The following is a 55,242-nucleotide window of genomic DNA, read 5'->3' on the forward strand; positions in this document are numbered from 1 at the left end:
AGCCCAGTCCTCGGAGGCTGCGCCGTGCTCCGGCAGCTCGGCTACCAGCCTCGGCCTGCCGGCGGGCCGCTTCCTGTCGCCGGCGACGTTGGCGGACTGCTCGGTGTGCTCGGTCATGACGTGGCCCCCCTGGTCTCGTGTGCTGCGGGTCGGTACTGCGCGGAGCCGGAGCCCACCGTCAGTAGGGTAGGCGGCAGCCCCGACAGGTCTCTCTGTCCGTGGGCCAGGGCCCGCCGGGCGGTAGCGTCGCCTTGGCGGGCCCGTCGATCACTGGTCGCGGTGCGCCCGGAGGATCTGGTGCACGCGCCCTTCGGTCAGGTGCAGATCGCGCGCGATCTGGGCGGCCTTCGTGCCACCGTCCCTCGCCTCAACGATGATCCGGGCGAGCTGCGGGGCGAGCTGGCGTTCCTCGGCCTTGATCCGGACGGCGTCGGCGTAGGTCAGCGGCTTCTCGGGCTCGGGCATCGGTTCGGCGTCCTTCCGGGGCTGCCGGCCGGGCGGGTGCCCGGCCGGCGTCAGCGTTCTCACTGCCTACTCTGGCCGATCCGCTCGCGCTCCGCGGCAGCAGCCCTGATGATCTCGGCCCGCAGCTGGCGCACTCGGTCGCCAGCGGGGAAGCAGTTCAGGAGCCCCTCGACCTCCGCCACGTTGCCAGCCCGGATCGCGGCGGCCAGGGCCCGCTCGGCAATCCGTCGGAAGCCGAGGTCTCCGGGCAGGTCAGCCGGCTCGGCGTCCTGCGGTCGGTGGACGAACACGCACGTCACGCTTCCACGCTCGACCTGCCAGCCCACGGTGCGGAACGCACCCCGGTACTCGTCGAGTTCTCCCACCCACGGGCTTCCGTCCGTGTCGGTCCGCTGGCCGTTCACCAGTTGGTAGATCGCTACCCGGCCGCCGCCGCGCGGAACGACCCAGAAGCCGGTGGCGTCGGCGCACTCCTCGGCGTCGTCGCCGTACAGCCGGGCCGGCTCGTAGCCGCACAGCTCCAGGACGACGATCGCCGCGTGCACGTCCGGATTGGTCGTGTCGGCGGGCAGGCATCCGTACGCCTCGTCTTGGTGCGCAACGATGCTGCCCTCGATCGGTGCCGGGCCGTACTTGGCCCGCGCGGAGGCCCGCCGCACCTCGGACTCGGCGAGGTAGGCGGCCCGGTCCGCGGCAGCCGTTTCCTTGAGACGCGCCATGTCGGCCGCGTCGAAGCCCATCTTGACGTGGACCCGCATCGGGCCGTCCGGCAGCGGCTCAACGGGCGTGCTGTCGGCCTGTGCAGGCTGCTCGGTCAGCGCGATGCGGTTGCCGTTGGAGTCGACGGCCCAGGCATGACGGAACATCCCGGCAGCCTGGCGCACCTCGTCGAGGGTGCCGGCCGCCCGGGTCGAGTGCCCGGTGCAGGCGTCGCGCTCGCAGACGTCGCGCGGGTCCTCGCAGACCTGGAGCGCGTACCGGCCGGCCGGCCGCGCGTCGTGCAGCCCCATGGCGGCCTGCTCGAACGCGTTCGTGGCGACCGTGACCACCACGGGGGCGGCTGGCGCCGGCGCGGCGTTGCGGGCGGCGTGAACGCGCTCGCAGCTCTTGCACATGCGCAGGGTGCCGGCGGCGATGGCCGCGGCGAGCGCCTCGGGCGTGATCTCGTGGGCAACGTCCGTGGTGTCACGTCCGCACTCGGTGGCCCAGGGCTCGTGCTCGTGGTGCACGACGCGGGCCTTGGGGCCGGTGGTGGTGTAGCGCATCGGGGTCTCTCCCTGTGCTGGCGTGGGTGCCGGGTAGCGTCCGGCCCTGCACTCTTTGCAGTAATGATTACTGTAATGATTACAGTCGCGCTGGGCAAGGGGATGCACAAAGCCGCCCAGAGTCAACGTCACTCTGGGCGGCTGGAGTTGGGCGACGACTACGCGGCGGCCGGGTGGTCGACGGCCTTCTCGAACGCGGCGATCAGCGACACCAGATCGGTGGCGCCCCACACGCGCCGCTGCTCCTCGTCCAGGGGAAGCGGCGCGGGGCAGGCCGGTCCGGTCGCGCAGGTCACCCGGGGCGCCTGCCCGTCCGCGGTGTGCAGCACCAGGCCGGCGCCGGCGCACCACGGGCACGCTCGCCCCTCGATCGGCGTCGACCGGGCATCAAGTTCGAGGACTCGCAGCACGAGGCGTTCGCACTGCCCGGCTACGCGGATCGCCTCGTGTTGCAGGTGTTCGGGCAGCAGGCCGAACAGTGCGGGCTGCACCGTGTAGTCGACGGCCGGTTCCGGGGTGGTGTCCTCATCGAGGAGACGTCCCTCGACCCACAGCGCGGCGAAGTGGAGGCCGTGGCGGCGGCTGCCCGGATCGGTAGGGCTGCGGTAGACCCAGCGGCGCGGGTCGCCGGCGTCGGCCTGGTCGTCGGCCCAGACGGCGGGACGCCCGGGGCTGGAGATTCGCTGACGGGCGATCGGGCGTTGGACGCCGGCCGCGAGCGTGTCGGCCAGGTCGAAGAGCAGCGTTTCGACCCGCACGGCGGCATCGAGTGCGGCCAGGTTGAGCGGGGCCGGGTGCTCGCGCAGGGTGAGCGGCGCCCGGTCGGCGACGATCAGGTCGACGTCCGCGGCGAGTTGCTGTGCAAGGTGAGTGGACAGCTGCGCGGGCGGCCACGCGGCGGCCGGCGGGGTCTCGACGGCGACCAGCAGCGCGCCCCACTCCCGGCGGACGGTGCGCAGCTGGGCGGCGGCTCGGTGACGGCGGGCGGGCTGGTACACGGTCGTGTTCTCTCCAGGTCTTGGTGCGCGGGTGGTTGGTGACCCGGGCGCCCCTCTCGGCAGTACGGGGGCGCCCGGGTCGGTTCAGGAGGCCGCCGGCGGGCGGCGGACGACCGGCCGCAGACGGTGGGCGGCGCGGGCCAGCGCGAAGGCGTCGAGCAGCTGCGCGGCGAGCATGTCCTCGTACGCCTCCGATGCCAGTTCCGCCGGGCTCTGCGCGGCCTTCAGGCGGGCCAGTTCAGCCTCCGTCGCCGCGGCGTTCCGGGCGCGGTCCAGTGCCCGGCGAAGTGCCTGGCGCAGGAGGTGGGCGCGGGCCCGGCCGGCGACGGCAATGCGCGACCACTCGGTGCACCACTGCCGGTAGGTGGCCATGTCGTTGACGCCGGCACGAAGGAGGGCGGCCTCGGCGGGCAACAGGGTGCCGCGCTCGGCCCGGTCGACCAGGTGCAAGAGCGCTTCGACGTCGGACTCGCGGCGGTGCGGGGCGGGGTTGGTGGTCATGCTGCACTCTCCTGGTGGGTGGTGGCCGTGGCGGCGTCGATGCGGCTGGGGTGCGGTGTGCGGCGGCGGGTCCAGGTGCCGGGTCGGTCGGTGGTGGCGTTGGTGCGCCGCCGGCACTGCTCCCCGGCCGGCGCGCGGCACCACGTGCACGGCACGGACAGGGCGTCGGGTCGGCCGGCCGCGGCGGCGGCCTCCCGCGCGGCCCGCGCCGGGCGGTACGGGGCCAGTGCGGCGCCGACGTCCGCGGGAAGCGCGCGGCCGGCGAGGCGGGCGGCGACCGTCGGGTGCGGGCCGCCGGTCAGCTGCCGGGAGTCGGCGGGCGCGGCCTGCCCGGTGGCGACCGCGTGCCGCTGCGCCCGGATGGCGTTCTGGTAGGCGGCGACGTCGTCGGGGTCGACGGCGGGGCGGGGGTCGGTGTGGCGGCCGAGCAGGTCCCGGCGGTGGGCCGCCCAGGGGCGGGTGACGTCGACCGGCAGCACCGGGTACGGGCTGGACTCGACGTGCCGGCGCACCACCGCGGCGGCGTCCCACCCGCCGGGGGTCATGGCGGGCACGTCGCGCAGCAGCTCGCACCAGGTAGCCAGTTGGCCGGCGGTCTCGGTGGGGTCGAGCAGGGCGGCGCGCGGGTCCAGGCGGCCGACGTAGGCGAGAAGGGCGGCGACTTCCTCGCGGGTCATGCGCTGTCCTCCTCGTGGCTGGCGGTGTTCATGTCGTTGAGGGCGGCCTGAAGTGCGGCAGCGTGCTGATCGGCGCGTGAAGGGCGCGAGGGCGGCACGGCCTGAAGGTGGCGTGCGGCGGCCGGTTGGTCGGGCCGCTCCTGGTTGATCCACTGCTGCCAGTTGAGCCGCCACTGCTGCACGGTCCGCGCGGGGCCGGTGGCCCGGTGGACGCGCCACTTGGCGGTGGCGTGGTCCAGGCCCTCCAGTCCCAGGCGTTGGAGGTGACCGGCCGTCGCCGCCCAGGCGAGCAGCGCGTCGTCCGGTTCCCAGTCGGCGGGCAGAGCGCAGAGAGTGGAGGTGGGCGGCGGCCCGCTACGGCCTGAACTCTCTCTACTGCCCCCGCCACCCTCTACGGGTCGGGTCGGGTCGGGCCGGGACCGGTGGGACACCCCCGCGCCGTCCGGGTGGGACACCCCGCTCTGGCCTGGGCTTTCGTCGAAATCCGGGGGTGAATCAGGGGCGGATCCCTCGCCGTCCGGGTCCGGATCGGCGCCGAACGGTGGCGGATCGGCGGGCGAATCGCGGCGCGTTCGCTGGCGATCACGGCCCTTTTGCTTCCGGTCCGCCTCCCGCTTGCGGGTGCCCTCGACGCTGGCCCGGGTGGGGTTGTAGCGCAGGAAGTCGTGCATCAAGTACTCGCCGACGGTCACCGTCGGGCACCGCGAGCAGGTGTGGCCGCTCTCGTGCCACAGGCCGGACTTCACCAGCTTGGCGGCCTGGGGGCCGGTGCCGAACATGGTGGCGATCACGGCCGGGATACGGCCCTCGGTCAGGTGCTGTGCGGTGTAGGCGCCGCAGCGAAGCCACAGCCCGAGTGCTGCGTTCCCGGCCGCGATCAGCTTCGGGTGTGAGTAGGCGGTATCGTCAACTTTGAACCAGGTCACGGGTGTTGTGCTCCATCGGGCAGCGCGGGCCAAGGGTCGCGGGGCGCCGCGCACGTGGTGCCGGCGTGGGGAGTTGGTGGAACGGGCGGATTGGCCGGCCGGTCAGGCCAGGGCGGCGATGGCGGCGAGGCCGTCCAACTGGCCTGGCACGTCGCAAGGTTCAGTGGTGGCGCGGTCCTCGGCCTTGTCGCGGCGCCGTGCGGGCCGAACCGGCTTGGTGATGGTCTCCGGGTACGGGACGCCGCTGCCGTCGACTGCCAGTTGCAGCGCGACCGCTGCCGTCTCATGCATGGCCGGCCCCGGTCCCACGGGCGCCGGCTCTGCGGCGGCCGATGGCGGCGATGCGTGCCAGGTACCACCCGGGCTCGCCCGCGGCCCGTGCGGCCTGCCAGACCGCCCTCACCTGCTCGACGTCCACCGCGGCGGCGGCTTCGCCGATGAACAGCCGGCCCGACCGCGGAGGCAGCCCCGGCGGACGGACGGCACTCACGCAGCCACACCCCCAACGACCGGGCGCCGCTGCTCGCCGACGTACCGGGCGTAGACCCGGTGCTCACCCTGAACGGTGCGGGCAACGGCCTGGAACGCCCCCGCCGGACCGTAGGCGGCCAGCTTGGCGGACCGGATCGCCTGTGCCGCCGAGGCGGCGCGGGTGATGGTGGCGGCCCGTTGCACAACCGCCCACTCGGCCGGCCGGCCGCGCAGGGCCCGAGCGATCTTGCTGTGCTTGGTCTCGGCGGCCGGCGGCGGGCCGATGAACTCCATGACGTGTGCGGCGCTCATGCCGCAATCCGCTCGACGACGGGACGGGCCGCAGCCTGCTCGGCGGCCAGGCGCTCGGCCCGAGCTCGCCGGATGTGGGGCCCGAGGATGCGCGCCACCAGTGAGACCTGCTCGTCGCTTGGATCAGGCCACCCCTGCACCTGCGCAGGCTGGGCGACACGGCCGGTAGTAGACATCGGTTCCCCCCGTTCGTTTCTGTTGCGGAACGAAGACAGGTGGGACGTCAGAACGTGCAGCTCAGAGCGTTGCGCCTGTCTCCGTTTCGAGACACGGGCAACGCTAGAGCGGCCGATAGTGCACGTCAACGCATATCTGCATTGGTCGAACCAGTGATATGTGCGCTTCAATGGGCGTGTTCGCGTAACGCGACACGAACGGAGATGAGAAACGATGTGGGAGTCGACCCCGTTCGCCGACATGGTGCGCGAAGCAGCCACAGGCGAAGGCGTGACCTACCGGAAGCTGGCCGAGGCGGCGATCGACCCGCAGACACGCCAGGCCCTGAACCACAATGCCCTGTGGAAGATAGCCAACGGTGAAGCGGTCAAGATCGCCCCATGGATCGTGAGAGCGATCGCCGCGGCCATCGGCAGGGACGTCCGTGAGGTGCAAGCCGCGGCGGCCGAGCAGTACATCGGACTGACCGCCGGCGACCCCTTCGGAGCGACCACGCCCGAGGCGTCTGTCGTCGTCGCGCACGTCCCCGGACTGCGCCCGGCAGACATGCCGAAGGTGGAGGAACTGCTAAGGAACTGGGCCTCAGGTTCTGGGCGTCCCTCTAGTTGAAGTTTGACCAGAACGCGGGTGACCTGCGGTGTTGCGGGCGATACTGTGTGAAAGTTCGATTCGGAACTGTGTGCGAATCGTACGTTCCTACATGCCCACAGGGGGAAGACTCCGCATGATCAAGGTCTGCCGTACCCGGCTCGATGCCGGCGCCCCGGCGGTCGTTCGCGCGACCGCGGAGGACCTCGTCCTTGCAGTTGACGATCGGCACATCACGCCGACCGGCGCAACTGCCATCGAGACGGCTCTGAACGGGCTGGCAGATGGCGACCCCGGGGCGGGGCCGGGTGGCGACTCATGAGGTGTCACCACATAGTGATCGGGCCGCCCAGCAGACGCTGGGCGGCCCGTTCGGCTTCTGCTACGCGGCCAACTTCATCCCGCGCGGTGTCACAGTCACGTACCTGCCGATAGTGGTCTCGTCCGTCCTCACACCCTGGCCGGCCGTCCGGAGCCGAACGTCAAGCAGCGACTCGGCGATCAGGCGCCGCTGTTCGAGATCCAGCTTCTTCCACGCAGCTTCGATGTCCCGGCGATCTCCGACCGCGATGTCGCGGACGACCGGCGGAACCCGCAGAGTCGCCGCCTGCTGCTCCTTCTCCTTTATCCGGGGAAGCAGGTCAGACTCGATGGCTGTCAGCGCCGCAGCGGAGACCCCACCGGTCGCAGCCGACTTGTAGAACTCTTCGAGACGGGCCTGCAAGATCGCAAGCTCGCCCTGCGCTTCCGCGTGCTTCGCAGCCCGCTCCTTGTCGTTCTCCAAGTACGCCGCGACCCAGGCCGGCTCGGACAGCCAGTCGAACAGCTGGCCCTCGACGAAGCGGTCGACGAGTTCAATGTCAAGCGAGAAGTGCGTGCACTTGTACTGCCTCACCAGCTTGCCCTCACCGGTCGCGGGGTCGATGGTCCGGTGCCGCCGCCCACTCGTGTAATGAGGGAAGCCGCAGTGACCGCACCTGCCGATCCCCGAGAGCCAGTGCACGGCGGCCGTGGGATGAGAATTGCCCCGCGTCCCCTTGCGCTTCGCCTCGATCGCAAGACACTGGGCGTGCGTCGCCGGGTCAACGATCCGCGGCCGGGCGTCCTCCTTGGTCACCTGGCCGTGGGACACACGGGCGCCAACGTAGCTCGGATCAAGCGCGTACTTCTTGATCGTCCAGGTGTTCCACTCAGCGACCACCAAGGGCAGCTCACGTTCGTTGAAGTCATCGGCGATGCTCTTTGCCGCCTCCTCGTCGCCGAGCAGTCGTGCGGCGGCCTCGGCCTTGATCTCGGGGTGCATCGGGTGGTCCCCCACCTCGGCCCGCGCCACCACCTCAACCTGCTTGGCCGTCCACCGGTCGCCCGGCGGCGGGATCTTCTCGGCAAGCAGGTACCTACGGATCTTCGCCGGACCGTCGCCAGCCGCCCACCGCTTGGCGATCTCCGCAATGGCCGGGCCCTCAACGGGGTTCACGACCTCCTCAATGAACGCACCCGTACGCGGGTCGTACACGCGGTCGTAGCCGTACTTTTTCGGTCCGTGCGGGCGACCGTTGGCGGCGTTGGCGCGCAGTGCGCGCTTAACGTTGTCCCGAAGTTCGTCGACCTCGCGCTCACCAACCAGGGCGTCGAGGCCGGTGCGAAAGCGGTCGTCCTTCGAGGACATGTCGTACACCCGGCCGCCGTAGCAAAGCAGCACGCCGGCCGCCGCGCACGCGTCACGCAGCCGCACGTAGATCGCAAGGTCGCGCTGCAACCGGTTCGACGCCCAGCTGATCACCATGTCGAGCCGGCGGTGCTCGATGTCGTCGAGCAGGCGCTCGAACTCGTCTCGCTCCTTCCCGCCGTACCGCGAGGCCGAGATTCCGTCATCGACGTACTCGCGCCCCTCCCCGATCGTCACCCGAAGGCGCGCGGCGTCGGCGTACGACGCTTCGAGCTGCTCAGCGACGGAACGGTGCTTCGACTTCTTCTTGCCCGCGTAGTTCGACTTCCGGGCGTAGATACCCGCCCGCTTCCCCTCGTACGGCTCTCGCGGGTCAGACGGCCCGGCGAACGTCTCCAGCGACATGCGCATCCCCTCCGATGATCACCGATCATACGTGTGTGTCTATCGAAGGACTACGAAACTACTGCTGCTCGCCCACGCCTTCGAGGAACTGGGCATGGGCCGGGTGATGTTGAAGACCGACGGCCTCAACGAGCGTTCGCAGCAGGCGATACGCCGCCTCGGCGCACGGTACGAGGGCGTCCACCGACGCGAGAAGCGTCGCCAGGACGGGACGTTCCGCGACAGCCAGTACTTCGCGATGCTCGCCGGCGAGTGGCCGGCGGCCAGGGAACACCTGCTGGCACGGCTCGGCGCCCACGAACCGCAGTCGACCGACCTGGCGGTTCCGGCGTCGAGGCGTCAGGTCGAGGCGGTGCAGCAGACCCTGGCGGTCGACGGGGAGAAGATCGCCTGCGGCGTGCTGCTACCGGTCGGCGAAGCGGCGGGCCGCACCGCGGTGCTGCTGCACGGCGCGGGCACGGCCGACCGGTCCGTGCACGGCGACCTGGCGCGACTGCTGGCCGAACGCGGCTGCCGCGTGGTCACGTTGGACTTCTCGGGGCACGGTGCCAGCAGCGGCCGGCTGCAGAAGCTGAGCCTGGCGCGGCGGTTGCGGCAAGCCCGGTCGGTGATCGACGAGCTCGCCCCCGAGACCGATCAACTGCTGCTGGTCGGCGCGAGCATGAGCGGCCAGACCGTCGCCGACCTGCTCGGGCACTACGGCAGCCGGGTGGCGGCGCTCGGCCTGCTGGCCCCGGCCGTCTACCCGCGCCGGGCCTGGGACCTGGCCTTCGACGCGGGCTTCACCGAGGTCATCCGCACCCCTGACGCCTGGCGCGACTCGGCCGCCCTGGAGATCTACGCCGCCTTCACCGGTCGGGCGGTGCTGGCGGTGCCCGCCGAGGACCACGTGATACCGCCCGCCGTGAACCAGGCCCTCGTCCAAGCACTCGCCAGGCGGGCCGACTTCACGCATCTGGTGTTCCCCGACGCCACCCACCATCTCGGCCGGTACTTCCGGTCCCACCCTCGCGAGTGCGCCCAGGTCGCCGACCTGCTCGTCGGCGCCTGACCCGCGCGCCCTGCCGGCCTGCTCAACTCGCCACCCCGCCGGGGCGAAGGCGTCACTGCGGATATGACTGTCTGTCAGCTGACTGTCCATCAGTGTTAACGTCGCTCTGATCCGCGACGAGCGCCTGGGGGCACGGCTGTGACAGATCCGATCCTGGTCACCGACCTCGACGGCACGCTGCTGGGCGGCACCACCCGGGACCGGCGGCGCCTGCGGGACACGCTGGCCCGCCACCCGGAGCTGACGCTCGTCTTCGCGACCGGGCGCGGGCTGCCCTCGGTGCGCGAGGCACTGCGCGACCCCTTGCTGCCCCGTCCGCACTGGGTCATCGCCGACATCGGCGCGAGCGTCCTGGACGGCACCGACCTGTCCCCGGTCCGACCGCTGCAGGCCCGGTTGCGCGCCGGCTGGCCCGGGCCCGAGCGGGTGCGCCGGGCGCTGCGCCGCTTCCCCGCGCTGGAGTACCAGGACGGGGTGGCCCAGGACGGCCGTTGCTCGTACTACCTGCGGCCCGACCGGCTGACCGAGCAACTCACCGATGCGGTGCGGGCATTGGGGTGCTCATGGATCTACTCCGGCGAGCGGTACTTCGATGTGCTGCCGCCGGGGGCGTCCAAGGGCGGCGCGCTGCGGGCGCTGGCGGAACAGTCGGGCTGGCCGATGGACTCGATCCTGGTCGCCGGCGACAGCCTCAACGATCTGTCGCTGTACGGGCTGGGCGCGCACGGCGTGATCGTCCAGGGCGCCGAGCCCGCCCTGCTGTCGGCCGTGCCTCCGCAAGCCGCGGCGCACCGGCCGGCGCGGGCGGGTGCCGGGGGCATCCTGCGGGCGCTGCTCGACCTGGGCTGGGTGGAACCCGAGGTCCCGCTGGTGATCGGGTACCACCGGCCACCGGCGACCTGGACCCGCGAGCACGGCTGGCGGGAACCGGCCAGTCCCAACGGGATCCTGCCCACCCTGCGGCACCTGCGCGGCAACGGCGGCGGTCGTGCCGCCGGGCCGGATGCCGGGCTGACCGCTGGGCCGGACACCGGGTTGGACGCGGTCTGGGTGGCCGCCACCGTCGCGGCGGACGGGACGCCGCCCGACCGGCTGCCGGCGGGGCACGGCACCGGCCTGCCGCTCTCCTTCCTGCCGCTGAGTCCGCGGCAGTGGGCCGGCTACGTCCACCGGGTCTGCAAGGAGACGCTCTGGCCGGTGCTGATGTCCGAACCGCAGCGGCTGCGCTTCGACCCCGCCGGTTGGGCGCTCTACCGCACGGTGAACGAGCGGTTCGCCGACCGGATCAGCAGCCACGCGGCGGACGGCGCCACGGTCTGGCTGCACGACTACAACCTGTGGCTGGTCCCGGGCCTGCTCCGCGCGGCCCGTCCCGACCTGCGGATCGGCCTCTTCCATCACACGCCGTTCCCATCGCCGGAGGTCTTCGCCACGCTGCCGACCGCGGCCGAGATCCGCGCCTCGCTCGGCTGCCTGGACTGGGCCGGGTTCCACACCGCCGCGTTCGCCGAGCATTTCCGGCAGGTCCTCGCGGTCGATGCCGGGCGGGTGGACACCGGCCGGTTGCCGCGGCTCGGTGTCCACCCGCTCGGCATCGACCGCGACGCCGTCGCCGCGCTGGCCCGCGCCCGGGCCGGGGCCAGCGCTGCGCGACCGCGTCGGCGGCAAGGTCCGCAGGCCGGCCCGCTGGTGCTCGCCGTCGAACGCCTCGACTACGCCAAGGCCCCGGTGCAGAAGGTGGCGGCGATCGGGGCGCTGCTCGCCCGCCGCCCCGATCTGCGCGGACGGCTGCGCTTCCGCCTGGTCTGCCCGCCGCCCGAGCCCGGTATCACCGCCTACGACGCCACCCGCCAGGCCCTGGAGCAGCGCGTCGCCGAGGTCAACCAGCAGTGGGGCACCGACTCCTGGCAGCCCGTCGAGTACCTTCCGAAGTCGCTGCCGTTCCCCGAAGTGGTCGACCACTACCTGGCGGCCGACGTGCTCTGGGTGACCTCCCTCCAGGACGGTATGAACCTCACCGCCAAGGAGTTCGTCGCCGCGCAGGCGGCGGTGCACGGATCCGGGGTGCTCGTGCTGTCCCGGCACATCGGCGCGGCCGAATCGCTGGGCTCGGCGGCGATCCTCACCGACCCCCGCTCCCCCGAGGACCTCGGCGACCGGCTGGAACTGGCCCTTGCCCTGCCACCGGCCGAGCGGCGCGAACGCCTCGCCCGGCTCGCCGACCGGCTGGGACGCGAGCCGCGGCCGGCCGCCTGGGCGGCCCGGATCATCGCCGCGATCGGCGGCGCCGAGCCGCCGGCCGGCTCGGCGGTCGGGCGTACCGCGCCGCTCGGCGTCAGGGGACGAGCAGTCCGCGCTCGTACGCCTTGACCAGGTTGCGCGGCACCAGCAACTCCTGGCCCTGGACGGTGATCGGGACGAGCTGCGGGGCGCTCGCCTTCCACTGCGCGCGGCGGTGGCGCGTGTTGCTGCGGGACATCTTGCGCTTGGGGACGGCCATCTGGGTTCTCCGGAAAGGTGGTTGGGATCAGCGGGTGGTATTTCGGGGTGGCGAGGGGGAAATCAGGACGGCGTGTCCAGCAGATCGGCGAACGCGTCGGGCAGCGCCTTCCAACCCGGCTCGCCGGCCACCAGTTCGGCGTCGGTGAGCAGGCAGGAGTCGAGGAGTTCGACGATGCCGTCGGCGTCCAGGCCCTCGGCGGTGAAGCTGAGTTGCTGGACCCGGTCGCCGTGCAGCGGGTGCCAGTCCAGGGCGGCGGCGGCCCGGCGGGCGGGCGGGTAGAGGTCCCAGGCGGCGTCGGGCAGTGAGGCCAGCCAAGGGCCGCACTCCTCCACCGCCAGGTTGGCCCCGGCGGCGTCCCAGGCGAACATCAGGTCGGGACGGTTGGCCAGCCAGAACCGGCCGCGGCTGCGCTGGGCGGCGGGGACCAGCTGTTCGAGCGCCTCGTGCAGCCGGGTCGGGTGCAGCGGACGCCGGCGCTCCCAGACCACGGTGGCCACGCCCGCCGCGTCCTGTTCCTGCGGCAGCTGGGCGAGCGCCGGGTTGACCCGGTCCCGCGCGGCGGCGACGTCGAAACCGCCGAGCGCCGCCCGGATCAGCTCACCGGTGCCGAGCCGCACCACCCGGGCGGTGGAATGCAGTTGGTGGAGCATCGCGAGACCCGCCCGCCGTTCGGGCGCCTCATCCGCCTGGCCGGCTCGCGGCACGGCCAGCACGGTGGCGTACTCGAGCTGGTGGGCGAGCGCCTCGGCACGGGTGCGGCCGTCGTCGGCGCAGGTGTGCAGGGCGTGCTCGACCAGCTCGTCCGACACGGACAGCTCGCCGATCAGCCGCAGCGGGTCCAGCACGCCGACCACACCCGCGAGTTCGACCACCTCGTGCATGCAGCGGTCGCCCACCTCGCCGCCCGCGATCAGCTCCACGATCGGGTGCGGGTCACTGCCGCCCCACAACTCGACCACCGCGAGGCCGTACTGCCCGGCCTCGGCGATCCGCAGCAGTTCGGGCAGCAGGTCCTCGCGCGCCGCGCAGCAGGGGCAGTCGTTGGTCAGCGGGACCGTGGCGGGCGCGAAATCGCCCTTTTCGTCGTGGATGTGACGGTGCACCAGACCGCTGGACGCGTCCCGCAGGTCGTGCTGGAGGACCACGGCGTCGACGCAGCCCGCCAGCAGTTCGCGGACGGCCTGGCGGCGCTCGGCCGCGTGCAGCCCGGCGACCACCACCACGGGCAGCCTCAGGTCTTCGGGCACGGCTCCTCCTTCGGTCACCAGCTGGACTTGCGGACACCGGGCAGGTGGCCGGCATGGGCGAGGGTGCGCAGGTTGATCCGGGAGAGGCCGAAGGCGCGCTGATAGCCGCGCGGGCGGCCGTCGACGGCGTCCCGGTTGCGCAGCCGGGTGGCGCTGGCGTCCCTGGGCTGGCGGCTCAGCTCCTGCTGGGCGGCCGCCCGTTCGGCCGGCGTACTGGTCGGCCGGGCGATGATCCGCTTCAACTCGGCGCGGCGATCGGCGTAGTGGGCGATGGTCCGGCGGCGGGCCTCGTTCTTGGCGATCTTGCTCTGCTTGGCCATCAGACCTTCTCCCCTCGGGCACGGATCCGCGCGACGGCGGACTCGACGCCGATCACGTCGACGGTCTTGAGCCCCTTGGCGCTGAGGGTGAGCCGCACGTACCGGCCCTCGCTCGGCAGCCAGTAGCGCCTGCGCTGGATGTTCGGGTCGAAGCGGCGCGGGGTGCGACGGTGGGAGTGGGAGATGGCGTTGCCGAAACCGGGCTTGCGGCCGGTCAGTTGGCAGTGGGCGGACATGGCGGTCTCCGGTGGGCGGGCGCGGCGGGGCAGCGCGGCAGGGTGGGCGGGCGCACGGCCCGTCCTGGCGGAGCCAACAATACCTCAGATGAAAACGACTTCCATTTCGGTATAGTGACTCGACCGATCCAGCCCACCCTTCTCCGAGAGGACGATCCCGATGGCCCGCAACGAACTGCGCCCGATCATCAAGCTCCGGTCCACCGCCGGCACCGGCTACACCTACGTGACCCGCAAGAACCGCCGCAACGACCCGGACCGCCTGGTCCTGCGCAAGTACGACCCGATGGTCCGCCGCCACGTCGACTTCCGCGAGGAGCGCTGACGGGCTGATACACCGTCAGGCCGCTTGCCGAGGGCGCGGACTACGCCTCGGCGGCGTGCCGGATGGCGTCCAGCACGATGTGCGCCACGTGCTCGTCGGTGAGCGAGTACTCGATCTCGCGGGACTTGCGGTGGGCGGTGACGATCCGCGCGGCGCGCAGCAGCCGCAGGTGCTGGGAGACCAGCGGCTGGCTCACGCCGAGCGCGGCCACCAGCTCGTGGACCCGCCGGTGGCCGTCGGCCAACTCCCGCACGATGCCCAGCCGGACCGGCGCGGCCAAGGCGCGCAGCAACTCGCTGGCGGCCTGCAGCTCGGCCGACGACGCACCGGGAGTACCGGGGGCTGGGTCCATTGCCATATGCATACCTTAATACCTGGGAATGAGTATCAATCCCACCCCAGGACCGGCAAACACGCCGGGGGCGGGCCGGGGATCACCCCGACCCGCCCCCATGCGCACCAGCAGGACTCAGTGGTCGTCCCAGTGGCCCTGGTGACTCGCGTGCCGGTGCCCGTCGTGGACGTAGTCGACGTGGTCCTCGTGCGGCACGGCCACATGCCCGCAGTCCACGCCGTGCTGGTGCGCGTGGTCCGAGTGGACGGCGTGCTCGGCCTCGGCGCACTCGTCGACGTGGTCGCCGTGCACCCGGTGCAGGTGGTTGTCGTGCGCGTAGTCGACGTGGTCGCCGTGCGGGATGGCGACATGACCGCAGCCCTCCCCGTGGGCGTGCGGGTGCTCGGCGTGGGTGCGGTGCAGCGTTGCGGCAGACATCGAAGGTCCCTCTCGCGTATGGCGCCGGGGCGGGCAGCCCGAAGCCGCGTCCGCCACCGACCTGACTGCTCGGTGCATCTAGATGTCAGCATATAACGATGTCTGCATATGTCGAGCAGGCCACGCGACCTCTTCCCGGCGGCCCGGTCGATGTCCCCCACGGTCATCGACCGGGCCGCTGTCCGATGACGCCCCCACGGCGTCACCGGCGCCGTCGCCGCACGCCGCTCAGCGCACGGCGACCAGAACGCAGCTGCTCCCGTACTGCCAGACCGGCCCCACGTGCCGGAAGCCGGCCTCCCGGAGCAGCTGTTCGTGCTGGGCCGCCGACAGGCCGTTGCCGTCGCCGGCGGCCGGCGCGAGCTGCCGCTCGCGTGCGGTGAGCAGGTCGGCGAACTCGGGATTCCGCCGGGCGTCGGCCCACCAGGTCGTCCAGTCCTCCGCGTCGTCCACGCCGTGTCGCCCGGCGTGGCGGCGGCCGACCAGCTCGGCGAGTGCGGCCAGCACCGGATCCTCGGGCATCAGGTGGTCGCCGTTGACCAGGACCCCGCCGGGGCGCAGCACGCCCGCCAGGTCCCGGTAGATCTCCCGCAGGCTCGCCGGCTCCGGGTAGTGCAGGGCCGTGCTGGAGACCGCCGCGTCCAACGGGCGGTCCAGCTCCAGCGCTTCGATCCACCCCGGCTGGCCGATCAGCACCTCGACGAAGCGGACCGCGTCCGCGTGCCGGGTGCGGCCCAGCTCGAGGAGCAGCGGATCGATGTCCGCCGCGACGATCCGCGCCCGGGGCAGGCGGGTGGCCAGACGAGCCGAGAGCGAGCCGGGGCCGCTGCCGAGGTCCACCAACAGCGGGCGGTCCTGACCCTCCGTCACCCGCTCGACCACGTCGGCGATCACGGTGAACCGCTCCTCGCGGTCCACCGCGTACCGCTCCTGCTGACGTTCCCAGCGCGCCACCCAGTCGACCGACCAGGCCGGTCGCTGCGGATCGGCGGACTGCAGCCGGGCGTTCTCGGGCATGGCGGGCGGGTTCCTCTCGGCTGCGGGCGGGATCGATGCCCACCCTACATCAGATGGAAACGAAAACCATTTCGCTTCTCAGTTCGGTCGCCGGTGCCCTGACCTGCCGAGCGCCGATGCCCTGACCTACCGGCAGGAAGGCCAGGCCGCAGGCATTTCAGCCCACCACCACCGGGTCCTCCGCGTGCCCGGCGCGCTCGTCCCGACGGACGGCCAAGGCGCCCGGCCAGGCCGCCACCCCGGCCGCGAGCGCCGTCGCGCCGGCCGCGGCGAGGAACCCCCAGGCCCACCCGCCCGGCTGATCCACGATCACCCCGCCGACCGCGGAGCCGAGAGCGGCCATCGACAGGTTGGTGGTGGTCAGCCAGGTGTACGCCTCGTTCAGCATGCTCTCCGGCGCCAGCCGGGACACCAGGCCCGCCTCGACGGTCATGGCGGGCGCGATGACCGCGCCGGTGAGCAGCAGCAGCACACCGAGGGCCGCCGAACCGGGCATCAGCGCCCAGAGCGCGTAGCCCACCGCCAGGCCGATCAGCAGCAGCACGAACTGGCGCACCTGCGAGGTCTTGAACTGCCGGGTGCCGTACCAGAATCCGGCCAGTGCGCTACCGATGCTCCAGACCGCGATCAGCACGCCCGTCACGCTGTCGGCGGCGCTGCCGTCGTGCGCCCGCGCATAGGCCGCCAGGGCCACCGGCGAGGCCCCGAAGGAGAACGCGATGCCGGCCACGCAGAGCAGCAGCATCGGGAAGCCCGGCGCTCGCAGCGGGCCCAGTCCGCGGGCGCGGACTCGCGCCGCGTCGGGGCGCAGGCCCCGCATCCCCCGCCCGGTGGTCAGCGCCAGCGTGCCGAGACCGGTGAGGACGGCCGAACTCGCCAGCGCGGCGGCCGGACCGGCGATCGCGGCGGTGGTCCCGAAGGCCGAGCCGAGCGGCCGGCCGATCAGCATGAAGGCCGAGACCAGCAACGGGCCGACCACGAAGACCACTTCGAAGAGCGTGGACTCGGCGGCCATCGCGGCGGTGCGCGCCTCGCTGCGCCCACTGTCCGGGCCGGTCAGCACCGTCCAGGCCGCGCGCAGCGCCGGGCCGACCGAGGGGAAGAAGGCTCCCGAGAGCGCCGCGATGGCACAGAGCAGCGGCACCGGCAGGCGGTACAGCACCGCTGTCAGCAAGCCCAGTTGGGTCAGCGAGTAGACCGTGGCGAAGCCGAGCAGCACTCGGCCGGGGCCGAGGCGGTCCGCCAACCGTCCGCCGATCGGGGCCGCGCACGCGGTGGCGATGGAGGTGGCCGCGCCGACCGAGGCGGCCAGGCCGTAGCTGCCGGTCGTCTGCTTGAGCAGCAGCAGCCACGCCAGGACGGTGATCCCCATCCCGAGTCGCGCGATCACCCCGCCGACCAGCAGCAGCGGGGCCCCGGGGACTCGCCAGACCTGCCCGTACTGCCCGGTTGAGAACATCTGCGGCTCCACGGTGTCGAGTGGGTGCGGCCCGCCGGGGCAGGCGGAGGGACTGACGGCGCCAGGTCAGGGCGCGACTCCGACGGACTCCAGCTCGTAGAAGCCGCGGCCGTCCAGGTAGCAGAGCGTCCCGAAGTCGCGGGCCACCACCTCCTCGACCGGGTGGGCCAGCGTCACCATCATCGGCTCCGAGCTGTCGTCGACGGTCACCGGCAGCCGGTCGCCCGGCTTCACCGTCATGCGCAGGTCGTGGAAGCTCTCCAGCCGCTCGACCTGGTCGAGCAGGGGGTACGAGCGCAGCACGCCCTGGACCGGCGAGGTGAGGAAGGCCAGCGCCACGTGCCGCTGGATCCGGTACGGGGCCTGGTGGTTCGCGAGGAACCGGGCCGGGTCGGTGTAGGCGTCGACCGTCCACTCGATCTGCGACTCCCCCGCCGCGACCTGCGCGTAGTAAGCCGTGTCGGCGCCGCAGAGCCGCACCCCGACCTCCACCAGGCACGGCCCGTCGGGGGTCAGCATCACCTCCAGGTGCGCCGGACCGTGCCGGACCCCGAGGGCGTCGAGCACCGCAAACGCGTACGGCACCAGTTGCTCGCGGGCCCGGCTCGCGGACGGCACCAGGAGCGCACCGCTGATCCGGTCGCGGACACCGTTGGCCGACAGCTTCGTGTACTTCCACAGGTCGGTGGCCCGGTGCCGGCCGTCCCGGCTCACCGTGTTGACCACGTACTCCGCCCCGACCAGGTACTCCTGCGCGACCACGCCCTCGTTGCGGTTCGCGAAGATGTTGGTCCGGTCCTTGACGGCCCGGTAGGCGGCCACCGACTCGGTGGGGGTGTCGCAGAACATGACCCCGTCGTTGCCAGCGCTGCGGATCGGCTTGACCACCACCCGGCCACCGATCTCCCGGTGCCAGTCGGCCAGTTCGTCCGCGCTGTCGACCAGCAGCTGTCGGGCGCCGCGCAGTCCGGCCGCCTTGATCGTGTCGATCTGGACGTACTTGTTGCGCCTGGCCTCGCTGAGCGCGCTGCCGTTGGTCGCCAGCCCCAGCGATTCGCTGATCCGGTCGGCGAGTTCGACCCCGAGCTCGCCGCCGGTGAGCACCGCGATCGGTCGATGGGCGGCGACCGCCGCCACCGTCGCGGCCAGGTCGCCCCGGTGGACGATGTTGTCGCTGAACCGGTCGAGGCTGACGCTCGCCCGGTAGACCGGCGGCGCCTCCAGGGTGCTCTGCACCCGCACGCAGGTGTAGCCCGCCTTGCCGAACGCCTCCGCCAGCCGAATGGTCGGCGCGTAGACGTCGACCAGCACCACCGTGCCCTTGCTGTTCACGGTTCCCCACCTCACAGTTCTTCAGTAGCTGACACACCGTCACATCGTGGCCAGGACGGCGAGCAGGCGGTCGATCTCCGCCACCGTGTTGTACGCGTGCAGGCTCACCCGCACCGAGCTGTCCCGCTCGCCGGCCCGGCCCTGGCAGTGGCCGTCGGCGCGCACCATGAAGCCGTGGCTGGACAGGATGAAGCCCAGGTCGTTGGAGCTGATCCTGTGGTGCCGGAAGGTCACGATCCCGGCCCGCTGCTGGACCTCGGAGTCGGCGGCCAGGCTGAGTTGGCAGCCGAGGATCTCGTAGCTGTCCAGCCCGCGCAGCGTGTCGGTGAGGCGGGCGGCCAGCGCGACCGTCCACCGCTCGATCCGCTCCGGGCCGGCCGCGTCCAGCCAGTCGAGCGCGGCCTCCAGGCTCGCGATGCCGCTGGTGTTGGGCGTACCGCTCCAGCCGCCGGGCCTGAACTCCGGGCCGCGCAGGTTCCGCGCCCAGAGGGCGCCGGTGCCGGGCAGGGCCATCGCCTTGTGACCGGAGAAGATCACGAAGTCGACGTCGAGCGCGCCGGCGTCCACCGGCAGATGTCCGACGCTCTGCGCGGCGTCCAGGCAGATCGGCACGGACGGGCCGACGGCCGCGCGGATCCGGTGCACGTTCATGTTCCCGCCGTAGACGTGGTGCACGTGGGTGGCCGCCACGAACGCGGTCCGCTCGGTGACCAGTTCGGCCAGGGCCGCCTGGTCGTAGTCGTGCGACGCGCTCTCGTAGGGCAGTTCGCGCACCGCGATGCGCACGCCCTGGCGCGCGAGCGACTCCTGGGCCTCCAGCCAGGGCAGCGCGTTGGCCTGGTGGTCGGCGAAGGGCACGATGATCTCGTCCCCGTCGTGCAGGTACCCGGGCAGCCAGTCCCGGGCCACCGCGCGCAGTCCTTCGGTGGCACCGCTGACGAAGTGCACGCCCGAGCGCTGCGGGTCCGGGTCCCCGAGGAACCGGGCGACCCGCTGCCGGGTCCGCTCGACCAGCGCGGTGGTGTCGTTGGCCCAGCGGTAAGTACCGCGACCGGCATTGGCGTTGGCCGTGGTCAGGTAGCTGTGCACGGCGTCGAGCACGGCCTGCGGCTTCTGCGAGGTGGCCGCGCTGTCCAGGTAGGCCTGCTCGGGGTTGCCCACGACGATCGGGAACTGGGCCCGCAACTCGCGCTGCCAGTCGCGGAGATCGTCGAGCACGGTCATCGGACCCACCCCCTCAGTCCCGGACCAGCGGCGCGCCGGCGTCGCGCCAGCCGATGATGCCGCCGGCCAGGCTGCGCACGTCGGGGTGTCCCATCCGGGTCAGCAGGGCCGCGTACCGCACCGACTTCTCACCGACCGGGCAGGCCAGCAGCACCGGCTGCTTCTTGCCGAACGGCAGCCCTCCGTACAGGAGTTCGTCGAACAGCTCGTCGACGATGTTGATCGAGTCCTCGATGTGCAGCGCCGCGTACGCGAACGGGCCGCGCAGGTCGATCACCAGCGGTCGGTCCTCGGCGATCCACTTGCGGGCCGCGTCCACGTCCAGCGCGGTCACCTCGGCCAGTTCGGCCTCGGTCAGCGTCGCCACCGAGTTCTGCCTGGGCGGCTGGTTCAGCAGCTCGGGCCGGCGCTTGCGGATGTAGCTCAGATAGCTCTCGACCCGGTCGCAGACGATGAAGACCGCGGTCCTGCGCTCGGTCAATCCCTCGTCCAGCGCCCGCAGATGGCGCACCGCACCGTGGTACGCGCCACCGCCGGTGGGGCCGGCCAGCAGGCCGCAGCGGCGGACCAGGGTCAGCAGGCCGTCGATCGCGTGGTCGGCGGTCACCGTCTCGATGCTGTCGTAGGTGGCGGGGTCGAAGAGACCGACCTCGTGGACCTCGTCGATGTTGCGGATGCCCGGGATGAAGTCCGACTTGTCCGCGACCAGGCCGACCACCTCGATCCCCGGGTTGGCGGCGCGCAGCACGGTCGCCACCCCGGTCGAGGAGCCGGCCGTGCCGACGCAGGCGATGAAGTAGTCGGGGGCCCGGCCGTCGAGGTCCCGCAGGATCTCCGGCCCGGTGCCGGCCAGGTGCGCCTCGAGGTTGAGCGGGCTGTAGTACTGGTCGGTGTGCAGGTAGCCGCTCTCCGCCTCGGAGAGCATCCGGTGGATCCGGGTCAGCGGGTCGTCGGTGTTGCTCGGGTCCAGGCACTCGCTCTGGCCTGGCAGTTCCTCGATCTCCGCGCCGAGCAGCAGCAACAGGTCCTTGATCTCCGGGACCTTCATCCGGTTCGTCACGCTCTTGAACGGCAGCCCGTGCATCCCGGCGATCACGGCCAGGGCCTTCGCGGTGTTGCCGCTGGACAGTTCGACGATCGCGTCACCGCGCTCGACCGCGGTGGCCAGCTTCGGGCGGGTCATGCTCCACGCGGCCCGGTCCTTGACCGAGCCGAACGGGTTGAGCATCTCCAACTTGGCGTACAGGTCGATGTTCCGCAGGCCGTGCACCGCCGGGCTGATCCGCACCAGCGGGGTGTCGCCGATCACGTCGGTGATGCTGTCGTACCTCACTGCTGTTCCCCCGTAGCGAAGTCGGGCCAGTACTGGGTGTCCAGCCGCCAGCGCCAGGAGCCGTTCTCCCGGTACGCGGCGACCTTGCGGGCGATCGGCTGGTGCAGCGCGTGGTCGGCGCTGAAGTCCATGAAGTAGCCGGCGGTGTTGGCGAAGGCGAGCAGATCCCCCGGGCTCGGCAGGGCGGGGAGGTGGACCAGCCGCCGGGTGATCAGGTCGGCCTCCAGGCAGAGGTTCCCGATCAGGTACACCGCCACCGGGTCGGTGCCGGACGGACGCCCGCCGCCCCGCGGGATGACGATCGGGTCCATCAGCACCCCGTGCTCCTCGAGGCTGACATCGCGCGCGTTCATCTCGACCCGCACCAGGCAGTCGCCGCCCGGGGTGTGCCGGACCTCCAGGACCTTCGCCAGCGCGACGCCGCACTGGTCGACGAGTGCGCGCCCCGGCTCGATGTGCAGGTCGTAGAGGTTCTCCAGCAGCAGGGTGGCCAGCGGGCGACCCAGCGACGGCGCCGGGGAGGCGAGCAGCTCGTCCAGGTAGGCCTCGGCGGCGATCGGCCGGTGGGCCGGGTACAGACCCAGCGCCCCGCGCAGGGTGCCGGCCTCGGCGCGCAGCCCGTATCCGTGACCCTGCCAGGTCAGCGCGGGCCGCCGGCCGAGCACGGCACTGGTGAGTTCGCTCGTGTAGCGCTCCCACTGCCCCCCGTCGGCAAGGTAGTTGACGCCGAAGCCGCCACCGATGTCGATGACCTGCGGGCGCAGGCCACGGCGGCGGCACTCGTCCATGGCCCTGACGCAGGTTTCGAGGGCCACCGCCTTCTCGGCCACCCCGACGGTGTCCAGGTGGTAGGCGACACCGATCAGCTCGACGGCGTCGCGGTGCCGCTCGACCGCCTCCAGCAGACCCGCCACCTCGCCGACCGGGGAGCCGAAGCGGCTCGGCCGGCTGAGCACCGTGACGCCGGGCGCCTCGAAGCCCGACAGCCGCAGCAGCACCCGCACCCGGGGCAGCCCGTACTTGCCGACCAGCACGGCCAGTTCCAGCAGCTCGGCCCGCGAGTCGACGCCGACGGTGACGCCTGTGCGGGCGGCCAGCCAGCGGAACTCCGGGTTCTTGGGCCCGGTGGCCAGGATCCGGTCCGGGGTGAAGCCCGCGCCGAGCGCGTGCTGCAGCTCGCCGAGCGAGGCGACGTCGATGCCCGCCTCGGTCACCGTGAGCTGCCGCACCAGGGCGCTGGACCGGTTCGCCTTGTGCGCGAAGAAGATCCCGCCCGAGAGGTGATGCCGCTGGTAGACGGCACGGAACCGGGCCACGTTCGCCGCGATCTGCTCGGGCAGCACCACGTTGAGCGGCGAGCCGAGGGCATCCACCAAGGTGTGCAGGAAGTCAGCGGACTCCAGCACCGAGCGGAGCCGTGGCTCCAGCCGGGGTTCCAGGTACAGCGGCGATGAGCGCATGGCGACGTGACCCCCCGTGAGAATCCGCTACGTGCGGTGCGGGTACGACGCGACCCCCCACCGTCCTCTGTTCGTAACGATAACTGTTTTCATGATCGGTTGACAGTCTTGTCGTTGCACTGCCGCAATACTCCCGCCATGGTCGGTTTCCCCGGTCGGCCCAGGAAAACTACGGACCGTCAGATGCGCGACCCGACAATCGGAGAGAGCGGCTCAGGCAGCTCCCACGACCCGCAGCCGGCGGGTCCCGACACTCCGGTTGGAGCCTTCATGGCGGACCTGGCCTTCGTCGTCGTCACGCTCGCCGTGTTCGGCGTCCTCGCACTGATCGCCAAGGGGGTGAGCCGGCTGTGACGGCGGACAACATCGTCGGGCTGATCGTCGCGGCGGCCCTGGTGGTCTACCTGCTGCTGGCGCTCACGCACCCGGAGCGGTTCTGAGGTGGCCCGGTGACTCCCACTCTGGCGGGCGTGCTGCAGGCCCTGGCCCTGGTCGCCGCCCTCGCGCTCTCCTACCGGCCGCTCGGCGACTACCTCGCCCACCTGCTCAGCAGCCCCAAGCACCTGCGGATCGAACGCGTCGGCTACCGGCTGATGGGCGTCCGCCCGGACCACGACCAGCCATGGCTCGGCTACCTGCGCAGCGTGCTGGCCTTCTCGGCGGTCTCGGTGCTCTTCCTATACGCCTTCCAGCGGCTGCAGAGCCACCTCTGGCTCTCGCTGGGCTTCCCCGCCGTCCCGGCCCCCACCGCCTTCAACACGGCGACCTCCTTCGTGACCAACACCAACTGGCAGTCGTACTCGGGTGAGACGACCATGGGCCATCTGGTGCAGATGGCGGGCCTGGCGGTGCAGAACTTCGTCTCGGCCGCCGTCGGCGTGGCGGTGGCCGCCACGCTGATCCGGGGCTTCGCGCGCAGCCGGACCGACCAAGTGGGCAACTTCTGGGTCGACCTGACCCGGATCACCCTGCGGGTGCTGCTGCCGGTCTCGGTGGTCTTCGCGATCGTCTTCGTGGCGAGCGGGATGGTGGAGAACCTGCACGCCGCGCAGCAGATCACCGGGCTGGCGGGGCAGACCCAGTCGATCCCCGGCGGCCCGGTGGCCTCCCAGGAGGTGATCAAGGAGCTGGGCACCAACGGCGGCGGCTTCTACAACGCCAACTCCGCCCACCCGTTCGAGAACCCCACCGCGTTCACCAACTGGCTGGAGATCTACCTGCTGCTGGTGATCTCCTTCGCGCTGCCGCGCACCTTCGGCCGGATGGTCGGCGACAACCGTCAGGGCTACGCCATCGTCACGGTGATGGCCCTGTACTGGGTGGTCTCGGCCATCCTGATGACGATCGCCGAGTGGCGCCATGAGGGCAGCGCGCTGCAGGCGGCCGGCGCGGCGATGGAGGGCAAGGAGGTCCGGTTCGGCATCGCGGGCTCCACCCTCTTCGCCGCCTCCACCACGCTCACCTCCACCGGCGCGGTGAACTCCATGCACGACTCGTACACCGCGCTCGGCGGCGGGTTGACCATGTTCGACATCATGCTCGGCGAGATCGCCCCCGGCGGCACCGGCTCGGGCCTGTACGGGATGCTGGTGCTGGCCGTGATCACGGTCTTCGTCGGCGGGCTGATGGTCGGCCGCACCCCGGAGTACCTGGGCAAGAAGCTCGGCGGCCGGGAGATGAAGTTCGCCTCGCTCTACATCCTCACCACCCCCGCCATCGTGCTGATCGGCACCGGGACGGCGATGACCTTCAAGGCCGAATGGTTCGCCGCGCTGAACGGCGGACCGCACGGCTTCTCGGAGGTGCTCTACGCCTTCGCCTCGGCGGCCAACAACAACGGCTCCGCCTTCGCCGGCCTGACCGCCACCAGCACCTGGTGGAACACCGCGCTGGGCCTGGTCATGCTGTTCGGCCGGCTGCTGCCGATGGTCTTCGTGCTGGCGCTGGCCGGCTCGCTGGCAAGCCAGCAGCCGGTCCCGGCGACCGCGGGCACGCTGCCCACGCACCGCCCGCTCTTCGTCGGCATGCTCGCCGGCGTCGTGCTGATCGTGGTCGGTCTCACCTACTTCCCGGCGCTCGCGCTGGGTCCGCTCGCGGAGGGGCTCAAGTGATCCCGGTGAACGGCGCGCAGGAGCAGGAGGAGCACGAGGCGCACCGCGTCTCGGGCGGGCTGCTCGACCCGAAGCAGCTGATCGAGTCGCTGCCGAACGCGGTGCGCAAGCTCGACCCCCGGGTGATGGTCCGTCACCCGGTGATGTTCGTGGTCGAGGTCGGGTCGGTGCTGACCACCATCTCGGCGATCCGGCACACCAGCGTCTTCGCCTGGGTGATCGCGGTCTGGCTCTGGCTGACCGTGGTCTTCGCCAACCTGGCCGAGGCGGTGGCCGAGGGCCGGGGGAAGGCGCAGGCCGACACGCTGCGCAAGACCCGCACCGAGACGGTCGCCCGCCGGCTGACCGACTGGCGGCCGGGCGCGAGCGCGGTGGCCGAGGCGGAGATCGCGGCCGCGCAACTGCGGCTCGGCGACCACGTGGTGGTCGAGGCCGGGCAGATCATCCCCGGGGACGGCGACGTGGTCGAGGGGGTCGCCAGCGTGGACGAGTCGGCGATCACCGGCGAGTCGGCGCCGGTGATCCGCGAGTCGGGCGGCGACCGCTCGGCCGTGACCGGCGGCACCAAGGTGCTCTCCGACCGGATCGTCGTCAAGATCACCTCGGAGCCCGGCAAGACCTTCATCGACCGGATGATCGCGCTGGTCGAGGGCGCGGCCCGGCAGAAGACGCCGAACGAGATCGCGCTCGACATCCTGCTGGCCTCGCTGACCATCGTCTTCCTGCTGGCCGTGGTCACCCTGCAGCCGATGGCCGCCTACGCCGGCGCCGAGCAGACCACGGTGGTGCTGATCGCGCTGCTGGTCGCGCTGATCCCGACCACGATCGGCGCGCTGCTCTCCGCGATCGGCATCGCCGGCATGGACCGCCTGGTGCAGCGCAACGTGCTCGCCCTCTCCGGTCGGGCCGTGGAGGCCGCCGGCGACGTCTCCACCCTGCTGCTGGACAAGACCGGCACGATCACCTTCGGCAACCGGCAGGCCGCCGAGTTCATCCCCATCGGCGCGGCGGAGCTGGCCGAACTGGCGGACGCCGCCCAGCTGTCCAGCCTGGCCGACGAGACCCCCGAGGGCCGCTCGATCGTGGTCCTGGCCAAGGAGCGGTACGGCCTGCGGGCCCGCACCCAGGGCGAACTGGCGCACGCGGCCTGGGTGCCGTTCACCGCGCAGACCCGGATGAGCGGCGTGGACCTGACCGAGGACGGCGAGCACCATCGGATCCGCAAGGGCGCGGCGGCCTCGGTCGCCGCCTTCGTGGTGCAGCACGGCGGCACGGTGGGGCCCGAGGTCGACGCCGCGGTGCAACGGATCTCCTCCGGCGGTGGCACCCCGCTGGTGGTGGCGGTCCACCCCGGCAGCCGGCCGGCCCGGGTGCTCGGCGTGATCAACCTCAAGGACGTGGTCAAGCACGGCATCAAGGACCGCTTCGAGGACCTGCGCCGGATGGGCATCAAGACCGTCATGATCACCGGCGACAACCCGCTGACCGCCGCCGCGATCGCGGAGGAGGCCGGGGTGGACGACTTCCTGGCCGAGGCCACGCCCGAGGACAAGATGGCGCTGATCCGTCAGGAGCAGAGCGGCGGCAAGCTGGTCGCGATGACCGGTGACGGCACCAACGACGCCCCGGCGCTGGCCCAGGCCGACGTCGGGGTGGCGATGAACACCGGGACCTCGGCCGCCAAGGAGGCCGGGAACATGGTGGACCTGGACTCCAACCCCACCAAGCTGATCGAGATCGTCGAGATCGGCAAGCAGTTGCTGATCACCCGTGGTGCGCTGACCACCTTCTCGATCGCCAACGACGTCGCGAAGTACTTCGCGATCATCCCGGCGATGTTCGCCAGCGTGTACCCGGGGCTGAGCAGCCTCAACGTGATGCACCTGCACAGCCCGACCTCGGCGATCACCTCGGCGATCGTCTTCAACGCGCTGATCATCGTCGCGCTGATCCCGCTGGCACTGCGCGGCGTGCGCTACCGGCCGTCCTCGGCCTCGGCGCTGCTGCGCCGCAATCTGGGCGTCTACGGGGTCGGCGGGCTGATCCTGCCGTTCCTCGGCATCAAGCTGATCGACCTGGTCGTGCAGTTCATCCCCGGACTGCGCTGAGCGAAGGAGCGCCTCATGGCGAATCCGCTGGCCACCCTGGCCAAGCTGCATCTGACCGGCCTGCGCGTGCTGCTGGTCTTCACCGTGCTCTGCGGGATCGCCTATCCGCTGGTCATCGTGGGCCTCTCGCAGGCCCTGCTGCCCGGGCAGGCCAACGGCTCGCTGGTGCGCCAGAACGGGCAGGCGGTCGGTTCGGGACTGATCGGCCAGAACTTCACGCTCCCCGCGTCCGGCCCGAGCGCGGCGCCGCAGCCGGACCCCAAGTGGTTCCAGCCGCGTCCCTCGGCGGCCGGGAGCAGCGGCTACGACGCGAGCGCCTCCGGCGGCTCCAACCTCGGGCCGAACGACCCGGGCCTGCTGAAGTCCGTCCAGCAGCGCCGGTCGGCCGTCGCCGCCTTCGACGGGGTGGACCCGGCCCAGGTGCCGCCGGACGCGGTGACCGCCAGCGGCTCGGGCCTCGACCCGGCGATCTCCCCGACCTACGCTTATCAGCAGGTCGACCGGGTCGCCAAGGCCCGCGGCCTGGACCCGCAACGGGTCCACCAGCTGGTCGCCGACCATGTCGAGGGCCGGGTGCTCGGCTTCCTCGGCCAGCAACGCGTGGACGTCGTGACGCTCAACCTGGCGCTCGCCCGGCTCGGCTGACCGCGCGCCACCACGCGTGACCGCGCCTGCGAGGAGGACTGCGATGGCCGAGCCGCAGCAACCGGCCCAGGCGGCTCCCGTGCGCACCGGACGGGGTCGGCTCAAGGTCTACCTGGGGGCCGCACCCGGGGTCGGCAAGACCTTCCGGATGCTGGAGGAGGGCCACCGGCGCGCGGCCCGGGGCACCGATGTGGTGGTGGCCTTCGTGGAGTGCCACGGCCGGTACCGCACCGAGGAGATGCTGCACCCGCTCGAGGTGCTGCCACGCGTCGAACGCGACTACCGCGGCGGCCGGTTCGACGAGTTCGACCTCGACGCGGCGCTCGCCCGGCGGCCCGGGGTGGCACTGGTCGACGAACTCGCCCACACCAACATCCCCGGTGGGCGGCACGAGAAGCGCTGGCAGGACATCGAGGAACTGCTGGACGCCGGCATCGAGGTCATCACCACGGTCAACATCCAGCACCTGGAGTCGCTGAACGACGTGATCCAGAAGATCACCGGTGTGCCGCAGCGGGAGACGGTGCCGGACGAGGTGGTGCGCCGGGCCGAGCAGATCGAGCTGGTCGACATGCCGCCGGAGGGACTGCGCCGGCGGATGGTGCACGGCAACGTGTACGCGCCCGACCGGGTGGACGCGGCGCTGGCCAACTACTTCCGGATCGGCAACCTCACCGCCCTGCGCGAGATCGCGCTGCTCTGGCTCGCCGGCCGGGTGGACGACGCGCTGCGCCGCTACCGGGTCGACCACGGGATCGACGAGACCTGGGAGACGCACGAACGGGTGGTGGTCGCGCTCACCGGGGGCCCCGAGGGCGACACCCTGATCCGCCGGGCCGCCCGGATCGCCGCGCGCGAGAGCGGTGGCGACCTGCTCGCGGTGCACGTCGTCCCCGGTGACGGGCTCGCCGACGTGGCCTCCGGCACGCTGGCCGCCCAGCGACGGCTGGTGGAGTGCCTGGGCGGCAGCTACCACCAGGTGGCGGGCGAGGACGTCCCCGCCACGCTGCTCGGCTTCGCCCGGGACCACGAGGCGACCCAGCTGGTGCTCGGCACCAGCCGCCGCAGCCGGCTGCGGCGCAGGTTCACCGGGCCCGGCATCGGCGAGACCACCACCGAGCTGTCCGGGGACATCGACGTGCACCTGGTCACCCATGCGCACTCGGGGCACCAGGTCCGGCAGCACCAGGGGCCGCACGAGCCGGCGGCCGTCGAGGCGGGCGAGCCGCCGCGGTCGGGCGAACGGTTGCCGAGCACCGGACAGGCGGTCGCGGAATCCGCCGGCCCGGCGGACGAGCTTCGCCGGGCGCTGGCCACGGCCCTTCGGGCTGTTGATGAACTCGCTGCTTGCTATAGCAAACTGACGGATGATCAGCGGGCCGAGCTGGCGGCCGCGCAGACCTCGCTCAAGGAACTCGGCGGCCTGGCGGACAGGTTCCCGGCGCCCTGAACGGCGACCGGACGACCCGCCGAGGCCCTAGACCACTATGCAGGGCCCGGCCGCCATGCCAGGCCCTGCATCGGTCCCCCACCACCTCGCCGCCGCGGTCGATCAGCAGAATCGCCGCGCGCGGACGGGCACCGGCCCTTCTCCCCCACAGAGTCGAACGGCGCCCTCGAACGTCGACGCTAGGGCGCGTCACCGTTCCGACCCCGGCCTCCTGACGCGATCTTCACGACACCGTGGCGCATCTTGACGACTCCTTGGCGCTGCGCAGCGCTGCGCGGCGCCGCCGGCCGCCGCACGCCGTTTCAGCAGGTCCTACGCGCTCGGGCGGCGTCTCGGCCAGGGTTGGCGCCACCGATATCAACACCGTGTCAGGAGAACGGGCTTCGGGATCAAGGAGCCGTCAGGACCGCTGCGTATCCACCGGCCGCCGGGCATAGCGTCACTGCTGCGCCCCGGTAGCCCGGACCAGCGCGGTACCCATCCCGTTCCACCTGTGTGGAGGTATGCCATGAACCAGCGTCAGGACGCCGAGGCCCCCGAGCCCAACGAACCCGTCCCGACCGGACAGTTGCTGGTCCCCGTCCGGTCGGGTCCGCTGGGCCACGCGCCCCGCTTCTTCCGCAGCCCGCTCGGTGCCCGCACCGCGGTCGCCTTCAGCACCGAGCGGCAGCTGACCGAGGTCCTCGGTCCCGACCAGCCCTGGATCGTCCTGGCCGAGTCCGCGCTGCGCGCGCTGGCCGAGCCGCTGGGCGTCACCGCGCTCACCGTCGACCCGCAGCTGGCCGCCCCCGCGCCGTCGCCGCTGCCGGCCGGCTTCGCCGTACCGGCCACCGCGCCGTGCGAGCGTCTCCCGCAGACTCCCGACCCCGATCACTGGCCCGCGGCCGCCTTCGCGCCGCGCCCCAGCCGGGTCGGTCGCGCCGCCTGACGGCGCCCCTGATACACCTCCGGGCGGTCGCCGGCTCCTCACCAGGTGGCCGCCCGGAGGAGAGCTGTGCCCACCCGTCCATGTGCCCTTCGTGGTTCCCCCCTGCTCGATCGAGGCCCCCCAATGAGCGTCGAGAACGCCGTCGGCCTGCTGATCGCGGTAGCCCTGGTCGGCTACCTGATCCTGGCCCTGAAGTACCCGGAGAAGTTCTGATGTCCGCGGCGGCTCCGGTGAAGCCGGACACCGACTCCGTGATCCCGCCCCCGCCCACCGGCCCGCGCCGGGTAGGGGCCGGCGTGCTCGATCCCAAGCAGCTCTGGCGTGCCCTACCCGAGGCGCTGCGCAAGCTCAACCCGGTGACCCTGGTGCGCAATCCGGTGATGTTCGTCACCGAGGTCGGCGCGGCGCTCACCACCGTGCTGGCCGGGCGCCACCCCTCGCTCTTCGGCCTGCTGATCGCCGGCTGGCTCTGGCTGACCGTGGTCTTCGCCAACCTCGCCGAGGCGGTGGCGGAGAGCCGGGGCAAGGCCCAGGCCGACACGCTGCGCCGCACCCGGCAGCAGACCACCGCCCGCCGGCTGACCGGCTGGCCCGGCAGTACCGCCGAGGAGTCGGTGGCGGCCGCCCAGCTCCGTCGCGGCGACCATGTGCTGGTCGAGGCCGGGGAGTTGATCCCGGGCGACGGCGACGTGGTCGAGGGTGTGGCCAGCATCGACGAGTCCGCGATCACCGGTGAGTCCGCCCCGGTGATCCGCGAGTCCGGCGGCGACCGCAGCGCGGTGACCGGCGGCACTCGGGTGCTCTCCGACCAGGTGGTGGTCCGGATCACCCAGGAGCCCGGCGACAGCTTCCTGGACCGGATGATCTCGCTGGTCGAGGGGGCGAACCGGCAGAAGACGCCGAACGAACTGGCGCTCAACCTGCTGTTGACCATGCTGACCTTCGTCTTCCTGCTGGCGGTCGTGACGCTGCAGCCGATGGCGGTCTTCTCCAAGCAGTACAACGTGGCCGCCCACAACACCGCCGTGCTGAACGGCGACGGCGTCACCGGGATCGTGCTGGTGTCGCTGCTGGTCTGCCTGATCCCGACCACGATCGGCGCGCTGCTCTCCGCGATCGGCATCGCCGGCATGGACCGGATGGTGCAGCGCAACGTGCTGGCGATGTCGGGGCGGGCCGTGGAGGCGGCGGGCGACGTCAACACCCTGCTGCTGGACAAGACCGGCACCATCACCTTCGGCAACCGGCAGGCGTCGCAGTTCCTGCCGGTGGGCGAGGTCGCACAGCGGCGCCTGGCCGAGGCCGCGCTGCTCTCCAGCCTGGCGGACGAGACGCCCGAGGGCCGTTCCATCGTCTCCTTCGCGCGCACCCACTACGAGTTGACGGAGCATCAGGACGAGGGTGCGGCCTTCGTCCCGTTCAGCGCCACCACCCGGATGTCCGGGGTTGATCTTCCCGGTGGCAGCTGCCTGCGCAAGGGCGCGGCGGCCGCCGTCGCCGCCTGGGTGCGCGAGCGCGGCGGCGAGGTGCCGCCCGCGCTGGGCGCCGCCGTGGACCAGGTGTCGGCGGCCGGCGGCACCCCGCTGGCGGTGGCCGAGCACGACGACTCCGGGGCACCGGCCCGGGTGCTGGGGGTGATCCACCTCAAGGACGTGGTCAAGCCCGGTCTCAAGGAGCGGTTCGACGAGCTGCGCCGGATGGGCATCCGGACCGTGATGATCACCGGCGACAACCCGGTGACGGCCAAGGCGATCGCCGCCGAGGCCGGCGTCGACGACTTCCTGGCCGAAGCCACCCCCGAGGACAAGCTCGCGCTGATCAAGCAGGAGCAGGCCGGCGGCCACCTGATCGCGATGACCGGGGACGGCACCAACGACGCGCCGGCGCTCGCGCAGGCGGACGTCGGGGTGGCGATGAACACCGGCACGTCGGCCGCCAAGGAGGCCGGCAACATGGTCGACCTCGACTCCGACCCGACGAAGATCATCGCGATCGTCGAGATCGGCAAGCAACTGCTGATCACCCGAGGGGCGTTGACCGCCTTCTCGATCGCCAACGACATCGCCAAGTACTTCGCGATCCTGCCGGCCATGTTCGGCGCGGTCTACCCCAGCCTGCACGCGCTGGACATCATGCACCTGCACTCGCCGATGTCCGCGATCCTGTCCGCCGTCATCTTCAACGCGGTGGTGATCGTGGCGCTGATCCCGCTCGCGCTGCGCGGCGTGCGCTACCGCCCGGCCAGCGCCTCGGCGTTGCTCACCCGCAACCTGTGGGTGTACGGGCTGGGCGGCGTGCTGGTGCCGTTCGTCGCGATCAAGCTGATCGACCTGCTCTTCGTCCAGTTCATCCCGGGGATCTGACCATGAACCGACTGCCCGTGTGGCTCTCCCAACACCTGGCCGCGCTCAGGGTCGTGCTGGTGCTCACCCTGACCACCGGCCTGCTCTACCCGCTCGGCATGACGGCGCTCGCCCACGTCCCCGGGCTGGCCGCCCCCGCCCAGGGTTCCAGGCTCAAGGGCCCGGACGGCTCGATGGTCGGCAGCAGCCTGATCGGCCAGGCCTTCACCGACGGCAAGGGCAACGCGCTGCCGCAGTACTTCCAGTCCCGCCCCTCGGCGGCGGGCAGCGGCGACGGCTACGACCCGACCGCCTCCGGTGCGAGCAACCTCGGCGCCCAGAGCGTCGTGGACACCCTGGAGACGAACAACGACCCGAAGACCTTCAAGCCGAGCCTGCTCACCCAGGTCTGCGCGCGCAGCGCGGCCGTCGGCGCGCTGGAGCACGTGGACGGCTCGCGCCCCTACTGCACCACGGACGGGGTGGGCGCCGTGCTCGGCGTCTACTACGACGGTGGGACCGGCGGGACGGCCACCAAGGTGGTCAGCCTCGACCAGGCCTGCCCGGCCAAGCCGTTCCTGACGGAGTATCAGGGACTTCCGGTCAGCTGCGCCACCCCCGGCGAGGGCTACAGCGGCGCGGTCACCGTGCCGATCCGCGGCGACGCGCCCGCGCACCCCGTGGTGCCGCCCGACGCGGTCACCGCCAGTGGCAGCGGCCTGGATCCGCAGATCAGTCCGGCCTACGCCGCGCTCCAGGTGCCCCGGATCGCCGGCCGGCGCCACACCAGCGAGCAGAACGTCCGCGCGCTGGTGGCCGAGTACACCACCGGGCGGGCCCTGGGCATCCTCGGGGATCCGGGCGTCAACGTGCTCGAACTCAACCTGGCCCTCGACCGCAGCTACCCGAACCAGGGGGCCTGACCCGTGATCGCCCTGATGCAAGCCTTCCTGGTGATCGCCGTGGTGGTGGGACTGCACGTCCCGCTCGGCGACCACCTGGCCCGCCAGCTCGACGGCGGCCGTCACCTGAAGATCGAACGGACCCTCTACCGCGTCTGCGGGATCGACCCGGACCGCGAGCAGGACTGGCGGCACTACCTGCTCGCCCTGCTCGCCTTCACCGTGATGAGCATCGCGGCGCTCTTCGCGCTGCTCATCGGCCAGGGCCACCTGCCGTGGTCGCGCGGGATCGGCGGGATGCCGTGGCGCACCGCGCTGCACACCGCGGTCAGCTTCACCACCAACACCAGCTGGCAGAACTACGTGCCGGAGACCGGCACCGGGCACTTCGCGGTGATGGCGGGCCTGGGCGTGCAGGCGTTCGCCTCGGCGGCGGTCGGCATCTGCGCGGCCCTGGCGCTGATCCGCGGCCTGGTCCGGCACGGCACCGACGAGCTGGGCAACTTCTGGGTCGACCTGATCCGCACCATCGGGCGGGTCCTGGTGCCGCTCGCCGTGGTGGCCGGACTGCTGCTGATCGCGCTCGGCGTCGAGCAGAACCTGGGCGGCAGCCACACCGTCACCACACTGACGGGCGGTCAGCAGACGCTGATCGGCGGCCCGGTGGGCTCCTGGGAGTCCGTCAAGCTCTTCTCCGGCGACGGCGGCGGCTTCTTCAACGCCAGCAGCGCACACCCGTTCGAGAACCCGAACGCGGCCAGCAACCTGATCGAGATCGTGCTGATGCTGCTGATCCCGACGGCGTTCATCCGCACCTTCGGACGGATGGTCGGCAGCCTCAAGCAGTCCTGGACCCTGCTCGCGGTGGTCGGCATCCTGTTCGGCCTGCTGCTCGCGGCGGCCTCGCTCGCCCAGCACTCGACCCACAGCCCGGTCGCGGCGGCGGTCGGCGGCCAGTACGAGGGCACCGAGACCCGCTTCGGCATCCCCGGGACCACGCTCTTCGGCGTCTCGGCCACCGGCAGCGCGGACGGCGCGGGCGGCGGCTCCTACGACAGCTTCTCCAGCCTCGGCGGCGGGGTGCTGCTGGCGGCCATGATGCTCGGCGAGATCGCCCCCGGCGGCACCGGCAGTGGCCTCTACGGCCTGCTGATCGCCGTGCTGATCGCGGTGTTCATCGGCGGCCTGATGGTCGGCCGCACGCCCGAGTACCTGCGCAAGCGGATCGGGCTCGGGGAGATGCGCTACGTGGTGATGTACGCACTGGTCGCACCGACCGTCATCCTGGTCTGCTCGGCCGTCTCGGTGGGCCTGGGCCAGGACGGCGCGGCCGACATGGGCAATCCTGGCCCGCACGGCCTGACCGAACTGATCTACGCCTACACCAGCAACACGCAGAGCAACGGCAGCGCGATGTCGGGCTTCAACGGCGCGACCGACTTCCACAACGGCCTGATGGTGGTCGCCATGCTGCTCGGCCGCTACGTCCCGATCGCCTTCGTGCTCGCCCTGGCCGGCAAGCTGGCCAGGCAGCGCCCGGGCGTCGTGACGGCCGGCACGCTGCGCGCCTCCGGGGTCAACTTCGTCACCCTGGCCACCGGCGCGGCGTTGATCCTGGCGCTGCTCAACTTCCTGCCCGCGCTGGCCCTCGGGCCGCTGGCGGAGGGCCTGAGGTAGCGCCGACACGCTCACTGCGCCCCCGCGCCGTCGGTCCGTCCGGACCCGGCGCGGGGGCGACGGGGTGTCAGGCGTGCAGCCAGGCCAGCACCTCGGCGTAGAACGCGTCGCGAGCCTGGGGCTCGTCGTCGCCGAGCAGCCCGTCGCCGATCAAGTAGCCGCGGGACCGCAGGTAGTAGGCGAGGAGCGCCAGGGAGGGACGGAAGGGTGCGAGTCGCGCCGGCGGGATCGTGATCGTCGTGCCGGGCACCACCGGGGCGATGGTGTCGCGCTCGTAGATCGCGTCGAGCGAGAGGATCCTCCACACGCCGTCACGGCGCTCGACGCGGTAGTTGAGGCGGACCCAGGAGACGAGGTCGACGAGGACGCCGTCGATCACCACGCGGAGTTCGACGCCTGCCGGCGCCTCGACGTAGCCCCGGTCGCCTGCGAGGTGGACGGCCGGCGGGGACATCCGGTGCACGCTCTGGTCGCCCCGCCCGACCATGTCCCGCGAGCCGGCCACGAAACCGGGGCCGCTGCCCGTGTACCAGCTCAGGCTCACCCGGGAGTCCGGCCAGTAGGCCGCCGCCAACTGCTCCCACCAGCCACGGTCGCGCCCCTGGCGCTCGTGCAGGATGAGCTGGGTGATGCGCTCGGTGTCACTCATGGTGCCCCACTCCCTCGGTCGCGCTCGCGCGGCGCAGTTACCTTTCGTGAAAGATAGTTCGAAAGCAATTAGGATGCCAGCGCGGGAGGCGGACGCCGACGAGGACGAGGGAGTGGGGCACCATGAACGATCAGGACCGGGTGGACGCCCTCACCGCGTCCTGGCTGGCGGAGCAGCCGGAGGTCGTCCAGGGCGAGTTCCAGAGCGAGTTCGAACTGGTCAAGCGCGTCGCCCGCCTGCACGTGCTGCTCGAGGAGGTCCTGCTGGAACGGCTGCGGCCCTACGGTCTCAGCAAGGCCGAATACGACATCCTCAGCACCCTGCGCTCGGTCGGCGCCCCCTACCGGCTGCGCCCGTCCGAACTCGCCGAACGCATCCTGATGACCTCGGGCGGCATCAGCAACGCGCTCCGCCGCCTCGAGGGGCGCGGACTCGTCGGCCGGGCCACGGATCCCGCCGACGCCCGCTCCTCCCCCACCCGCCTGACCAGCGCGGGAGCCGACCTCGCGCTGGAGGCGGTCCGGGATGTGGTCGGCGCCCAGACCGCGCTGCTGCGCCGGGGCGCCCGACCGGTCACCGGGACGGCCGAGGCGAGCCAGGCCCTGCGCGCCGTGCTCATCGCCCTCGGCGACACCGCGCCGCGATCCCGGACTGCCACCGCGCTGGATTGACGCACCGTCAGTCCGCTTCCGGGCCGCCCGGATCGCCCCGGTCGTCGTGCTCGCGGCGCGAGCCGAGTTGCTCCCGGGCGGAGTGCCAACGCGATCGCATCTGCTCGACCACGGTGTCCCACTGCCGGCGGATCTCGTCGTCGGCCGGTCGCTGCCCTCGGCGGATGCGGCCGAGTTCGTCCTGCACCTCCCGCCCGACGGCTGCCGAGCCGACGGTCACCAGCATCACGATGAAGAGCGCCGAGATCATCGCGAAGACCGCGCCCACCACGCCGTAGCGGGTGGCGTAGGAACTGAAGAGGCGGGGCAGGTAGATCGTCGCGCCCACCGCGTAGAGCGCGGAGAGGACGGCGGCGATCACCCCGAACGGCAGCAGGTCCCGCCAGGCGATCCGCTTCGCGGAGAGCACCCAGCCGGTCCAGACCAGGAACGCCGCCGTCACCGGCAGCTCGGCGACGGCGGCGGCCAGTCCGAGGTACCCCCAGCCCAAGGCGGCCTGGAGCCAACCGGTGACCAGCAGGTAGCCGGCGAGGCCGGCCACCCAGCGCAGGCCGTTCGTCGTGTTGCGCACGCTGAGCGGCTTGAGCTGCCAGGTCTGCTCGAACAGTCGCTGGGTCGCCCGGGTGAAGCTCAGCAGCGAGATCACCAGGAAGATCGTGCTCACGACGCCCGCGCCGGCGTCGGCGTTCGGCGCGAACAGCTGGCGGACCGCCTCGGCGCCACCGCCGGTGAGGCCGTAGCGGCTGATGATCCGGCCCGCCAGGTCCTGGTGCCCGATCCTGGTCAGCACGGTGCCGCCGAGGATCGCGAGCGGGACCAGCGCGGTCAGCGCGCTGGAGGCCAGGGCCATCGAGCGGTCGAAGCCGACGACGGTCTGGAAGCGGCTGACGACGCGCAGCGCGAAGGTCGGGCGCAGCCAGAACGTCAGCGTCCTGGTGAGGCGTTCGCGCGTGATGTGAGCCGTCCCGCCCTCCCTGACTCCCCGCGGCGTGATGCCGGCTCCCGCAGCTTCGTGACGGGGCGAGTGTAACGTGACGGACCGTCAGCGGAGCGCTGCGACGCGGAGTGCTTCACCCGCCCGACCACTGATGTCGACCGGTTGATCTACAGTGCTCAGGTCAGCTTTCCGTCACCCCGGTGACTTGAGGAGGGAATCGCAAGCCATGGCGGCTGAGACGTTTGAGTTCCAGGTGGAAGCTCGTCAGCTCCTGCAGATGATGATCCACTCGATCTACTCGAACAAGGACGTGTTCCTGCGCGAGCTCGTGTCCAACGCCTCCGACGCGCTGGACAAGCTGCGCCTGGAGGCCCTGCGCGACGACACGCTCGGCGTGGATGTGTCCGATCTGCACATCGCCGTCGAGGCCGACCGGGACGCCCGCACCCTGACGGTGCGCGACAACGGCATCGGCATGTCGTACGACGAGGTGGTCAAGCTCATCGGCACGATCGCCAACTCCGGCACCGCGACGTTCCTGCGCGAGCTGAAGGAGGCCAAGGACGCGGGCGCCGCCGAGGGCCTGATCGGGCAGTTCGGCGTCGGCTTCTACGCCAGCTTCATGGTGGCCGACGAGGTCGAGCTGCTCACCCGGCGCGCCGGCGAGAGCCAGGGCACCCGGTGGGCCTCCACCGGCGAGGGCACCTACACGATCGAGACGGTGGCCGAGGCGCCGCAGGGCACCGCGGTCACGCTGCGCCTCAAGCCGGTGGACACCGAGGACGGGCTGCACGACTACACCGCCGCCTGGCAGATCCGCGAGATCGTCAAGCGGTACTCGGACTTCATCACCTGGCCGGTCCGGATGGTCCCCGAGGCCGCCACGGACACCGAGGGCGAAGCGGACGCGCAGGCCGCGCGCGAGCCGGAGACGCTCAACTCGATGAAGGCGCTCTGGGCGCGTTCGCGGGACGAGGTGTCCGACGCCGAGTACCACGAGCTGTACAAGCACATCAGCCACGACTGGCTGGACCCGCTGGAGACCATCCGGCTGCAGGCGGAGGGCACCTTCGAGTACCAGGCCCTGCTGTTCATCCCCTCGCACGCGCCGCACGACCTGTTCACCCAGGGCCACCAGCGCGGCGTCCAGCTCTACGTGAAGCGCGTCTTCATCATGGACGACTGCGAGGCGCTGCTGCCGAGCTACCTGCGCTTCGTCAAGGGTGTGGTCGACGCCCAGGACCTGTCGCTCAACGTGTCGCGCGAGATCCTCCAGCAGGACCGCCAGATCCAGATGATGCACCGCCGGCTGGCGAAGAAGGTGCTCGCCGCGGTCAAGGACCTGATGGCCGGCTCCGCCGAGCGCTACGCCACCTTCTGGCGCGAGTTCGGCCGGGTGGTCAAGGAAGGCCTGCTCAGCGACTTCGACAACCGCGACGCCATCCTCGGCATCTGCTCGTTCGCCACCACGCACGACCAGGACGAGCCGACCACGCTGAAGCAGTACGTCGAGCGGATGAAGGACGGGCAGGAGCACATCTTCTACCTGACCGGCGAGTCCCGGCAGGCCATCGAGAACTCCCCGCACATGGAGGCGTTCCGGGCCAAGGGCATCGAGGTGCTGCTGCTGACCGACCCGGTCGACGAGGTGTGGGTCGAGGCCGTCCCGGCGTTCGACGGCAAGCAGTTGCGCTCGGTCGCCAAGGGCGAGGTCGACCTCGACACCGAGGAGGAGAAGCAGCAGGCCGCCGACGAGCGGGAGCAGCGGCAGCAGGAGTACGCGGGGCTGCTCAGCTGGCTGACGGAGCAGCTGGGCGAGCAGCTCAAGGAGGTGCGCCTGTCCACCCGGCTCACCGTCTCGCCCGCCTGCATCGTCTCGGACACGCATGACGTGACCCCGGCGCTGGAGAGCATGTACCGGGCGATGGGCCAGGAGGTGCCGCGGGTCAAGCGCATCCTCGAACTCAACCCGGGGCACGCGCTGGTCAGCGGCCTCAACAAGGCGCACGGCGAGCGCGGCGGCGCGGCCGACCTCGCTGAGACCGGTGAACTCCTCTACGGCATGGCGCTGCTGGCCGAGGGCGGCGAGCTGAGCGACCCGGCACGGTTCGTCAAGCTGATGGCGGACCGCCTGGAGCGGGTGCTGTAACGGTCCGGCCTACTGCCCTCGGGGCCGACAACCTGCCACGCACCGTGGCGGGTTGTCGGCCCCGACGCATCTGCGGCGGGCGCCGCGCCTCTTGACAGCTTGGCGGGTCAGCGTCAAGCTCCGTGAAATGGTTAGGAAAAGTTCCTAACTCAGCTCCCGCTTGGCTCTGACACCCAGGAGTCGATCTGATGGCTCGCCAACTCCGCCGCCGCTCGGCCTCACTGGCCCTGGCCGCAGCCGCCGCCCTCGCCCTCACCACGACCTTCGCCACCGCCGCGAGCGCCGCCCCCCGCGCCGCTGCGCCCGCCTGGACCGGCCAGTTCACCGGCTATCCGGGCAGCACCTGGCAGCACGCGTGGGGCGTGGCCGGCAGCGGCGGCTGGGGCGCCGCCGACCTCGCCAAGGCCGGCGACCCGACGGCGCCCGGCGACGGCTCGGCGCTGCGCGTCACCTACGGCAAGGGCTCCTCCGCGAACAGCTGCTCCGACTGCCCCACCCCCGGCGGCGGGCAGTACTACACCGATCTGACCGCGATGGGCCTCGGCTCGCTGAAGAACTCGGCCACCCTGGACCTGCGGTACCACCTCGAGTTCCCCACCGGCATGGACTGGGGCAAGGCCGGCAAGCTGCCCGGCCTGTACGGCGGGACGATCGGCCAGGAGTCCGGCGGCAACCACGGCAACGGCTGGTCCACCCGCTACATGTGGCGCGGCGCCAACGGGGTGCCGGACAACGGCGAGGTCTACCTCTACACCCCGACCAACTCCGGCCCCACCGGCTACGGCGTCGACGAGGGGCTGGGCAGCTGGAAGTGGCCCGCCGACGGCGGCTGGCACACCGCGGAGCAGCTGGTGAACCGGAACACCGGCGACGTGACGGTCTGGCTCGACGGCCGGCAGGTCTACCTCGGCAAGGGCATCGCCTCCGGGATCAAGGGCATCCCGTTCTCCGGCGTCCTCTTCTCGACCTTCTACGGCGGGCACGACACCAGCTGGGGCCCGCGCTCCACCCAGCACGCGTACTTCGCCGACTTCTCGCTGTCCACCGGCGTCCAGCACTGAGCTGCCCGCCCGGTCACCCAGCCGCGTCGGGGAAGACCCGGTCCAGCAGGTCCTGGAGGCTCGACCGCTCCTCCGCGCTCAGCCGCTCCAGACCGGTGAGGCCGGCGCTCACCCGCGCGCGGATCCGGCGGACGGCCTGCTCGCCCTCCTCGGTCAGCAGCACGTTCTTGATCCGCCGGTCGGCCGGGGAGACCTCACGGCGGACCAGCCCGCGGGTCTCCAGGCGGTCGACGATGCCGGTGATGTTGGAGGCGTCGCAGGCGAGCAGCTCGGCGAGGCTGCGCATCGATTTCGGCTCGCGCAGCAGGCTGAGCGTCTTGCCCTGCATCAAGGTCAGGCCGCTCTCCGCCGCCATCGCGGCGAACTGCCGGTAGTACGCCGCCGCGGCCCGGGCCAGCTGATCCATCAGCCGGTCGGGCGTGGCGGCGGCAGGCAGCACGGTGGGCTCGGTCATGGTGGAAGTGTACGGGAGATTGCTTGACATCCTCAATCTTTCAGGTCTACCTTCGACCTATTGCTTGAAGACATCAACCATCTAGGACTTCAAGCCCCAGGCCCGTTCCGCCTCCAGCGCGGCCGGACCTCAGCCACTGCCAAGCCTGGAGCACCACCCATGACCTCCGTTCTCTTCGTCGTCACCGGCGCCACCCACTGGACCCTGGCCGACGGCACCGCGCACCCCACCGGCTTCTGGGCCGAGGAGCTCGCCGAGCCGCACCGGATCTTCAGCGAGGCGGGCTACCGGATCACCGTCGCCACCCCCGACGGTGTCGCCGCCCCGGTCGACCAGGGCAGCCTGAGCGCCGCCGCCAACGGCGGCCAGTCCCAGGCCGACCGCGTCGCCGCCTACCTGGAGGGCATCGGCGAGGTGCTGGCGCACCCGGCCAAGCTGACGGAGATCGACCCGGACGACTACGACCTGGTCTTCTACCCGGGCGGCCACGGCCCGATGGAGGACCTCGCGGTGGACGAGGCCTCCGGTCGGATCCTCACCCGCACCCTGGAGTCGGGCCGGCCGCTGGGCGTGGTCTGCCACGCGCCCGCCGCGCTGCTCGCCGCCCGCCGGCAGGACGGCGGCTGGCCGTTCGCCGGCTACCGGATGACCGCCTTCAGCAACGCCGAGGAGGCCGCGGCCGGCCTCGCCGAGAAGGCCCGCTGGCTGCTCGAGGACCGCCTGGTCGAGCTCGGCGCCGACTTCGTGGCGGCCGCGCCGTTCGCCCCGCACACCGTGGTCGACCGCAACCTCTACACCGGCCAGAACCCCGGCTCCTCCGCCGAGTTGGCCCGGATGCTGGTCCGGGCCGCCGCCACCGACCCGGCCGACGTGGTGGCACGGCTGCGCGGCACCTTCGAGACCGGGCGGACCAGGCCGCTCGCCTGGCGGCTGGCCCAGCTGGCCGCCCTGCGCGCGCTGCTCACCGAGCGGTCCGCGGAGTTCCTCGCCGCGCTCCACGCCGACCTGGGCAAGAACGAGGCCGAGGCGTACCGCAGCGAGATCGGGTTCACCCTGAACGAGCTGGACCACACGGTGGCGCACCTGGAGGAGTGGCTGGCCCCGCGCCCCGCCGCCGTCCCGGCCGCCTTCCAGCCCGCCGAGGCCCAGGTGGTCCGCGACCCGCTCGGTGTGGTGCTGGTGATCGCGCCGTGGAACTACCCGCTGCAGCTCGCCCTGGCCCCGGTGGTGGGCGCGCTGGCGGCCGGCAACACCGTGCTGGTCAAGCCCAGCGAGCTGGCCCCGGCGACCTCGGCGGCGCTGGCCCGGCTGCTGCCGCGCTACCTCGACCGGGAGGCCGTCGCCGTGGTCGAGGGCGCCGTGCCCGAGACCACCGCACTGCTGGAGCAGCGCTTCGACCACATCTTCTACACCGGCAACGGCATGGTCGGACGGATCGTCATGACGGCCGCCGCCAAGCACCTCACCCCGGTCACCCTCGAACTCGGCGGCAAGAGCCCCGCGGTGGTCGAGCCGGGCGCCGACCTGGCGGCCACCGCGCAGCGGATCGCCCGCGGCAAGTTCCAGAACGCCGGCCAGACCTGCGTCGCCCCCGACTACGTCCTCGCGATCGGCGACACCGCCGCCGCGCTGGAGGCCGAACTGGCCACCGCCGTCGAGGCGTTGTACGGCCCCGACCCGGCGGCCAGCCCCGCGTACGGCCGGGTCGTCAACGAGCGCCACCACGACCGGCTGACCGCGCTGCTGGGCGACGGGCGCCTGGTCACCGGCGGCGGGCACGACCGGGCCGCGCGCTACCTCGCGCCGACCGTCCTCGCCGACGTCTCCCCCGAGGCGCCGGTGATGCGGGCGGAGATCTTCGGGCCGGTCCTGCCGATCGTCGCCGTCCCCGACCTCGACGCGGCGATCGCCTTCATCAACGAGCGCGACAAGCCGCTCGCGCTGTACGCCTTCACCGCCTCGGAGCGGACCAAGCAGCGGCTGACCCAGGAGACCTCCTCCGGCGGCCTGGTCTTCGGCCTGACCGTCTCCCACCTGGCCGTCCCCGAGCTGCCGTTCGGCGGCGTGGGCGAGAGCGGTCTCGGCCGGTACCACGGCGAGTACTCGATCGACACGTTCAGCCACCTCAAGGCGGTGCTGGACAAGCCGCTGGGCTGACCGACGGCACGGGCCGCGCACGGCGATCGGGGTGCGCGGTCCGAGCCTCCGTGAGCACGATGGAAGACGGACCCGCCACTACGTATGGCGGCCCGGCACCGGAGGCAGGCCGTGAACAGAGTGATGATCGCCGGATTCGACGGATCGGACGCGAGCCGCGCGGCCACCGAGTGGGCCGCGCGCGAGGCGGAGCGGCGTGAACTCCCGCTGGAGATCCTGCAGGCCTGGCCCTGGGGACACGGCAAGGCCCCGAGCACCGGGCAGGCCGAACAGTGGGGCCGCGAGCAGCTGACCGCGCGGGCGGACGAGATCCGCTCCCGGTTCACCGATCTCGACGTACGGGAGACGCACGTGCGCAAGGACCCGGTCGGCGTGCTGGCGGCCGCCGCGGACCGGGCCGCGATCCTGGTGCTCGGCTCGCGCGGGCTCGGCGCGCTGCGCGGCTTCCTGGTCGGCTCGGTGAGCCACCAGGTGCTCACCCAGGCGACCTGCCCGGTGGTGCTGGTGCGCGCGCCGTCCGGCGGACCGACCGGGGACGACGGCCCCGCGTCGGACGGCACCGCCGGTGACGACAGCGCCGGCGAGGGCGTGATCCTGGGCCTGGACCTGGCGTATCCGTGCCAGGAGGTGCCGGCCTTCGCCTTCGAGACGGCCGCGGAGCGCGGGGCGCCGCTGACCGTGGTGCATGCCTGGGGACCGCCGGCCGGCAGCGAGTACCTGCACTTCGGTGCGACCGGCGAGCTGCAGCAGGAGCCGACCGAGGCCGAGCAGCGAGCCCTGGAGGAGGCGGTGGCCCCCTGGCGGGAGCGCTATCCCGACCTGCCCACGGCGACCGCGATGCTGCGCGGGCACGCCGGGCTCACCCTGGTGGACGCCGGTGCGACGGCCGAACTGCTGGTGGTCGGCGCCCACCGCCGGCGCAGTCCGGCGGGCACGCACCTGGGGTCGGTGGCCCACGCGGTGATCCACCACGTGGGCTGCCCGGTCGCGGTGGTGCCGTACCACTGAGCCAGGCCGGTTCAGTCGGCCTCAGGGCCTAGGGCCTGTACGGCGGATCTTTCCGGGCCCGCGACGCCGGGCATCCCGGCTGGACGCACGCCCGAATCGCCCAAGTACGTCCAGTACGAGGACGACTCGGGCGCACGCCCAGCCGGGCGCCCAACGCCGCGGGCTCATCCGAAAAGATCCGCCGTACAGGCCCTAGTCCGCCCGGACGATCACCACCGGGCACGACGCGTGCAGCGCGCACCGCTGGCTGACCGAACCGAGCAGCGCCCGGGCGAAGGTGCCGTGCCCACGACTGCCGACCACCAGCACCTCCGCGCCGCGAGCCGCCTCGACCAGCGCCTCGGCCGGGTTCCCGCGCACCAGCGACTCCCGTACCTGCACCGGCCGGTTCCCGTCGAACACCGAGTCCAGCTCCTGGGTGAAATTCCGCCGGGCCGTCTGCTCGTCCAGCGAGGTGTCGACCACCGGGGCCGACCAGCCGTAGTTCAGTGGGACCTCGATCACGCCGACCGCGTCCACCAGTGCGCCGAGCAACTCCGCGTAGCGCACCGCCCACCGGACGGCGGCCCGTGACGAGGCCGAGCCGTCGACGCCGACCACCACCCGAGGCGTCTCCTCTGCTGTGGCCACGCTGCCTCACCTCACTCGCTTCTCCTGCTGCCCCCTTCCACGCTGCGCTCTGTCGGGTGCGCGCGCACGTCAACCGCCTGGGGTCAACCGTCCCGAGGTCAGCCGTCCCGGTCGAGGACCTCGGCGACCGGGGCACGGGGCGTCGGCGCACCCTCGGGCCCGTAGCCGAGCCTGATCAGCATCTGGACGTGCCCGGGACCATGGCGCGGATCGCGCAGCGCCCAGCGCAGGTCGGACCACTCCAGCGCCTGGCTCAGCAGCGAGGCGCGCAGACCGTGCGCGGTGGCCAGCAGCAGCACGCGTTCCAGTGCCTGCCCGGCGCGCAGCCAGTCGGCGGGTTCGTCGCGCGCAGTGCCGAGCACGGCGACCCGAGGGCGCGCCTCGAACGCGGCAGTGCGCTGGTGCTCGCCGGGGCGCAACGCCGCGAAGTCGCGCTGCGGCAGGCGCCCTTCGGCGTCCAGCGGGCCGATCGCCTCGGTCGGGATGCCGTAGTGGCGGCTCGGGTCGTCCTGGACCGCCTGCCAGCGCTCCCGGCGCCGGCCCGGCTCGGAGACGGCGCGGCGCTCGCCCTCCGCCGTCGCCGCCAGCAGCCGGTGGATCTCCTGCTCGCTCGGCAGTTCCAGGAAGGCCTCCTCCGCGCGGGCGGCTTCGGCGAGTTCGGTCAGGATCGCGGCGGGCACCGGCGCGTCGGTGAAGGGCAGCCGGCTGCTGTGCCGTCGCCAGATCGCCGAGTAGAGGTCCCGCCCGCCGCCCTCGGGCGGCCGGCTCGGGCCGGCCAGGCGGACCGCCGCGAGCAGGTCGGGCTCGGGCGTCCTGGGCAGCAGCCGGACCACCGGCTCGTGGCCCGCCTGCCGGATGGCGACCCGCAGGTTGAACACCGCGGCACCGACCGAGAGGTGCAGGCCGCGACCGCTGGGATCGGTGATCCGCAGCGCCGGTTGCGGCACCGCGTGGACCTCCAGCGTGGTGGTGTCGGGGCGGAATCGGAACCGCCAGGGCTGGGTGTTGTGCAGCGACGGCGCGGCGACCGCGGCGGAGACCAAGCCCTCCAGGGTCGCGGAGTCGAGTTCCGAGGTGAGCATGACGGCCTCCATGAGGTGCCGGGCGTCCGGTGGCGGCACGCCCTGCGCTGCTCCCATCGTGCGCCCTTCGGGCCGCTTACGAACCAGCCGACCGGCCCTCGGCCCGTGACGGCGGACGGCAGGTTCCCGGCGGACGATGGAGAAGGGCGAGCAGCCGCCCGCCCCGCTGCCGAACCCCGAGGAGCGCGTCATGCCCGATATCGCAGCCTGGGTGGTGGAGCACCCGGGCCCGCTCGGCTCCGCACCGCTGCGCCGGGTGCGGCGACCGGTGGCCGAACCCGGTCCCCGGGAGCTGCTGGTCGAGGTGGCGGCGTGCGGGGTGTGCCGTACCGATCTGCACCTGGCCGAAGGGGATCTCGCGCCCCGCACGCCCCGCTGCACGCCGGGCCACGAGGTGGTCGGCCGGGTGCTGCGCACCGGCGCCGAGGCGGCCGGCTTCGCGCCCGGCGACCGGGTCGGCGTGGCCTGGCTGGCGAGCATCTGCGGGACCTGCCGGTACTGCCGGGGCGGGCACGAGAACCTCTGCCCGAACTCCCGCTACACCGGCTGGGACCGGCACGGCGGCTACGCCGAGCAGCTGCTGGCGAACGTCGACTTCAGCTACCGGCTGCCCGAGGGCCCGCCGGCCGAGGAACTCGCGCCGCTGCTCTGCGCCGGCCTGATCGGCTACCGGGCACTGCGGCGCGCCGACCTGCCACCGGGCGGCCGGCTCGGCCTCTACGGCTTCGGCGCCTCCGCGCACCTCACCGCCCAACTCGCCCTCGCCGAGGGCGCCACCGTGCACGTGCTGACCCGCTCCGAGCCGGCCCGGCGGCTGGCCCTCGAACTCGGCGCCGCCTCCGCCCGCGACGCCTACGAGACGCCCCCGGAACCGCTGGACTCCGCCATCCTGTTCGCCCCCGTCGGCGACCTGGTCCCGGTCGCGCTCGGCGCCCTGGACCGCGGCGGCACCCTCGCGGTGGCCGGCATCCACCTCACCGACATCCCCGTACTCGACTACCAGCGCCACCTGTTCCAGGAACGCACCCTGCGCAGCGTCACCGCCAACACCCGGGCCGACGGCCGGGCCTACCTCGACGCGGTCGCCCGCACCCGACCGCAGGTGCACGTCCAGCGCTATCCGATGGACCGCGCCGACGCCGCGCTGGCGGACCTGGCGGCGGACCGGATCACGGGCGTCGCCGTCCTGCTGGCCACCTGACCAACCGTCAGCACACCGCCCGTCGTGGGCTCGCCGCCATGCCCCCGCCTCTGCGAGCCTCAGCAGCAGGTGTCACCGGCGGGGGTGGCGCTCGTGCCGATCCGGTCGGCGTCGGCCTTGACCACGTACACCTCCCAGGGCTCCTTGCCCGGCCCGTGCACCCAGACCTTGTCCTGGACCGCATAGCAGCACGAGGTGTTGTTCTCCTCGAAGGTGGCCAAGCCGGCCTCACTCAGCCGGTCGGTGGCGGCGGTCACGTCCTCGCTGGTGGCGACCTCGACGCCGAGGTGGTCCAGGCGGGTGTCCTCGCCGGCGACGCCCTCGAGCAGGACGAGCTTGAGCGGGGGCTCGGTGATGGCGAAGTTGGCGTAGCCGGGGCGGCGCTTGGCGGGCTCGACGCCGAAGAGCTTGGCGTAGAAGGCGATCGAGCCTTCGAGGTCGGCGACGCGAAGGGCGAGCTGAACGCGGGACATGGTGGTCTCCCCGATCCGAGTCCTGTATCGACAGATGTCGATACAGCCGAGATTGCCACTCGATTAGATGACTGTCAACATAGACGTATGTCGAATCTGGAACTGCCGGTGCTCGGTCAGGACGAAGCGGTGGCGTGCTGCTCGCCGATGGTCCGCGAGCCGCTGGGCGAAGCGGCCGCCACCGACCTGGCGAGGATGTTCAAGGCTCTGTCGGACCCGGTGCGGCTGCGGCTGTTGTCGCTGATCGCCTCGCACGAGGGCGGCGAGGCCTGCGTCTGCGACCTGACCGGCCCGTTCGACGTCTCCCAGCCGACCATCTCCCACCACCTGAAGGTGCTGCGCGAGGCCGGACTGGTCGACTCCGAGCGACGGGGGACCTGGGTCTACTACTGGGTGCTGCCCGCAGCCCTCGCCCGCCTGTCCTCGCTACTGGAGGCTCCGACCGGGGCAGTCCCGGGTGCGGGGGCTGCGAGATGACCGCGCCCGCCCGGCTGGGCCGCCGCACCGCCGTCGAGTTCGTCGGGACGGGCGCGCTGGTCGCCATCGTGGTCGGCTCCGGCGTCCAGGCCGCAAAGCTCTCCCAGGACGTCGGCGTGCAGTTGCTGGCCAACTCCCTGGCCACCGTCTTCGGTCTGGGCGTGCTGATCGCCCTGCTCGGTCCGGTCTCCGGCGCCCACTTCAACCCCGCCGTCACCCTGGCCGCCTGGTGGACCGGCCGCCGCGCAGGCGGGGGCCCGACCCTGCGCGAGGTCGCCGCCTACGTGCCCGCACAGATCGCCGGAGCGATCGGCGGCGCGGTGCTCGCGGACGCGATGTTCGCCGAGCCGCTGGTGCGCTGGTCCACCCACGACCGCTCGGCCCCACACCTGTGGCTGGGCGAGGTCGTGGCGACCGCCGGCCTGATCCTGCTGATCTTCGGCCTGGCCCGCACGGGTCGCGCGCACTTCGCGCCTGTCGCCGTCGCCTCCTACATCGGCGCGGCCTACTGGTTCACGTCCTCGACGAGCTTCGCCAACCCCGCGGTGACCGTCGGCCGGGCCTTCACGGACACTTTCGCCGGCATCGCCCCCGGCTCGGTGCTGGCGTTCATCGCCGCCCAACTCGTCGGCCTGGCCGTCGGCGTCGCACTGGTCGCCGTACTGTTCGGCCGACCCACGCCCGCCGGTGAGGACGTCGTCGTCCCGCACAGCGAGCACCACCTCGCCGCCTCCGGCCGCTGACCGGCCCTCCCGCATCTCTCTTCTCGATCAAGGAAGCACCCTGCCGTGAGCACTCCCGCCGTTCCGTCCGTGCTGTTCGTCTGCGTCCACAACGCCGGGCGATCCCAGATGGCCGCCGCCTTCCTCGCCCACCTCGGACAGGACCGTGTCCAGGTCCGCTCGGCCGGCTCCGCCCCTGCCGACACCGTGAACCCGGCGGTGGTCGACGCCATGCGCGAGGCCGGTATCGACCTCTCCGCCGAGACGCCAAAGGTGCTCACCGTCGAGGCCGTGCAGAGCTCCGACGTCGTGATCACCATGGGCTGCGGCGACGCCTGCCCGCACTTCCCCGGAAAGCGCTACCTGGACTGGAAGTTGGCGGACCCGGCCGGGCAGGGCGTCGATGCGGTCCGCCCGATCCGCGACGAGATCGAGCGGCGCGTCCGCGGCCTGCTCACCGAACTCGGCGTCGAGGCACGGGCATGACCCCCGGTATCCGGATCGCCAGGACGGTCGAACGCCGCAGCCCTGTGGTGTCCTGACGTCCTCACGCCCAACAGCAGTGCGAAGGCCCCCGGCCCCTCACCTTCGAGGGACCGGGGGCCTTCGCACTGCGGGCCGACTCAGCTCAGCGTGACCGGCTTACCACCAGCGGTGGTTGGAGCTCCAGCTCCAACCGTGGTGGCCGTGGCGCGAGGCGGTGCCGCCGGTGCTGCCACCCGTACCAGCGGTACCACCGGTGGTACCCGTGGCGCCGCCGGCCGGGGCCGGGGCCGGAGCGGGCGCCGGGGTCGGAGCGGGAGCGGGAGTCGTCGTGGTGGGAGCCGCGCCCGAGATGTTGTTGTAGCGCAGCGGCGTGTACGAGCTGGTCGGCCAGCCGGCCACCGAGCTGGAGTTGAGGTCGCCCTGGTACTCGTTGGTCAGGACCCGCGAGTTCTGCTCGGAGTAGTAGTTGAAGGTCCCGGCGGACTGGTCGATCCAGCCGCCGAACAGGATGACGTGCTCGTCGGTGTAGTCGAGGGCGTCGCCCGGCTGGAGCTGGCTGCTGGCGATCTGGGTGGAGACGCTCGGCAGCGTCTGGGTGACCAGGCTGTCGGACAGGTGCCAGGCCATCGAGACGAAGCCGGAGCAGTCCTCGCGGTAGCTGCCGTTGCTGTCGGTGTAGTTGGCGCCCTGGTTGTACGGCACGCCCTCACTGACCCAGCTCTGGGCCCGCTGAATGACCTCGGTGGGCGAGATCGTGCCGTCGACGGACGAGGCGGCGTGCGCGGGGACGGCGGCGAGCAGGGAGGCGGCGCCGGCGCCGACCAGGCCGACGGCCCAGCGGCGGACGTGCTTGCGATGCGAGGGCATCTTGCGGTGCGAAGGCATGCTTGTCTCCAGGGACGGGAGAGGTGGCAGGAGAGTGGGTGAATCAACCGAGCCGGTGGGCGACCGCGGTGAGCAGGTCTCCGTCGGCTTGGGTGCTGTAGGGGGCGGCGGGGACGCCGGCCCATTCGTCGAAGTGGACGATGGCGAGGATGCTGCCCTGCTGGACGGCATAGAGGTGGTCGGTCTGCAGGCCCGCTGCGGAGATTCCTTCGACCCCGTTCCAGTGGCGTGACCAGGCGGTGCCCTGGTCGGTGCCGGCGGTCTGGACGACCTCGGCGTCGGCGGTGCCGAGCGACTTGGTCTGCAGGGCGCGGGACTGGGCCTGGCAACTGCCCATCTGGGTCAGCAGGTTCTGGTACGCGGACCGGGCGGACGCGGCGTCGCGGAAGCTGAACAGGTCCTGCTCGGCGGGCGTCTGGTACGTGCTGACGTAGCCCAGCTGCTGCCAGGAGACACCACCGGTGACCGACGCGCACTCGTTGACCTGGACGGCCTTGGTCATCGCCGAGGTGCGCGGCGCGGCGAGCGGCTTCCACTGCTCGACCGAGCCAGCGGGCAGCTCGGCCGCCGTCAGCGACACCCCGGCGAACGCCGCCGCCGACGGTCCGGCCGACGACGATGACGCCGGGGCCGACGACACCGCTCCGGCCGGCGACGGAGAGGCGGACGACGACGGCGAGGCGCTCGCGCCCGGAACGCCGGCCGCGACCGTGCTCGGCCCGGTAGCCGGCTGCCCCCCGGCGCTACCGGCGCCGCCTCCCCCACCACAGGCACTGAGCAGGACGGCCAGCAGACCGACCGTGCCGACGACACCGCAGACGATGCGGCGACGAGCACGTCGACGGGCACGTCGGGCACGACGGGGCGGGAGAGCGGAAGGGGGCATCGGGTCTTCCTCGTGAGGTCGCCGGCCCGCTGAGCGGGCACGGGTGATCAAGGCATGGCGGTGCCGGGGCACTGATATCGGTGAAGGTCTCCGACGGTCGTTGTGGTGGCTGTCCTCTGGCTGAGGAACCGCCGGGTGCCCGGATTCTTGCCCGATCGTTCGAGTACTGTCAATCGAGCGGCGGGCCTGCGGCAGTGTGTTCAGAACCACTCCTCCGATCCCGCCGGAAGACGGTAGCTTGGGTCGGTCGTGGCGTTCGCGCTCGCTGCGACATGACGAAGGCGCCCACCGTGACGGTGGGCGCCTTCGTCATGCGGCAGGGTCGGCCGGGGCGTGGAGGCCGCCGCTGAGCGGTTGACCCTCGGCCACCAACGGCCAGGTGTGCCAAACCTGCTGATGATCCGTCAGACGTTCGGGCGGCAGGTGGGGCCCTCGTCGACCCTGATCACCTGCACCCTCCGGGCACGGCGTGTCCAGCAACCGGGCGAAGGGTGTGTCCAGCTCGGCGTCGCTGCTGTGCAGCCGGCGACCACGACGGTGCTGCGGCCGGCCGGCTCGGATGTGACGTGGACCATTCGCACGGCCGTTGCGGATCTTCGCGAAGTGGGCGCTGGGTCAGGAGCCGCTCACCGGGTGTCGACAATGTGGGCGGCCTCACCCCGCACCGGCGGTGACGGCCACCACATCCACCACCCCCACCCCGCCCACGACCGCGAGTTCTCGCGCCCCCGACCCCCGCCTACCGCCGGCAATCCGCCCCCGACCTGCGGCCATCCCCCCAACCCTTGCCCTGACCCCCGCACGGCTGAGCGCCCGCCAGTGAACCCAACGGGGACCGCTGCACGCGGTGAGCCCGGTCAACCCTGACTGACCGACCGTCAGAAGACTTATTGGCAGCTGTAGTCGAACGAGGCCGCCGCACTGCGCGGATCCGGCGAGAGGACCTCCAGGGTCGCGGTGGCCGCCATGGCCCCCTTGCCCTCGAAGGTCCAGCGGAGCACCACATCGGTGTGCCGGCTGCCCTTGGGAACCGGCTGGGTGAGGTCGGCGGAGACCGTGCCGTCGCTACGCCGCCAACGGTAGGAGACGGTTCCCGCCCCGCCGTCGGTGTCCAGGGTGCCGGTCACGACGGCGGTGCCATCGCAGGCCGGGCCGGCCGGATCGGTACGCACCGAGACCCCGGTGACCGCGAGCGGATTCGGCCACCACTGCCAGACCAGGACGGCCAGCACCGCCAGCAGGATCAGCACCGGCACCAGCCACCGCGAGCCCCGGCGCCGGGGCGACTGCTCGGTGGGGGCCGGCGGCTCGACGCCGCGCCACCGGGCGGCGGCCAGTGGCGGGATGGCCGCAGTGGCCGAGCTCGGCACGCCCGGACCGAAGCGGCGCAGCCCGTCCTCGTCCTCGGGCAGTTCAACCGTGGCGGCCGGCTCTGCGGTCGTGCCCTCGGGCAGCTCGACGGTGGCGGCCGGGGTGTCCCAGACCTCCTCGTCGAGCAACGTGGCGCTGTCCACCTCCGGATCGACCGGGCGGGGTGCGGCGGGCGGGAGCTCTTCGGTGGACAGCTCGCCCGCCGGGAGTTCGACAGTGGACGGCTCGACGGTGGACAACGCGCCCGACGGCAGCTCCATGGTCGGCAATTGGCCCGACGGCAGCTCGACAGTGGACAGTTGGCCCGACGGCAGCTCGACGGTCGGGTCCTGAGGTGTGGACATGCTCTCTTCCTGGCGGCTGGTCTTGGCCGGTCTGCGGCCGCGGTTCTGCGAGACGGTCAGCGGAGTGGTCAGCGGGGCGGGTTGCACAGGTAGGCGGCGACCTCCTGGTAGCCGCCCTGGCCCCGGACCGCAGCCGGGTCGGTGGCGACCTGCAGTCCCCAGAACGTCGCGCTGTCGGCGAAGGTGTGGCTGACCGGGAACGCGGTCCGGGTCTGCCCCTTGGCGAGGGTGAAGGTCTGGCTCGCGACCACCTTGCGCGATCCGCCGTCGTCGTCCACCCAACTGACCGTCAGCGCCCCGGCGGCGGCGCCGTCCGAGGTGACGTCGACGGTGCCGCTGGTGCCGTAGTTCCCGTAGCAGCCGTAACCGGTGATGCTCACTGCGAGCACCCGCAGCGGAGTCGGCACCGACGAGGGCGTCGCCGGCGCGGACGAGGACGGCGAGGTCGGCGCCACGGTAGGCACCGCGGTGGGCCCCGCACTGGGCGCGGTCGACGGACCAGCGGCCGGCCCGCCGGTCGAGGTGGGCGCTGGTCCGGCCGCAGCCGACCGGCTGCTGCTCGGAGCCGCGCCGCCGCCGCGTTGCGGCGATGCCGTCGCCGAAGCCGTTGCGGACCCGGACGGGGACGCGGCAGCGGAAGGACTCGGCGAGCCGGACGCGGACGCCGAGGTCGACGCCGATACCGAAGCGGCCGCCGAAGCCGCGGCAGCAGCCGCCACATCGGCCGCCGGCGCGAGCGAGGTGGTCAGCTCGGCCGGCGGGCCGGCCGTCGTGATCCTGGTCGTGCCCCAGGCGCCCGGCCCGTCGGCGACGGCGACGTCGACCATCGCCCCGCCCAGCAACACCACCCCGACCGCACCGGCCAGCACCTTGACCCGGCGACTCAACCCCGTTCTCGGAACGGCGAGTTGGTCGCCAGCCGGAGCGAAGTCGGCGGCCCCGCCGCCCAGCACGGTGGTGGCCAGCGCAGTGCTGCCCGCCGCCGCGCCGCCGCCGGACGGAAGCAGCAGCAGCGGCAGCAGCGCGACCAGCGCGGCGAGCGCGTCCCGCCCGCGCTCCTCCCACTTCGCCCCGTACCCGGCGTGCGCCACCAGCTCCAGTTGCTCGACCAACGCGGCCGCACTGGCCGGCCGCTCCCCCGGCGTCTTGGCCAGCCCCGCGCGGATCAGCGACCGCACCGGTTCCGGGGCCAGCTGGTCGGGGATCGGGGCCTCGGTGTGCTGAGCGGCCAGCTCGGCCAGTGTGGTGCCGTTGTACGGCTTGGCCCCGGTGAGGCACTCGAAGAAGGTGGCGGTGGCCGCGTACACGTCCGCCGATGGCGAGGCCGGCCGGCCCGCCCACTGCTCGGGGGCCATGTACACCGGGGTGCCGGCGATCTTCCCGGTGGCGCCGTGCGGGACCGCGATGCCGAAGTCCACCAGTTTGGACGACCCGTCGACCGTGACCAGCACGTTCTCCGGCTTGTAGTCACGGTGCACCACCCCGGCGGCGTGCGCGGCGGCCAGGCCCAGCAGTGAGCCCTTGAGCACCACCAGGGCTGCCTCGGGCGAGGTGGCGCCCTCCTGGCGCAGCAGCGCGCGCAGGGCGATGCCGTCCACCAGCTCCATCACGATAGCGGCGCCGCGCGGGCCCTCCACGTACTCGTAGAGCCGGGCGACCTGCGGCGAGCGCAGCGCGCCGAGCAGCTCCGCCTCACGGCGGAAAGCGCTGGTGTCGCCGACCGCCGCGCTCAGGTACTTGACCGCCACCCGGGTGCCGGTGGCCTCGTGCCGGGCCAGCACCACGCGCCCGCTGCCCCCGGCACCGAGTTCGCGTTCATGGGTGTAGCCGGGCAGGGTCCACGGGCCGTCGGCCCCGGCCGTGCTCTCGTCGGTCAGGCCGTTCATAGTCGTTCTCTGGTTCCCTCTGGTCTCGATGCCGCCTGGCCGCGCGTGCGTGGCCGGCCGCGCGCGTGCGCGGCGATGCCTGCGACGTGCACCGTAGGGCCTCGGGTTCCCATCCGGCACGGATCCTTGATCACGATTCGGGTGCTTCGCACACTGGCGATCTCCTTCGTACACCGGCCTGTTCGGGCGGTCGGCGCACGGACGGTACCCTGCCCGCCAAACGGCCGGTGGCTGGGTCGGCCGGATCGCCCTCACCAGGATCGACAGCGCCCCGGTCGAGACCCGCAGGCCCGAGCCCCCGCGCACCGGCCGCGGCACCGCGCGGACCGGCCTGACGGCGGCCGGCGTGGGGCTGCTGCTCTCGGTCCTGCCGTTCTGGCCCCTCTGGATGCGGCTCGGCTGACCGGCCGCGGACCGCGGCTACTTCGATCCGGCCGGCCGGTAGGTGCACACGTTCACGCCGGTGCCACTGGTGACCGTGGAGACCAGCTCCAGCGTGCGCAGCGCGCCGTCCTCCGGGAAGATCGTCTTTCCGCCGCCGAGCAGCACCGGCATGACCATCAGCCGCAGTTCACCGACCAGGTCCTCGCGCAGCAGGGTCCGCGCCAGGGTGGGGCTCCCCATCACCAGCAGGTCGCCGCCGTCGCTCTCACGCAGCTCCCGGATCCGGGCGACGGCCTTGTCACCGGGGATCCGCGTGCTGTTCTGCCAGGTCAACTCGGCGTCGCCGAGCGTCTGGGAGACGACGTACTTCGGGATGCTGTTCATCCGATCGGCGAACGGGTCGCCGGCCCGATCGGGCCACGCCGCGGCCATG

General features: G+C 72.3%; 57 protein-coding genes and 2 pseudogenes (2 of these 59 only partly in view). 26 read left to right on the forward strand and 33 right to left on the reverse strand.

Annotation, left to right across the window (positions count from 1 at the left end; translation table 11 throughout):
* The 9 genes from ABH937_RS09850 to ABH937_RS09890 all read right to left on the reverse strand — a co-directional run.
* Positions 1–117, reverse strand: partial view of a hypothetical protein gene (locus tag ABH937_RS09850; protein WP_370217930.1) — the start only. The gene continues 261 nt to the left of window position 1, outside the view; only the first 117 of its 378 coding nucleotides appear in the window; it begins with the start codon at positions 115–117; its stop codon lies beyond the left edge, outside the window.
* Positions 118–267: 150 nt separating this feature from the next.
* Entirely contained in the window at positions 268–465 is a 198-nt protein-coding gene (locus ABH937_RS09855) for a hypothetical protein (protein ID WP_370217931.1), read from the reverse strand.
* 59 nt (positions 466–524) lie between these two features.
* Positions 525–1,730: a hypothetical protein gene (locus ABH937_RS09860; RefSeq protein ID WP_370217932.1), complete on the reverse strand. Its 1,206-nt coding sequence runs from the start codon at positions 1,728–1,730 to the stop codon at positions 525–527.
* 158 nt (positions 1,731–1,888) lie between these two features.
* Positions 1,889–2,728: a hypothetical protein gene (locus ABH937_RS09865; protein WP_370217933.1), complete on the reverse strand. Its 840-nt coding sequence runs from the start codon at positions 2,726–2,728 to the stop codon at positions 1,889–1,891.
* 84 nt (positions 2,729–2,812) lie between these two features.
* Complete coding sequence (locus ABH937_RS09870; protein WP_370217934.1) at positions 2,813–3,229, reverse strand: hypothetical protein; 417 nt, start codon at positions 3,227–3,229, stop codon at positions 2,813–2,815.
* Positions 3,226–3,906 (reverse strand): hypothetical protein, encoded by a 681-nt coding sequence (locus ABH937_RS09875; protein WP_370217935.1) that lies wholly within the window; start codon positions 3,904–3,906, stop codon positions 3,226–3,228. The genes ABH937_RS09870 and ABH937_RS09875 overlap by 4 nt, the downstream gene beginning before the upstream one ends.
* Entirely contained in the window at positions 3,903–4,832 is a 930-nt protein-coding gene (locus tag ABH937_RS09880; protein WP_370217937.1) for a mucin-2, read from the reverse strand. The genes ABH937_RS09875 and ABH937_RS09880 overlap by 4 nt, the downstream gene beginning before the upstream one ends.
* 102 nt (positions 4,833–4,934) lie before the next feature.
* Positions 4,935–5,123 (reverse strand): hypothetical protein, encoded by a 189-nt coding sequence (locus ABH937_RS09885; RefSeq protein ID WP_370217938.1) that lies wholly within the window; start codon positions 5,121–5,123, stop codon positions 4,935–4,937.
* A 195-nt stretch (positions 5,124–5,318) separates the two neighbouring features.
* Positions 5,319–5,615, reverse strand: a complete 297-nt coding sequence (locus ABH937_RS09890) for a hypothetical protein (RefSeq protein WP_370217939.1) — start codon at positions 5,613–5,615, stop codon at positions 5,319–5,321.
* A 390-nt stretch (positions 5,616–6,005) separates the two neighbouring features.
* Between ABH937_RS09890 and ABH937_RS09895 the strand changes: the two genes are divergently transcribed.
* Positions 6,006–6,401 carry a hypothetical protein gene (locus ABH937_RS09895; RefSeq protein WP_370217941.1) on the forward strand — a complete coding sequence of 132 codons (396 nt, stop codon included), beginning with the start codon at positions 6,006–6,008 and terminating at the stop codon, positions 6,399–6,401.
* A gap of 115 nt (positions 6,402–6,516) precedes the next feature.
* Complete coding sequence (locus ABH937_RS09900) at positions 6,517–6,702, forward strand: hypothetical protein (protein ID WP_370217942.1); 186 nt, start codon at positions 6,517–6,519, stop codon at positions 6,700–6,702.
* A 60-nt stretch (positions 6,703–6,762) separates the two neighbouring features.
* Here the strand turns inward: ABH937_RS09900 and ABH937_RS09905 are convergent, their stop codons facing one another.
* A complete protein-coding gene (locus ABH937_RS09905; RefSeq protein WP_370217943.1) occupies positions 6,763–8,454 on the reverse strand; it encodes a recombinase family protein in 1,692 nt (563 codons plus the stop codon).
* 52 nt (positions 8,455–8,506) lie between these two features.
* On the opposite strand from ABH937_RS09905, the pseudogene ABH937_RS09910 reads away from it, so the two are divergent.
* From ABH937_RS09910 to ABH937_RS09920, 3 genes and pseudogenes are all read left to right on the forward strand, one after another.
* Positions 8,507–8,743: pseudogene (locus ABH937_RS09910) on the forward strand (GNAT family N-acetyltransferase); the annotation flags it as partial.
* Between the two features lie 147 nt (positions 8,744–8,890).
* Positions 8,891–9,505, forward strand: coding sequence for an alpha/beta fold hydrolase (locus ABH937_RS09915; protein WP_370146782.1), 615 nt, complete (start codon positions 8,891–8,893; stop codon positions 9,503–9,505).
* A gap of 138 nt (positions 9,506–9,643) precedes the next feature.
* Positions 9,644–11,875, forward strand: coding sequence for a trehalose-6-phosphate synthase (locus ABH937_RS09920; RefSeq protein ID WP_280689347.1), 2,232 nt, complete (start codon positions 9,644–9,646; stop codon positions 11,873–11,875).
* Here the strand turns inward: ABH937_RS09920 and rpmF are convergent.
* The 4 genes from rpmF to rpmB form a co-directional block, all read right to left on the reverse strand.
* On the reverse strand, positions 11,841–12,005 hold the full coding sequence (rpmF, locus tag ABH937_RS09925; RefSeq protein ID WP_280689346.1) for a 50S ribosomal protein L32: 165 nt from the start codon (positions 12,003–12,005) through the stop codon (positions 11,841–11,843). The two genes, ABH937_RS09920 and rpmF, sit on opposite strands and share 35 nt — an antisense overlap.
* 62 nt (positions 12,006–12,067) lie before the next feature.
* The gene (locus ABH937_RS09930; protein WP_370217944.1) at positions 12,068–13,255 is read right to left on the reverse strand and encodes a GTP-binding protein; all 1,188 of its coding nucleotides are present in this window, start codon (positions 13,253–13,255) and stop codon (positions 12,068–12,070) included.
* A gap of 14 nt (positions 13,256–13,269) precedes the next feature.
* A complete protein-coding gene (gene rpsN, locus ABH937_RS09935; RefSeq protein WP_280689344.1) occupies positions 13,270–13,575 on the reverse strand; it encodes a 30S ribosomal protein S14 in 306 nt (101 codons plus the stop codon).
* Positions 13,575–13,811 carry a 50S ribosomal protein L28 gene (gene rpmB, locus ABH937_RS09940; protein WP_370217945.1) on the reverse strand — a complete coding sequence of 79 codons (237 nt, stop codon included), beginning with the start codon at positions 13,809–13,811 and terminating at the stop codon, positions 13,575–13,577. The genes rpsN and rpmB overlap by 1 nt, the downstream gene beginning before the upstream one ends.
* 160 nt (positions 13,812–13,971) lie before the next feature.
* On the opposite strand from rpmB, the gene rpmG reads away from it, so the two are divergent.
* Positions 13,972–14,136, forward strand: a complete 165-nt coding sequence (gene rpmG / locus ABH937_RS09945; RefSeq protein WP_280689342.1) for a 50S ribosomal protein L33 — start codon at positions 13,972–13,974, stop codon at positions 14,134–14,136.
* Positions 14,137–14,176: 40 nt separating this feature from the next.
* On the opposite strand, the gene ABH937_RS09950 is transcribed toward rpmG, so the two are convergent.
* The 8 genes from ABH937_RS09950 to ABH937_RS09985 all read right to left on the reverse strand — a co-directional run bounded on the left by ABH937_RS09950 (position 14,177) and on the right by ABH937_RS09985 (position 22,733).
* Positions 14,177–14,494 (reverse strand): metalloregulator ArsR/SmtB family transcription factor, encoded by a 318-nt coding sequence (locus ABH937_RS09950; RefSeq protein ID WP_280689341.1) that lies wholly within the window; start codon positions 14,492–14,494, stop codon positions 14,177–14,179.
* 111 nt (positions 14,495–14,605) lie between these two features.
* A complete protein-coding gene (locus ABH937_RS09955) occupies positions 14,606–14,908 on the reverse strand; it encodes a hypothetical protein (RefSeq protein WP_280689340.1) in 303 nt (100 codons plus the stop codon).
* Between the two features lie 228 nt (positions 14,909–15,136).
* Positions 15,137–15,925, reverse strand: a complete 789-nt coding sequence (locus tag ABH937_RS09960; protein WP_280689339.1) for a class I SAM-dependent methyltransferase — start codon at positions 15,923–15,925, stop codon at positions 15,137–15,139.
* A gap of 157 nt (positions 15,926–16,082) precedes the next feature.
* The gene (locus ABH937_RS09965; RefSeq protein WP_370217946.1) at positions 16,083–17,384 is read right to left on the reverse strand and encodes an MFS transporter; all 1,302 of its coding nucleotides are present in this window, start codon (positions 17,382–17,384) and stop codon (positions 16,083–16,085) included.
* A gap of 66 nt (positions 17,385–17,450) precedes the next feature.
* Positions 17,451–18,716, reverse strand: a complete 1,266-nt coding sequence (locus tag ABH937_RS09970; RefSeq protein ID WP_370217947.1) for an ATP-grasp domain-containing protein — start codon at positions 18,714–18,716, stop codon at positions 17,451–17,453.
* A gap of 39 nt (positions 18,717–18,755) precedes the next feature.
* Entirely contained in the window at positions 18,756–19,940 is a 1,185-nt protein-coding gene (locus tag ABH937_RS09975; protein ID WP_280689336.1) for an aminotransferase class V-fold PLP-dependent enzyme, read from the reverse strand.
* 13 nt (positions 19,941–19,953) lie between these two features.
* Positions 19,954–21,273 carry a pyridoxal-phosphate dependent enzyme gene (locus ABH937_RS09980; RefSeq protein WP_370217948.1) on the reverse strand — a complete coding sequence of 440 codons (1,320 nt, stop codon included), beginning with the start codon at positions 21,271–21,273 and terminating at the stop codon, positions 19,954–19,956.
* Positions 21,270–22,733 (reverse strand): Y4yA family PLP-dependent enzyme, encoded by a 1,464-nt coding sequence (locus ABH937_RS09985; RefSeq protein WP_370217949.1) that lies wholly within the window; start codon positions 22,731–22,733, stop codon positions 21,270–21,272. Before ABH937_RS09985 ends, ABH937_RS09980 begins: the two co-directional genes overlap by 4 nt.
* Before the next feature lie 183 nt (positions 22,734–22,916).
* On the opposite strand from ABH937_RS09985, the gene ABH937_RS09990 reads away from it, so the two are divergent.
* The 11 genes and pseudogenes from ABH937_RS09990 to kdpA (ABH937_RS10040) all read left to right on the forward strand — a co-directional run bounded on the left by ABH937_RS09990 (position 22,917) and on the right by kdpA (ABH937_RS10040) (position 34,896).
* Entirely contained in the window at positions 22,917–23,087 is a 171-nt protein-coding gene (locus ABH937_RS09990; protein WP_280689333.1) for a hypothetical protein, read from the forward strand.
* Entirely contained in the window at positions 23,084–23,173 is a 90-nt protein-coding gene (gene kdpF / locus ABH937_RS09995; RefSeq protein ID WP_280689332.1) for a K(+)-transporting ATPase subunit F, read from the forward strand. The genes ABH937_RS09990 and kdpF (ABH937_RS09995) overlap by 4 nt, the downstream gene beginning before the upstream one ends.
* Positions 23,174–23,182: 9 nt before the next feature.
* Positions 23,183–24,844, forward strand: coding sequence for a potassium-transporting ATPase subunit KdpA (gene kdpA / locus ABH937_RS10000; RefSeq protein ID WP_370217950.1), 1,662 nt, complete (start codon positions 23,183–23,185; stop codon positions 24,842–24,844).
* Positions 24,841–26,952, forward strand: coding sequence for a potassium-transporting ATPase subunit KdpB (gene kdpB / locus ABH937_RS10005; RefSeq protein WP_280689330.1), 2,112 nt, complete (start codon positions 24,841–24,843; stop codon positions 26,950–26,952). Before kdpA (ABH937_RS10000) ends, kdpB (ABH937_RS10005) begins: the two co-directional genes overlap by 4 nt.
* 15 nt (positions 26,953–26,967) lie before the next feature.
* Entirely contained in the window at positions 26,968–27,597 is a 630-nt protein-coding gene (gene kdpC / locus ABH937_RS10010; RefSeq protein ID WP_280689329.1) for a potassium-transporting ATPase subunit KdpC, read from the forward strand.
* A gap of 43 nt (positions 27,598–27,640) precedes the next feature.
* Positions 27,641–28,765, forward strand: a pseudogene (locus ABH937_RS10015) (universal stress protein); the annotation flags it as partial.
* Between the two features lie 790 nt (positions 28,766–29,555).
* Positions 29,556–29,975: an SAV_915 family protein gene (locus ABH937_RS10020; RefSeq protein ID WP_370217951.1), complete on the forward strand. Its 420-nt coding sequence runs from the start codon at positions 29,556–29,558 to the stop codon at positions 29,973–29,975.
* A gap of 123 nt (positions 29,976–30,098) precedes the next feature.
* Positions 30,099–30,188, forward strand: coding sequence for a K(+)-transporting ATPase subunit F (kdpF, locus tag ABH937_RS10025; RefSeq protein ID WP_280689327.1), 90 nt, complete (start codon positions 30,099–30,101; stop codon positions 30,186–30,188).
* Positions 30,188–32,338, forward strand: coding sequence for a potassium-transporting ATPase subunit KdpB (gene kdpB, locus ABH937_RS10030; protein WP_370217952.1), 2,151 nt, complete (start codon positions 30,188–30,190; stop codon positions 32,336–32,338). Before kdpF (ABH937_RS10025) ends, kdpB (ABH937_RS10030) begins: the two co-directional genes overlap by 1 nt.
* 2 nt (positions 32,339–32,340) lie before the next feature.
* Positions 32,341–33,240 (forward strand): potassium-transporting ATPase subunit C, encoded by a 900-nt coding sequence (locus ABH937_RS10035; protein WP_370217953.1) that lies wholly within the window; start codon positions 32,341–32,343, stop codon positions 33,238–33,240.
* Positions 33,241–33,243: 3 nt separating this feature from the next.
* Positions 33,244–34,896 carry a potassium-transporting ATPase subunit KdpA gene (kdpA, locus tag ABH937_RS10040; RefSeq protein WP_370217955.1) on the forward strand — a complete coding sequence of 551 codons (1,653 nt, stop codon included), beginning with the start codon at positions 33,244–33,246 and terminating at the stop codon, positions 34,894–34,896.
* A gap of 67 nt (positions 34,897–34,963) precedes the next feature.
* On the opposite strand, the gene ABH937_RS10045 is transcribed toward kdpA (ABH937_RS10040), so the two are convergent.
* On the reverse strand, positions 34,964–35,545 hold the full coding sequence (locus ABH937_RS10045) for a nuclear transport factor 2 family protein (RefSeq protein WP_370217957.1): 582 nt from the start codon (positions 35,543–35,545) through the stop codon (positions 34,964–34,966).
* A gap of 122 nt (positions 35,546–35,667) precedes the next feature.
* On the opposite strand from ABH937_RS10045, the gene ABH937_RS10050 reads away from it, so the two are divergent.
* Positions 35,668–36,216, forward strand: a complete 549-nt coding sequence (locus tag ABH937_RS10050) for a MarR family winged helix-turn-helix transcriptional regulator (protein ID WP_280689322.1) — start codon at positions 35,668–35,670, stop codon at positions 36,214–36,216.
* 7 nt (positions 36,217–36,223) lie between these two features.
* Here the strand turns inward: ABH937_RS10050 and ABH937_RS10055 are convergent, their stop codons facing one another.
* Positions 36,224–37,066, reverse strand: a complete 843-nt coding sequence (locus ABH937_RS10055; RefSeq protein WP_348533638.1) for a hypothetical protein — start codon at positions 37,064–37,066, stop codon at positions 36,224–36,226.
* Positions 37,067–37,379: 313 nt separating this feature from the next.
* Here ABH937_RS10055 and htpG point away from each other — a divergent pair, with 313 nt between their 5' ends.
* On the forward strand, positions 37,380–39,302 hold the full coding sequence (htpG, locus tag ABH937_RS10060; protein WP_370217958.1) for a molecular chaperone HtpG: 1,923 nt from the start codon (positions 37,380–37,382) through the stop codon (positions 39,300–39,302).
* A gap of 188 nt (positions 39,303–39,490) precedes the next feature.
* Positions 39,491–40,363: a polysaccharide lyase gene (locus ABH937_RS10065; protein ID WP_370217959.1), complete on the forward strand. Its 873-nt coding sequence runs from the start codon at positions 39,491–39,493 to the stop codon at positions 40,361–40,363.
* Between the two features lie 13 nt (positions 40,364–40,376).
* Here the strand turns inward: ABH937_RS10065 and ABH937_RS10070 are convergent, their stop codons facing one another.
* On the reverse strand, positions 40,377–40,817 hold the full coding sequence (locus tag ABH937_RS10070) for a MarR family winged helix-turn-helix transcriptional regulator (protein WP_370217960.1): 441 nt from the start codon (positions 40,815–40,817) through the stop codon (positions 40,377–40,379).
* 159 nt (positions 40,818–40,976) lie between these two features.
* Here ABH937_RS10070 and ABH937_RS10075 point away from each other — a divergent pair, with 159 nt between their 5' ends.
* Together ABH937_RS10075 and ABH937_RS10080 are read left to right on the forward strand one after the other, a co-directional pair.
* Entirely contained in the window at positions 40,977–42,974 is a 1,998-nt protein-coding gene (locus ABH937_RS10075; protein ID WP_370217961.1) for an aldehyde dehydrogenase family protein, read from the forward strand.
* Between the two features lie 111 nt (positions 42,975–43,085).
* Positions 43,086–43,982, forward strand: coding sequence for a universal stress protein (locus ABH937_RS10080; RefSeq protein ID WP_370217962.1), 897 nt, complete (start codon positions 43,086–43,088; stop codon positions 43,980–43,982).
* A 192-nt stretch (positions 43,983–44,174) separates the two neighbouring features.
* On the opposite strand, the gene ABH937_RS10085 is transcribed toward ABH937_RS10080, so the two are convergent.
* Together ABH937_RS10085 and ABH937_RS10090 are read right to left on the reverse strand one after the other, a co-directional pair.
* On the reverse strand, positions 44,175–44,612 hold the full coding sequence (locus tag ABH937_RS10085) for a universal stress protein (RefSeq protein ID WP_280689316.1): 438 nt from the start codon (positions 44,610–44,612) through the stop codon (positions 44,175–44,177).
* 98 nt (positions 44,613–44,710) lie between these two features.
* Complete coding sequence (locus ABH937_RS10090) at positions 44,711–45,751, reverse strand: nitroreductase family protein (RefSeq protein WP_348533637.1); 1,041 nt, start codon at positions 45,749–45,751, stop codon at positions 44,711–44,713.
* A 142-nt stretch (positions 45,752–45,893) separates the two neighbouring features.
* Between ABH937_RS10090 and ABH937_RS10095 the strand changes: the two genes are divergently transcribed.
* Entirely contained in the window at positions 45,894–46,895 is a 1,002-nt protein-coding gene (locus ABH937_RS10095; protein ID WP_370218017.1) for a zinc-dependent alcohol dehydrogenase family protein, read from the forward strand.
* 59 nt (positions 46,896–46,954) lie between these two features.
* Here the strand turns inward: ABH937_RS10095 and ABH937_RS10100 are convergent, their stop codons facing one another.
* On the reverse strand, positions 46,955–47,368 hold the full coding sequence (locus tag ABH937_RS10100) for an ArsI/CadI family heavy metal resistance metalloenzyme (RefSeq protein WP_280689314.1): 414 nt from the start codon (positions 47,366–47,368) through the stop codon (positions 46,955–46,957).
* Between the two features lie 87 nt (positions 47,369–47,455).
* Here ABH937_RS10100 and ABH937_RS10105 point away from each other — a divergent pair, with 87 nt between their 5' ends.
* Genes ABH937_RS10105 through ABH937_RS10115 form a run of 3 tightly spaced genes read left to right on the forward strand, consistent with a single transcriptional unit; the run spans position 47,456 to position 49,053 of the window.
* Positions 47,456–47,845, forward strand: coding sequence for a metalloregulator ArsR/SmtB family transcription factor (locus ABH937_RS10105; protein ID WP_280689313.1), 390 nt, complete (start codon positions 47,456–47,458; stop codon positions 47,843–47,845).
* On the forward strand, positions 47,842–48,588 hold the full coding sequence (locus ABH937_RS10110) for an MIP/aquaporin family protein (protein ID WP_280689312.1): 747 nt from the start codon (positions 47,842–47,844) through the stop codon (positions 48,586–48,588). Before ABH937_RS10105 ends, ABH937_RS10110 begins: the two co-directional genes overlap by 4 nt.
* 45 nt (positions 48,589–48,633) lie before the next feature.
* A complete protein-coding gene (locus tag ABH937_RS10115) occupies positions 48,634–49,053 on the forward strand; it encodes an arsenate reductase ArsC (protein ID WP_280689311.1) in 420 nt (139 codons plus the stop codon).
* Between the two features lie 156 nt (positions 49,054–49,209).
* On the opposite strand, the gene ABH937_RS10120 is transcribed toward ABH937_RS10115, so the two are convergent.
* The 5 genes from ABH937_RS10120 to ABH937_RS10140 form a co-directional block, all read right to left on the reverse strand.
* Complete coding sequence (locus ABH937_RS10120) at positions 49,210–49,938, reverse strand: hypothetical protein (protein WP_280689310.1); 729 nt, start codon at positions 49,936–49,938, stop codon at positions 49,210–49,212.
* A 43-nt stretch (positions 49,939–49,981) separates the two neighbouring features.
* On the reverse strand, positions 49,982–50,578 hold the full coding sequence (locus ABH937_RS10125) for a hypothetical protein (protein WP_280689309.1): 597 nt from the start codon (positions 50,576–50,578) through the stop codon (positions 49,982–49,984).
* Positions 50,579–51,711: 1,133 nt separating this feature from the next.
* A complete protein-coding gene (locus tag ABH937_RS10130; protein ID WP_370217965.1) occupies positions 51,712–52,539 on the reverse strand; it encodes a hypothetical protein in 828 nt (275 codons plus the stop codon).
* A gap of 68 nt (positions 52,540–52,607) precedes the next feature.
* On the reverse strand, positions 52,608–54,425 hold the full coding sequence (locus tag ABH937_RS10135) for a serine/threonine-protein kinase (RefSeq protein ID WP_370217966.1): 1,818 nt from the start codon (positions 54,423–54,425) through the stop codon (positions 52,608–52,610).
* 420 nt (positions 54,426–54,845) lie between these two features.
* Positions 54,846–55,242 carry the 3' portion of a dihydrofolate reductase family protein gene (locus ABH937_RS10140; RefSeq protein ID WP_280689306.1) on the reverse strand. 200 nt of this gene lie beyond the right edge of the window, so only the last 397 of its 597 coding nucleotides appear in the window; its start codon lies beyond the right edge, outside the window; its stop codon occupies positions 54,846–54,848.

Origin of the sequence: Kitasatospora sp. GAS1066B, assembly GCF_041262605.1 — a bacterium.
Taxonomy (GTDB): Bacteria; Actinomycetota; Actinomycetes; order Streptomycetales; family Streptomycetaceae; genus Kitasatospora.

What these genes read in the sequence shown, in the direction of transcription:
- ABH937_RS09855 (WP_370217931.1), bottom strand. Translation starts at nt 465, where the DNA reads ATGCCCGAGCCCGAGAAGCCGCTGACCTACGCCGACGCCGTCCGGATC.
- ABH937_RS09860 (WP_370217932.1), bottom strand. Translation starts at nt 1,730, where the DNA reads ATGCGCTACACCACCACCGGCCCCAAGGCCCGCGTCGTGCACCACGAG.
- ABH937_RS09870 (WP_370217934.1), bottom strand. Translation starts at nt 3,229, where the DNA reads ATGACCACCAACCCCGCCCCGCACCGCCGCGAGTCCGACGTCGAAGCG.
- ABH937_RS09875 (WP_370217935.1), bottom strand. Translation starts at nt 3,906, where the DNA reads ATGACCCGCGAGGAAGTCGCCGCCCTTCTCGCCTACGTCGGCCGCCTG.
- ABH937_RS09885 (WP_370217938.1), bottom strand. Translation starts at nt 5,123, where the DNA reads ATGCATGAGACGGCAGCGGTCGCGCTGCAACTGGCAGTCGACGGCAGC.
- ABH937_RS09890 (WP_370217939.1), bottom strand. Translation starts at nt 5,615, where the DNA reads ATGAGCGCCGCACACGTCATGGAGTTCATCGGCCCGCCGCCGGCCGCC.
- ABH937_RS09895 (WP_370217941.1), top strand. Translation starts at nt 6,006, where the DNA reads ATGTGGGAGTCGACCCCGTTCGCCGACATGGTGCGCGAAGCAGCCACA.
- ABH937_RS09900 (WP_370217942.1), top strand. Translation starts at nt 6,517, where the DNA reads ATGATCAAGGTCTGCCGTACCCGGCTCGATGCCGGCGCCCCGGCGGTC.
- ABH937_RS09905 (WP_370217943.1), bottom strand. Translation starts at nt 8,454, where the DNA reads ATGTCGCTGGAGACGTTCGCCGGGCCGTCTGACCCGCGAGAGCCGTAC.
- rpmF (WP_280689346.1), bottom strand. Translation starts at nt 12,005, where the DNA reads ATGGCCGTCCCCAAGCGCAAGATGTCCCGCAGCAACACGCGCCACCGC.
- rpsN (WP_280689344.1), bottom strand. Translation starts at nt 13,575, where the DNA reads ATGGCCAAGCAGAGCAAGATCGCCAAGAACGAGGCCCGCCGCCGGACC.
- rpmB (WP_370217945.1), bottom strand. Translation starts at nt 13,811, where the DNA reads ATGTCCGCCCACTGCCAACTGACCGGCCGCAAGCCCGGTTTCGGCAAC.
- rpmG (WP_280689342.1), top strand. Translation starts at nt 13,972, where the DNA reads ATGGCCCGCAACGAACTGCGCCCGATCATCAAGCTCCGGTCCACCGCC.
- ABH937_RS09950 (WP_280689341.1), bottom strand. Translation starts at nt 14,494, where the DNA reads ATGGCAATGGACCCAGCCCCCGGTACTCCCGGTGCGTCGTCGGCCGAG.
- ABH937_RS09955 (WP_280689340.1), bottom strand. Translation starts at nt 14,908, where the DNA reads ATGTCTGCCGCAACGCTGCACCGCACCCACGCCGAGCACCCGCACGCC.
- ABH937_RS09960 (WP_280689339.1), bottom strand. Translation starts at nt 15,925, where the DNA reads ATGCCCGAGAACGCCCGGCTGCAGTCCGCCGATCCGCAGCGACCGGCC.
- ABH937_RS09965 (WP_370217946.1), bottom strand. Translation starts at nt 17,384, where the DNA reads ATGTTCTCAACCGGGCAGTACGGGCAGGTCTGGCGAGTCCCCGGGGCC.
- ABH937_RS09975 (WP_280689336.1), bottom strand. Translation starts at nt 19,940, where the DNA reads ATGACCGTGCTCGACGATCTCCGCGACTGGCAGCGCGAGTTGCGGGCC.
- ABH937_RS09985 (WP_370217949.1), bottom strand. Translation starts at nt 22,733, where the DNA reads ATGCGCTCATCGCCGCTGTACCTGGAACCCCGGCTGGAGCCACGGCTC.
- ABH937_RS09990 (WP_280689333.1), top strand. Translation starts at nt 22,917, where the DNA reads ATGCGCGACCCGACAATCGGAGAGAGCGGCTCAGGCAGCTCCCACGAC.
- kdpC (WP_280689329.1), top strand. Translation starts at nt 26,968, where the DNA reads ATGGCGAATCCGCTGGCCACCCTGGCCAAGCTGCATCTGACCGGCCTG.
- ABH937_RS10020 (WP_370217951.1), top strand. Translation starts at nt 29,556, where the DNA reads ATGAACCAGCGTCAGGACGCCGAGGCCCCCGAGCCCAACGAACCCGTC.
- kdpF (WP_280689327.1), top strand. Translation starts at nt 30,099, where the DNA reads ATGAGCGTCGAGAACGCCGTCGGCCTGCTGATCGCGGTAGCCCTGGTC.
- kdpB (WP_370217952.1), top strand. Translation starts at nt 30,188, where the DNA reads ATGTCCGCGGCGGCTCCGGTGAAGCCGGACACCGACTCCGTGATCCCG.
- ABH937_RS10035 (WP_370217953.1), top strand. Translation starts at nt 32,341, where the DNA reads ATGAACCGACTGCCCGTGTGGCTCTCCCAACACCTGGCCGCGCTCAGG.
- ABH937_RS10045 (WP_370217957.1), bottom strand. Translation starts at nt 35,545, where the DNA reads ATGAGTGACACCGAGCGCATCACCCAGCTCATCCTGCACGAGCGCCAG.
- ABH937_RS10050 (WP_280689322.1), top strand. Translation starts at nt 35,668, where the DNA reads ATGAACGATCAGGACCGGGTGGACGCCCTCACCGCGTCCTGGCTGGCG.
- ABH937_RS10055 (WP_348533638.1), bottom strand. Translation starts at nt 37,066, where the DNA reads ATGGCCCTGGCCTCCAGCGCGCTGACCGCGCTGGTCCCGCTCGCGATC.
- htpG (WP_370217958.1), top strand. Translation starts at nt 37,380, where the DNA reads ATGGCGGCTGAGACGTTTGAGTTCCAGGTGGAAGCTCGTCAGCTCCTG.
- ABH937_RS10065 (WP_370217959.1), top strand. Translation starts at nt 39,491, where the DNA reads ATGGCTCGCCAACTCCGCCGCCGCTCGGCCTCACTGGCCCTGGCCGCA.
- ABH937_RS10070 (WP_370217960.1), bottom strand. Translation starts at nt 40,817, where the DNA reads ATGACCGAGCCCACCGTGCTGCCTGCCGCCGCCACGCCCGACCGGCTG.
- ABH937_RS10075 (WP_370217961.1), top strand. Translation starts at nt 40,977, where the DNA reads ATGACCTCCGTTCTCTTCGTCGTCACCGGCGCCACCCACTGGACCCTG.
- ABH937_RS10090 (WP_348533637.1), bottom strand. Translation starts at nt 45,751, where the DNA reads ATGGGAGCAGCGCAGGGCGTGCCGCCACCGGACGCCCGGCACCTCATG.
- ABH937_RS10100 (WP_280689314.1), bottom strand. Translation starts at nt 47,368, where the DNA reads ATGTCCCGCGTTCAGCTCGCCCTTCGCGTCGCCGACCTCGAAGGCTCG.
- ABH937_RS10105 (WP_280689313.1), top strand. Translation starts at nt 47,456, where the DNA reads ATGTCGAATCTGGAACTGCCGGTGCTCGGTCAGGACGAAGCGGTGGCG.
- ABH937_RS10110 (WP_280689312.1), top strand. Translation starts at nt 47,842, where the DNA reads ATGACCGCGCCCGCCCGGCTGGGCCGCCGCACCGCCGTCGAGTTCGTC.
- ABH937_RS10120 (WP_280689310.1), bottom strand. Translation starts at nt 49,938, where the DNA reads ATGCCTTCGCACCGCAAGATGCCCTCGCATCGCAAGCACGTCCGCCGC.
- ABH937_RS10130 (WP_370217965.1), bottom strand. Translation starts at nt 52,539, where the DNA reads ATGTCCACACCTCAGGACCCGACCGTCGAGCTGCCGTCGGGCCAACTG.
- ABH937_RS10135 (WP_370217966.1), bottom strand. Translation starts at nt 54,425, where the DNA reads ATGAACGGCCTGACCGACGAGAGCACGGCCGGGGCCGACGGCCCGTGG.